We start from the raw sequence: 57,671 nt of genomic DNA on the forward strand, positions 1-57,671 counted from the left end.
GGGCGGAGCTGCGACACGCGGCGGCGCGGGCCGGGAGACCGGTGCCGGCGACACTGCGGCATGCGCGGGTGCTGAACGCGCAGCCGGCGCCTGCCGTGCCGGCGGCGTGCGGCTCGCCGGCGACGGCGCCGCCGCGGGCTTCACGTTTGCGGTCGGCGCGGTCGCGGCATGCGAGAGCGGTTGCGCGCCGGGCTTGCCGGCAGTCGGGGGCGAGGCCGGCGCGTTGGTCGCGGGCGCAACGCCGGGCTTGGTCGGGGGTGCCGGCTGCGCATTGGCAGGCGCCATGGCTGTCGCCGGCTTGCCCGGTGTCAGCGCGTTCGGCTTTGCCCCGGGCTGCACGGCGCCCGGCTGTGCGGCGCCAGGTTGTACGGTGCCCGGCTGCACGGCGCCGTGCTGCTGCGTCGGGTTGGCCGGCGCGGTCGCCGACTGCGGCAGCGGCGGTCCGTTCTTGGCGCCTGGCAAGGTGTGCGCCCCCATCGCGTTCGGCGCAGCGGGAGCGTTCGGCGCAGCGCCGGGCGCTCCCATGGCTGCCCCCTGTGCCGGGGTCACGCCTTGCGGACCGCCCGGCTGCGCCAGATTGGCGCGCTGCATCGCCGCGGCCGGCAGTTGCGGCGCCGCCGTGACCGGTGCGCCGCCCATTGCCGCCGTCACCCCGGCCGCGTGGAGCTGCGCCGGCGTCGGGTTGGGATTGTTGATCACCGTGTTGATCACTGTCGTGTTGTGGATGTTGTTGAACACGATGTTGTTCTGCGGCGGCACGACATAGGCCGGTGCGGCGACATAGGCCGGGATCGCCACGAAGAACGGCGTCGGCAGCACGAACAGTCCGATCGGTGGCGGCGGTGGCGGCAGCACGACGAAGTCGGGCGGCGGCGGCGGCAGGAAGAACACCGGCGGTGGCGGCGGCGGCGCGAAGTCGAACACCGGATCGCTGTAGTAGAGCACCGGGCGGTCGACATAGACGACCTCGTCGGGCGGCGGCGGCGGCACGTCGTAGTCGATTGCCGCGAACTGCGGCGGCGGCTCTAGCGCGGCCGACAGATAGGCGAGCCGGCGCCGGGCGTCATATGCATGCGGCCCGCGCGGATAACGCCGCAGATACGACCAATACGCATCAGGCGTGTCGGCGTTGTAGGTGCGCCGCCAGGTGATGGCCTCGCGCCGCGCCGCCACGATCGCGCGCACGCGCTTGGCTAGCGGATCGGTCGGATAGGCCTGCAGATAATCCTCGTAGCCTTGCAGCGTGTCGCGCTCCAGCGCGGCGGCATAGGCGTCCTGCGCCGGGAAATCGCGGATCGGCTTGGTGCGCAGTCCGGCATCGACCTGCTGCGGCGGAGCGTCCGGCTTGCGCTCGAAGAACATGAAGGGCGCGTCGACCTTCTGGGCATTCCACGGAATCTCGGCGCCCTTGGTCATCTCGTTGACGCGCAGGCGAACGCGGTCGAACACCTCAGGCAAGGTCAGGCCGCCGGCGCGAATCATTTCCGCCAATGCCTGAGCGTACGGCCCGTAAGGCGGCGCACCGTCAGGGGCGACGGTGCCGGGCGCCGAATTGAAGGCGATCAAGAGCTTCGGATCGGGATCGACCAGCGCAAGGCCGCCGGCCAGCGGCTGGCCGTCCTTGGCGAAGGGATTGCTGCGCGCCGCATCGAGCACGATGACGCCGGCCTTGATCGGCAATGCCGAGAGTTGATGGCTGTAGTCGGAGAGGCGGATCGCCTCGACCGGGACGTCGGTGTCGCGGGCGATCTTGGCGTCGACCGGCACGAAGTAGTTCTCGCCGGTGAGCTGCACGCCGTAGCCGGCGAGATAGACGAAGGCCACCGCATTGGGCCCGGCATCCTGCACCTTCTGGATGAAATCGCGGAACGACTTGCGCAGCGTCTCGCCGTCGAGATCGCGCGCCCCGATCACGTCGAAGCCCGCGGCCTGCAATGTCTGCGCGACCAATCCGGCATCGTTTGCGGCAGTCTGCAACGCGCCGGCCTGATAGGCGCCGTTGCCGACCACGAGCGCGAGACGTTTCTCCTGATCCTGCGCATGGACGGGAAGCGACGAGAGCGACACCAGACCGACGATCAATGCCCACAGAATGCGCGTCATAGTGGTCGTCCCTTTTCTTCTCGAGAGTTGGCGTTACGGATGGAAAGGCTACTTCCGTGAATGCGCGCTGAACAGGATTGCGGCAATTGTGGCAATCCTTGGTCTGCACGGTCGCGGGCACCCCGGAATCGGCTTCCCGGGCGCGCGCGATCAGGCGATATTACGCAGATAAAACAGGCAAAAAAGGAGCACTCGATGCCAATCGCCGGACAAGGCATGCTGCTGACCTCGATGGATATCGACAGCTTACACGAAGCTGAATTCAACCGCTGGTATGATCGCGAACATCTCGAAGAACGGGTGGCGATCGACGGATTCCTGGAGGCCCGCCGCTACGTCGCCCATGACGGCAAGCCGAAATATCTCAGCCTCTACTCGACCGCGACCTTCGAGGTGCTCGAGAGCCCCGCCTACAGCAAGGCGCTCGCCAACCAGACCGACTGGTCGAAGGCCAACATCGCGCGCTTCCAGAACATGATCCGCGGGGTCGCGCGCATCACGATTAGCCGCGGCGTCGGCCGCGGCGCGGCGCTTGGCGTCATCCGCCTGCGCCCGCCGGCCGAGGGGGCGGACAAACTCCGCGTTGCATTGCGGGAGCAACTTGATCCAGCCTCGCGCGACGGCATCATTTCGATGCACCTGCTGGAGAACGACCCGGTGCTGTCGAAACCGCTGACGGCGGACGCCGGGAAAGCCGATCCTGGTGCCGGCGACTGGTTCGTGCTGGTCGACGCCACCGATGTCAGCGCAGTGCCTGCCGTCGCGGCAAGCATCACCGGCAACGCCGCCTTCACACCGCTGGTGGTCACCAGCGGCGTCTACCGGCTGTTGTGGGACGTCGCCGAGAGCGACCTTCCGCGCAGCTGAAGAAAACGCGCAGCGTTTGCGCGGAGATCATGCTCAAACACGAGCGGTATGCGGTGCAGATCATGCTGCACCGCCACATAACGCAATTGAGATTAACGCTACACGCGCATCAGCCGCGCGAAAGCTGATGATCGGACAATTTAGCCTTTGCCTTCTCTGGAACGGCTCTAATAAGATAAGCCTATGATCCAATTCAAAAACCAGAACAACGCCACGTGAGCGTTCGTCGTCAACGATAAGGCCGCGCGGGCAGGCATTTTTCGCGCGGGTCAAAGGTAGGAATGAAACCGACTGATATCTCGGCGCCGGATTACTTTCATAAAGTAGTCGATTGCCAATGGGCTTGCCCCGCACACACCCCCGTTCCCGAGTACATCCGGTTGATTGCTGAGGGGCGTTACAGCGACGCCTACATGATCAATTGGAAGTCCAACGTGTTCCCGGGAATCCTGGGGCGCACCTGTGACCGTCCATGCGAGCCGGCGTGCCGCCGAGGCCGGGTCGAGGAAACCCCGGTCGCGATCTGCCGCCTGAAGCGCGTCGCCGCCGACTTCAAGGACGACATCAAGCATCGGCTGCCGAAGCCGGGGCCGAAGAACGGCAAGCGCATCGCGCTGGTCGGCGGCGGCCCCGCCTCACTGACCGTGGCGCGCGATCTCGTCCCGCTCGGCTATCACTGCACCGTGTTCGACGGCGATCCCAAGGCCGGCGGCATGATGCGCAGCCAGATTCCGAAATTCCGCCTGCCCGACAACGTGATTGACGAGGAGACGGACTACATCCTCAACCTCGGCGTCGAGTTCAAGGGCGGCCAGCGCGTCGACAGCCTGAAACAGCTGCTCTCCGAGAACTACGACGCGATCTTTGTCGGAAGCGGCGCGCCGCGCGGCCGCGAGCTCGACATTCCCGGCCGCAAGGAGGCCGCCGCCAACATCCATATCGGCATCGAGTGGCTGGCCAACGTGTCGTTCGGCCACGTCGAAAAGATCGGCCGCCGCGTCATCGTGCTCGGCGGCGGCAACACCGCGATGGATTGCTGCCGCACCGCGCGCCGCCTCGGCGGCGAGAGCGTCAAGGTGATCGTCCGCTCCGGCTTCGAGGAAATGAAGGCCTCGCCGTGGGAGAAGGAAGACGCCCTGCATGAGGACATCCCGATCCTCAACTACATGGTGCCGGTGGCATTCAAGCATGTGGCCGGCAAGCTGATCGGCGTCACCTTCCAGAAGGTGAAGGCGGAGTACGATGCCAAGGGCCGGCGCAATCTGGTGCCCTCGGGCGAGCCTGACGAGACCGTGTCCTGCGACGATGTGCTCGTTGCGGTCGGCCAGGAGAATGCGTTCCCCTGGATCGAAGCCGATTGCGGCATCGAATTCGACAAGTGGCACATGCCGAAGGTCGACCCAAAGACGTTCGTCTCGACCAATCCGAAGGTGTTCTTCGGCGGCGACGCGGCGTTCGGGCCGAAGAACATCATCTGGGCGGTGGCGCACGGCCATGATGCCGCGCTGTCGATCCACCGGATGCTGTCAGGCGAGGACATCAACGAGCGTCCGCTGCCCGAGGTGCAGATCTCCTCGCAGAAGATGGGCATCCACGAGTGGAGCTACGACAACGACATCTCCACCGACAAGCGCTTCAAGGTGCCGCATCGCGACAAGGTGATCGCGCTGAAGGACATCCGCGCCGAGGTCGAGTTGGGCTACGATCTCAAGCTCGCGCTCGGCGAGGCGGAGCGCTGCCTGAACTGCGACGTGCAGACAGTGTTCTCCGCGCCGCTCTGCATCGAATGCGACGCCTGCGTTGACATCTGTCCGATGGACTGCATCACCTTCACCGAGAACGGTGAAGAGGATGACGTGCGGCAGCGCCTGAAGGCGCCCTCGCCGCATCACGACCAGGCGCTCTACGTCTCCGGCGACCTGAAGACCGGCCGCGTCATGGTGAAAGACGAAGACGTCTGCCTGCATTGCGGGCTGTGTGCCGAGCGCTGCCCGACCGGCGCCTGGGACATGCAGAAGTACCTCATCGATATGGTTCAAGCGGGATCAACATGTCAGTCCAAAGCCCGATCAGCAGCGTAAACGACTTCGTCGTCCGCTTCGCCAACGTCAACGGTTCGGGCTCGGCCTCCGCCAACGAACTGTTCGCGCGCTCGATCCTGCGCCACGGCGTGCCGGTGTCGCCACGCAACATCTTCCCGTCCAACATCCAGGGCCTGCCCACCTGGTATGAAGTGCGCGTCACCGAGGACGGCCATCTCGGCGCCCGCGGCGGCGTCGACTTGATGGTGGCGATGAACCCGCAGACCTGGGACAAGGACGTCGCCTCGATCGAGCCCGGCGGCTATCTGTTCTACGATTCGACCAAGCCGATGCCGACGTCGAAATTCCGCGAGGACATCACGGTGATCGGCGTGCCGCTGACCGCGATCACCAATTCGACCTACACCGATCCGCGGCAGCGCCAGCTGTTCAAGAACATCATCTATCTCGGCGCACTCTGCGCGCTGCTCGACCTCGATCCCAAGCTCGTCGAACAGCTGATCGGCGAGCAGTACAAGGGCAAGGAGAAGCTGCTCTCCTCCAACGTCCATGCGCTGCATCTCGGCCGCGACTGGGCGCTGCAGAACCTGAAATGCCCGATTGGGCTGCGGGTGAAGAAGTCCGACAAGGTCGGCGACCGCATCTTCGTCGAAGGCAACAGCGCCGCCGCGCTCGGCGCCGTCTATGGCGGCGCCACGGTGTGCGCCTGGTATCCGATCACGCCCTCATCGTCGGTGGCGGAAGCCTTCACCAGCCACTGCAAGAAGTATCGGCACGATCCGGAGACCGGCAAGGCGAAATACGCCATCGTGCAGGGCGAGGACGAGCTCGCCTCGATCGGCATCGTGATCGGCGCGTCCTGGAACGGCGCGCGGGCCTTCACCGCGACCTCAGGTCCGGGCATCTCGCTGATGACCGAGTTCATCGGCTTGTCCTACTTCGCCGAGATCCCGGCCGTGATCATGAACATCCAGCGCGCCGGTCCCTCGACCGGTATGCCGACCCGCACCCAGCAATGCGACGTGATCGCCTGCGCCTATGCCTCGCACGGCGACACCAAGCACGTGCTGCTGTTCCCGGAAGATCCGGCGGAGGCATTCGAGTTCGCCGCCGCCGCATTCGATCTCGCCGAGCGGCTGCAGACCACGATCTTCCTGATGCTCGATCTCGACATCGGCATGAACCACCGGCTGTGCCGCCCGTTGAAGTGGGACGATGCCAAGCAATACGACCGCGGCAAGGTGATGACGGCGGAGATGCTCGAGGAAGGCCGCGACTTCGGCCGCTATCTCGATGTCGACGGCGACGGCATCCCCTATCGCACATATCCCGGCACGCATCCGACCAAGGGTTCCTACTTCACCCGCGGCACCTCGCGCGACCGCTACGCGCGCTATTCCGAGGAAGGCGCGGTCTACGCCGACAACATGCAGCGCCTGGTGCGCAAGTTCGAGACCGCGCAGGACATGGTGCCGCGACCGCTGCAAGCCAACGCGGCGAAGCCGACCAAATACGGCGTGCTCTATTTCGGCTCGACCTCGCCCGCGATGGACGAGGCGATCGGAATCCTCGAGGCGCGCGGCCATCAGCTCGACCGCATGCGCATCCGCGCCTTCCCGTTCCACTCCAGCGTCGCGAGCTTCATCGCCGATCACGACTTCGTCTACGTGGTCGAGCAGAACCGCGACGCGCAGCTCCGTCAGCTGATCGTCAACGAGAACGGCATCGACCCGGTGCGGCTGGTGCCGATCCTGCACTATGACGGCACGCCGATCACCGCGCGCTTCATCGCCAACGCGATCGCCGACCACCAGGATCATCTCAAGGTGACCCCTCTCCGCAAGGCCGTGACATGACCTACATTGCAAAGCCGAAGTTTCATCATCCCGGCCTGAAGAAGAACGAGCTGGGCTATACCCATCGCGACTACGAGGGGAAGATCTCGACCCTGTGCGCCGGCTGCGGCCACGATTCGATCACCGCCTCGATCATCGAGGCCTGCTACGAGCTCTCGATCGAGCCGCACCGGGTGGCGAAGATTTCCGGCATCGGCTGCTCGTCGAAGACGCCGGACTATTTCCTCGGCAACTCGCACGGCTTCAACTCGGTGCACGGCCGCATGCCGTCGGTGCTGACCGGCGCCAACCTCGCCAACCGCGACCTGATCTATCTCGGCGTCTCCGGCGACGGCGATTCCGCATCGATCGGCTTCGGCCAGTTCGCGCATTCGATCCGGCGCGCCGTCAACATGACCTACATCGTCGAGAACAACGGCGTGTACGGCCTGACCAAGGGCCAGTTCTCGGCCACCGCCGACCGCGGCTCGAAGTCCAAGAAGGGCGTCACCAACACCGACAATGCGATCGACCTGGTCGCGATCGCCCTGCAGCTCGGGGCCACCTTCGTGGCGCGCAGCTTCTCCGGCGACAAGACGCAGTTGGTTCCCTTGATTGCCGCTGCGATCCGCCACAAGGGCGCGTCCTTCATCGACGTGATCAGCCCCTGCATCGCCTTCAACAACCATGCCGGCTCGACCAAGAGCTTCGACTATGTGCGCGAGCACAACGACGCGGTGAACCGGCTCGACGTGCTGGTCGGCCGCGAGCCGATCAGCGTCGACTACGCGCCCGGCACCGTGCAGGTGGTCGAGCAGCACGACGGCACGCGGCTCGCGCTGCGCAAGCTCGATGCCGACTACGATCCGCACGATCGGCTCGGAGCACAGACCTTCCTGCAGAAGCACGCGGCCAAGGGCCAGATCGTCACCGGGCTCCTTTACGTCGATCCGGATGCCGAGGACCTGCACACCCATCTCGACACCGTCGAGACGCCGCTCAACACGCTGGACGAGAAGGCGCTCTGCCCCGGCTCAGCCGTGCTGGACAGGATCAACGCCAGCCTGCGCTGAGCACACATTCTCGCCGTCACGAGTGACGTGGCGAGGATGTGCAGCAAACTCCGTGTCGTCCCTGCCTAGTGCGCAATTGCGCACGGGAGCAGGGACCCATAACCACCGATGCAGATTGTCGAGCTGCTCTGCAACGACGAGTCCCGTTCACAACAGAAGCCGCGGCGTATGGGTCCCTGCTTTCGCAGGGACGACAGCGGAGTTGGTGGCGGCTATTTGTCGCTCAAGACGTCGCCGAACAGCGCCCACGACTTGCCGTCGAACCGCGCCATCTGGATCTGGCGGATCGGCGTCACATTGTCGGGTTCGGTCTGCACCTTGATGCCCGGCAGCAGCATCGGCAATTCGAGCGGCTTCAGATTGGTCGCCTGCTTGATGATGTTTTCGCGGCTGTAGTCGCCGTTGCAGTTCTTCAACACCGCCGTCATGACCTGCGCGACCGTGTAGCCCTGCACGTTGAAGAGGTCGCCCGGGCTCGCATTCGGCTGATACTTCTTCATCCAGGCCGAGAACTCCTTCTGCGCCGGATCGTCGGCCCAGCGCGGATCGGTCGGGTCCTTCAGATAAAGCCCGGTCACGACGCCGATGACGTTCTCGAGCCCGGCCGGTTCAAGCACCGCAGAGACAGAGTTTGAGACGGTCGGCAGGATGGTGAGCGGCTTCCAGCCCATGCTCGCCGCCTTGCGCAGCGCTTGCGCCGCGAATTTCGGCGTCGCTTCGGCGAAGAACACGTCGGCACCGGACTCCCGCATCGTCACCATCTGGGAATCGATGGTCGGATCGGTCGTGAGGTACGTGGTCTCCGCGACGATCTGGCCGACATGCTCGCCAAGCCCGTCCTTGAAGCCCCTGAGATAGTCCTTGCCGGCGTCTTCGTTCGGCGTGATGACGGCGATCTTCGCGTCCGGCTTGGTCTTCAGGATGTACTTTGCATAGAGCCGGCCTTCGAGCTCGTAGGTGGGATTGAAACCGACCGTCCACGGGAACTGCTTCGGATCGTTCCAGCGCGTCGCGCCGGAGGACACGAACAGCTGAGGCACGTGCTTGATGTTCAGATATTTCTGCACCGAAATGTTGGGTGCGGTGCCGACCGCGCTGAAGACCGCAAGCACCTCGTCCTGCTCGACCAGCTTGCGGGTCTGCTCGACGGTCTTCGACGGCGAATAGGCGTCGTCGAGACTCTCGAACTCGATCTTGCGGCCGGTGATGCCGCCCTGGTCGTTGAGCATCTGGAAGTACGCGGCTTCGGCGCGTGCGATCGTGCCGTAGGCGGACGCCGGGCCGCTATAGGGTGCGGTGTTTCCGATTTTGATCGCGGAATCGGCGGCGACGGACGGCGAGATCGACGAGGTCGTCAGCGCGGTGAAGGCGAGAAAGCCCGCCAGGCGGGAGCGAGTTGACAAGAGCGTATCCTTTTCTTGGTTTTCTTGACGCGGCGCACATTATCAATCGCGCCCGCGCAGGCAATCACCAAGAGGGCATCAATGAGATTTCCGCATGCCGGCAATCAGGTTCGCGCGTGGAACGTCATGCTCTTTCCATATCGGAATGTTGCCGGGATGTTCATGATGCGAGCCTTCGATAGACACGAAGGTTCACCAAGCAAGACTCGCATTCCGCGCTACGGTCACCGCGCGCTCATCGCTGCGTGAGCGCACTCCTCAGGCAGCGACCGCAGCCGCGCGCGGGCTGACGACGTATTCCTTCAGCACCTTGTCGGTGCCGTCGAGTTCGGTGAGTGCCACGTCGTAGGTCCACAGATCGGCGAGATGCTGCAGCACACGCCGCGCGTCGGTCTCGTTGAGCTGCGCGCCCTTCACGGTGGTGTGACGCAGCATCAAGCGGCGATCGCCGTCGAGATCGACATCCACGACCTCGATATTGGCGTCGACGAAGCCGACATCGTATTGCCGCGCCAGCTCGCGGCGCACCCGGCGGTAACCGCGCTCGTCATGGATCGCATCGACCTTGATCCCCTGGCTTTCGGCAGGGTCGTCGTGGAGGTGGAACATGCGGAAGCGCCGGATCAGCGCCGGGCTGAGGAACTGGTTGATGAAGCTCTCGTCGCGGTAGTTGCTCCAGATCTCGCGCAGCACGCCCTCGACGTCGCCCTTGCCGGCGATATCGGGGAACCAGTCGCGATCCTCGTCCTCCGGAGTCTTCACGATCCGCTCGATGTCCTGCATCATGGCAAAGCCGAGCGCGTATGGGTTGAAGCCGGAATAGCGGCGATCGTCGAACTCGGGCTGAAACACCACATTGGTGTGCGACTGCAGAAATTCGAGGAAATTGCCGTCGGTGAGCCGGCCCTGCTGATGCAGCCGGCTCATGATGCGGTAATGGACGTAGGTCGCGGTGCCCTCGTTCATCACCTTGGTCTGGCCCTGCGGATAGAAGTACTGCGCGATGTGGCGCACGATGCGAATGAGCTCGCGCTGCCAGGGTGCGAGACGCGGCGCGGTCTTCTCCAGGAAGTAGAGGATGTTCTCCTGCGGCAAACCAAGCAGCGCGTGGCGGCGCTCGGCGGTGAGCGTGGCCTTGCTCTTGGCCTTGGTGTTCGGCACCGTCCGCCACAGATCGTTGAACACGCTTTCCTCGTGCTGCCGTCGCTCGCCGGCGCGCTTCTCCTCGGCCCGCAGGTCGAGCGTCTTCTTGCCGGGATAGCGGTCGACACCATGCGACATCAGCGCATGCGCGGCATCGATCGTCCGCTCCACCGTCTCGCGGCCATGGCGGTCCTCGCAGACCGCGATGTAGCCCTTGGCGAATTCGAGATAGTCGAGGATGCCGTCGGCGTCAGTCCACTGCTTGAACAGGTAGTTGTTCTTGAAGAAGTGATTATGCCCGAACGCCGCGTGAGCGATCACGAGCGTCTGCATCGTCGCCGTGTTCTCCTCCATCAGATAGGAAATGCACGGCGAGGAATTGATCACGATCTCATAGGCGAGGCCCATCAGGCCCTTGCGATAGGAGGCTTCCTGGAAGGCGAACTGCTTGCCGAACGACCAGTGCTTGTAGAACAGCGGCATGCCGACCGAGGAATAGGCGTCGAGCATCTGCTCGGCGGTGATCACCTCGATCTGGTTGGGATAGACGTCGAGCCCGAGTTCCTTGCGCGCGACCTGTTCGCAGGCGTCGTGGACCCGCTGCAGCGTCTGGAAATCCCAGTCGGCACCCTCGAACAGCCGTCCGTCGGAAGAACCCATTACGCTAAACCCTTTCCTGCTGCTTGCTGCGGCGCTTGAACAGGTCCTGGAACACCGGGAAGATCTCCCCGCGCTCGCTCACCTTGCGCATCGACAGCGGCGCGCCCTCGTTGCGCAGCCGCTCATAGAGCGTCCACAGCGAGGAGTCGGGCATGTCGAAGGTGTAGTTGGCGGCCTCGCCAACCTCGAGATAGGCGAAGAACTGACAGACCGGCAGAATCTTGTCGGTCAACAGATGCCCGGTCACCCCGCTGTCGGAGGTCATGTTGTCGCCGTCGGAGGCCTGCGCGGCGTAGATGTTCCAGTCGGCGGGACGGAAGCGGGTGCGGACGATGTCGTTCATCGCAACCAGCGCGCTCGACACCAGTGTGCCGCCCGACGCCGGTCCATGGAAGAACGTGTCCTCGTCGACCTCTTCGGCGCGGTCGGTGTGGCGGATGAACACGATCTCGACGTGCTTGTAGCGCCGCTTCAGGAACACGTAGAGCAGCATGTAGAACCGCTTTGCCAGATCCTTCATGTGCTCGGACATCGAGCCGGAGACGTCCATCAGGCAGAACATCACGGCCTGCGCCACCGGCTTCGGCACCGTCTCGAAGCGGCGGTAGCGGATGTCGATCGGATCGATGAACGGGATGCGCTTGACCTTGGCCTTCAGCGCTTCGAGCAGCGCCAGCAGTTCGCGGCGGCGCGTATCGTCCTCGCATTCCGCAAGCTCGGCCTCGAGCGTCTCGATCTCGTCCTTGCGCGGCCGGCGCAGCGCCACACGCCGCGCCAGCGCCCGGCTCACCGTGCGGCTGATCGAGATGTTAGCGGGCGAGCCCGACGTCGCATAACCCGCGCGCCGGAGGCCCTCGCTCTCGGTTTCCGCGAGCTTGCGCTTTTCAAGGTCGGGCAATTCGAGGTCGTCGAGGAAAAGGTCGACGAACTCCTCGCGGCTGAGCACGAAGCGAAAGGCGTCCTCGCTGTCGCCCTCGCCAGCGCCGGAGCCCTTGGCACCGCTCTGGTTCGGGCGCTGCAGCCAGTCGCCCTCGACGAACTTCTTGTTGCCGGGCAGCACCATGTCGCGCGTGCCGCCCTCGCGCCGGAACCGCGGCTCGTCCATGCCGTCCAGCGGGATCGTCACCTCGCCGCCCTCCAGGACATCCTTGATGTCCCGGTCCTGCGACGACTTCTTGACAGCTCCCTGCACCAGCGCCTTCGCGCGCCGCAGGAAGCGCTGCCGGTTCTCCAGGCTCTTGCTACCCGGGTTCAACCGCCGATCGACGATATGCATGACCACGTTGCATCTGCCTCACGCCGGATGCGATCATGTCGCATCGCATTCTTATTGGACGGGACCGAACGAGACGGAAAGCCGCTGCCGGCTTTCCGGATCGCGCACTAGCCGGCCTGCTTCACCCGCATGTACCACTCGACGAGCCGACGGACCTGGCGCTCGGTATAACCGCGCTCCACCATCCGCTCGACGAACTCGCCGTGCTTCTTCTCGGTCTCGCCGTCCTTCTTCGAACCGAACGAGATCACCGGAAGCAGATCCTCGACCTGCGAGAATATCCGCTTCTCGATCACGTCGCGAACCTTTTCGTAGGAGGTCCAGCTCGGGTTCTTGCCATTGTTGTGCGCCCGCGAACGCAGCGAGAACTTGACGACCTCGTTGCGGAAGTCCTTCGGGTTGGCGATGCCGGCCGGCTTCTCGATCTTGGTCAGCTCCTGGTTCAGGAGTTCGCGGTTCATCAGCTGGCCGGTGTCGGGATCCTTGAAGTCCTGATCCTCGATCCAGGCATCTGCGTAGTCGACATAGCGGTCGAACAGGTTCTGGCCGTAGTCGGCGTAGGATTCCAGATAGGCCTTCTGGATCTCGTTGCCGATGAACTCGGCATAGCGCGGCGCGAGATCGGCCTTGATGAATTCGAGATAGCGCTTCTCGGTCTCGTCAGGCAGCTGCTCGCGGCGGATCGCCTGCTCCAGCACATACATCAGGTGCACCGCATCGGCGCCGACTTCGGTGGTGTCATGGTTGAAGGTCGAGGCCAGCACCTTGAAGGCAAAGCGGGTGGATACGCCGTCCATGCCCTCGTCGACGCCGGCCGCGTCCTTGTACTCCTGGACGCTGCGTGCCTTCGGGTCGGATTCCTTGAGGCTCTCGCCGTCATAGACCCGCATCTTGCCGAACAGCGTCGAGTTCTCGTGCTTGCGCAGCCGCGACATCACCGAAAAGCGCGCCATCGTCTCCAGCGTCGCCGGAGCGCATGGCGCGGCGGCAAGCTCGGAGCCCTGGATCAGCTTCTCGTAGATCTTCTGCTCCTCGGTCACCCGCAGCACGTACGGGACCTTGATGACGCAGATGCGGTCGATGAAGGCCTCGTTGTTCTTGTTGGTCTTGAAGCTCTGCCACTCCGCCTCGTTGGAGTGCGCGAGGATGATGCCGGTGAACGGGATCGCGCCGATGTTCTCGGTGCCGATGTAGTTGCCCTCCTGCGTCGCGGTCAGCAGCGGGTGCAGCATCTTGATCGGCGCCTTGAACATTTCGACGAACTCGAGCACGCCCTGGTTGGCGCGGTTGAGGCCGCCGGAATAGCTGTAGGCGTCGGGATCGTTCTGGGCGTAGGTCTCGAGCTTGCGGATGTCGACCTTGCCGACCAGCGAGGAGATGTCCTGGTTGTTCTCGTCGCCGGGCTCCGTCTTGGCGACCGCGATCTGGCGCAGCCGGGAGGGCTGGATGCGCGCGACGCGGAATTGCGAGATGTCGCCGCCGAAGGCCTCGAGCCGCTTGTAGGCCCAGGGCGACATCAGCCCGCTCAGCCGGCGGCGCGGAATGCCGTACTTCTCCTCGATCATCGGCCCGAGCTGCTCGGGGTCGAACAGCCCGAGCGGGCTCTCGAACACCGGCGACAGCTCGTCACCCGCCTTCAGCACGTAGATCGGATGAATTTCCATCAGCGCCTTGATGCGCTCGGCGAGCGACGATTTGCCGCCGCCGACCGGTCCGAGCAGATAAAGGATCTGCTTGCGCTCTTCGAGGCCCTGCGCGGCGTGACGGAAGAAGCCGACCAGGCGCTCGATCGTGTCCTCCATGCCGAAGAAGCCGGCGAAGGCCGGATACGACCTGATCGTGCGGTTCAAAAAGATACGGCCAAGGCGTGGGTCCTTGGCCGTGTCGATCATCTGGGGCTCACCGATTGCCGCTAATAACCGCTCGGCCGCATTGGCGTATCGCATCGGATCACTTCGACACGACTCCAGATACTCGGCCATCGACATGTCGGTCTGGCTTCGTGCTTCAAACGACCTTGCGAAGGCGTTGAACAAAGAATCGTTGTACATGATCCCTATCTCCACGATATGTATCGCCGCACGACTGACACGAGTCGCAACCAGAGCGTCCTAGGATCGAATCAGCGTCGGCACGCTGGGTCCATTGGACACTCGACCGACTCCCTTCGGCAATGCACGGCGCGTGCAGCCTCTGCCTTATCAACAGGCAGGAAGCTTAATGGTTCATCAATATCCCCTTGTTTTTGGTGTCTGTAACCCCCTCGCCACATCCGTGGTTTACCGGGGCCCAGGCTTCCGAAGCGGACATCCGAGCGGGGCAACTTCCCCGTCCGGCGATGAACGTTGGCCTCCCTGAAAAGGTGTGGCTGTCTAGCCTTGGCGTCAAGATGTGCACGTCACAGACTCGCATGAACAAACTGTCAGGAGTCGTTGAACGTGCCTCCTTGTCGCCGCGACTAAGGCAACGAGCCCGCGCAGTTCCACGCGGCACCATTGCCGCGCTGTAAAGATGACAGCTTGGAGGCGCGGGCTATTCCCGAGGCGGTCATGAAGCAGACATTCCTTGTTGTCGCACTTGCCGCCGCAGCCTGCGCCGGCGCGGCGTTAACCGTCGGGGCGCAGGAAGGCGTCGACAAGGCCAAGGCGACCGCCTTCGACAACAGGATGTTCGCAGGCCCGCCCGGCGCGAAAGCCTATGCCTGCTTCGTGCGGCGCTACGATGCAAATCATCTGGCACAGCATCCGAAGCAGAAGGTCAGCGCGATGAAGCTCCTCGTCGCCGCCGAAGATGCGCCGGAGGACAAGACCACCAACTACTCGTTCCGGCTCGGCGTCACTTACCGCCATCGCCCCGGCAATTTCGACTCCAGCGGCTACTGCAACCACGCGATCGCGACGGAATCCGGGCACGAGATGCGCTTCGAATGCAGCGTGGATTGTGAGGGCGGCGGTATCACCGTGGCTCTGTCGAAAGACGATAAATCCGCGATCGCACGCCTGAGCAGCATCAGGATGTGGAATCGCAACAAGCCCGACGATGACGCGGCCGAAGAGCTGCTCGCCGGCGCCGACGACAAGATCTTTCGCGTCGATCGCGCGGACTTGAGCCAATGCGCCGAACTTGTGACCGACCGCAAGGAACTCGCTGCGCTCCGGCACAAGTGATAGGCTTGGCGCCGGTCAACGATCATCGCGCGAGGGACGCCATGCACCGACGCAGCATCCTGTGGGGCACGCTCTCGGCGATCGGCGCCGCTTTTGCGACGTCACGCGCGAACGCCACCACTGAAGCACCGCCGCAGAAGCTGAAGGTGGTCTATCACCTCGACGACCTCGGCAAGGTCAATTTCGTGATCGGCAGCATCCAGAACCATCTCGACGGCGTCGGCGGCCCCGGCAATGTGACGATCGCGCTCGTGGTGCATGGCCAGGCGCTGAAGGCGTTTCATTCGGCCGCGGCCAATCCCGACCTGTCGAAGCATGTCGGGCAGTTCACCAGGGATGGCATCGAGCTCGCCGCCTGCGGCAACACCATGAAATCGCAGAACATCGGCCTGAAGGACCTGCTCCCGGGCTTCGTCGCCGCCGAGCGCGGCGGCGTGGTCCGGCTCGCCGAGCTGCAATCCCAAGGCTACCTCTACCTGCGGCCCTGATGCGCGGTCGCGCGCCCGCAATGCGTCATAAAAATGTGCCGAGATCGGGGTCTGCTCCGACCGCGTCCGAGGGGATCGAACTGTTGTGAATGGCGTTATCCCTTGGGAATGCTGATATTCCGCCCGGGCCTCCAGTCATGTTGACAATCCGCCTCCACCCCCGAAAGCTGCCCGGGAACCCAAAAATCGACCCTCGATCGAACGAGAACAGGCACCCATGAACCCCGTCAAAGCACTCGAAAATCACCGCCAGGCCGTCTGGCTGGACTTCCTTGCCCGCGGCTTCGTCGCCAATGGCGACCTGAAGCGGCTGATCGAGACCGACGGCGTCAAAGGCGTGACGTCCAACCCCTCGATCTTCGAGAAGGCGATCGGGAGCTCGGACGAGTATGACGGGGCGATCGGCCAGGCCCTCAAGAAGGGCGACCGCTCGGTCGCCGACCTGTTCGAGCACCTTGCCGTCGTGGATATCCAACATGCCGCCGACGTGCTGCGCCCGGTCTACGACCAGAGCCATGGCGGCGACGGCTTTGTCAGCCTCGAAGTGTCGCCCTATCTGGCGATGGACACCAAGGGCACGATCGTGGAGGCCGAGCGGCTCTGGAAGGACGTCCACCGCAAGAACCTGATGGTCAAGGTGCCGGCGACGCCGGAAGGCTTGCCGGCGATCGAATATCTGATCGGCGAAGGCATCAGCATCAACATCACGCTGCTGTTCTCGCAGAAGGTGTATCGCCAGGTCGCGGAGGCCTATCTCAAGGGCCTGGAGAAGTACGTCGCCAAGGGCGGCGACCCCTCTCACGTGGCAAGCGTCGCCAGCTTCTTCGTCAGCCGCATCGACTCTGCCGTCGACAAGCAGCTCGACGAGAAGATCGCACGCGCCAACGACCCGTCCGAGAAGGAGCGGCTCGCCGCCCTGAAGGGCGAGGTCGCGATCGCCAATGCAAAGCTCGCCTACCAGGACTACAAGCGCCTGTTCTCAGGCCCACGCTGGGACAAGCTCACCGCCAAGGGCGCCAAGCCGCAGCGGCTGCTGTGGGCGTCCACCGGCACCAAGAACAAGGACTATAGCGACGTGCTCTATGTCGAGGAGCTGATCGGCCCCGACACCGTCAACACCGTGCCGCCGGCGACGCTCGACGCCTTCCGCGACCACGGCAAGGTCCGCGACAGCCTGGAGGAGAATGTCGAGGACGCCCGCCACGTGCTGGAGGAGCTGGAGAAGTCCGGCATCTCGCTCGATGCGATCACCGAGGAGCTGGTCAAGGACGGCGTCAAGCTGTTCGCCGACGCGGCCGACAAGCTGTACGGCGCGGTCGCCCACAAGCGCGCGACCTCGCTCGGCGGCGGCATCGACCATCAGAAGCTGGCGCTCGGCGCAGGTATCGAGAAGGCGGTCGAGAAAAGCACCGAGGAATGGCGCGCGTCGGCCAAGATCCGAAGGCTCTGGCACAAGGACAAGTCGGTCTGGACCGGCGATGACGAGGACAAATGGCTGGGCTGGCTGACCAGCGCCGCCTCCGCCGACGTCACCGACTACGAGGATTTCGCCAAGCGCGTGAAGGGACAGAACTTCACCGACGCCGTCGTGCTCGGCATGGGCGGATCGAGCCTCGGGCCGGAGGTGCTCGCGCAGACCTTCCCGCACAAGTCCGGCTTCCCGCGGCTGCACGTGCTCGATTCCACCGATCCGGCGCAGGTCCGCGCGATGGAGGAGTATGTCGACATCGCCAAGACGCTGTTCATCGTCTCCTCCAAATCCGGCGGCACCACCGAGCCGAACGTGATGAAGGACTATTTCTTCGACCGGGTGGCCAAGGCGATCGGCAAGGACAAGGCCGGCCACCGTTTCATCGCGGTGACCGATCCCGGCTCGTCGCTGCAGAAGGTCGCGATCAAGCAGGGCTTTGCCCGCATCTTCTACGGCGATCCGGCGATCGGCGGCCGCTATTCCGTGCTGTCGCCGTTCGGCCTGGTGCCGGCCGCAGCCGCGGGCATCGACGTCCGCAGCCTGCTCGGCCATACGCTCGCCATGGTGCGCTCTTGCGGCGCCGACGTGCCGCCGCAGGAAAACCCGGGCGTCCAGCTCGGGCTGGCGATGGGCATCGCCGGGCTCGAAGGCCGCGACAAGGTGACGATCTTCGCCTCGCCCGAGGTCGCCGATTTCGGCGCCTGGGCCGAGCAGCTGATCGCGGAATCGACCGGCAAGGACGGCAAGGGCCTGATCCCGATCGAGGGCGAGACGATCGGCGATGCCGCAGTCTACGGCAACGACCGGTTCTTCATCGACCTCCGCACCGAGGGCGAGCACGACGCAGCGCATGAAGCCAAGCTCGCCGCGCTCGAGGCTGCCGGCCATCCCATGGTTCGGATCGTGATGAAGTCGATCGACCATATCGGCCAGGAGTTCTTCCGCTTCGAGATCGCGACCGCGGTGGCGGGCTCGATCCTCGGCATCAACCCGTTCAACCAGCCCGACGTCGAGGCCGCCAAGATCAAGACGCGCGAGCTGACCGCGGCGTTCGAGAAGACCGGATCGCTGCCGGCCGAGCACCCGGTGGTGTCGGCCGACGGGGTCGAGCTTTACACCGACGCGCAGAACGCCGAGGAGCTGCGCAAGGCCGGCGCCAACGGCGATCTCAATTCCTGGATCAAGGCGCACCTCTCGCGCTCCGGCCGCGGCGACTATGTCGCCCTGCTCGCCTATATCGAGCGCGACGGCGACACCATCGACGCCATGCAGGCGATGCGGCTGAAGGTGCGCGACGCAAAACACCTTGCGACCTGCGCCGAGTTCGGCCCGCGCTTCCTGCATTCGACCGGGCAGGCCTACAAGGGCGGGCCCGACAGCGGCGTGTTCCTGCAGGTCACGACCGACGATAGCCAGGACCTGGCGGTGCCCGGCCAGAAGGCGAGCTTTGGCGTGATCAAGGCGGCGCAGGCACGCGGCGATTTCGACGTGCTCACCGAGCGCGGCCGGCGGGCGCTGCGGGTGCATCTCAAGGGCGATCTCACCTCCGGGCTTGCGGCACTTGATGCCGCGATCTCGGCTGCGTTGAACTGACGGAGGCGAGGGATGCAACTCGGCATGATCGGCCTCGGCCGGATGGGCGGCAACATCGTCCGCCGCCTGATGAGCAACGGCCATACCACCGTGGTCTACGACAAGGATCCGAAGGCGGTCGCGGCGCTGGTCGCCGACAATGCCACCGGCTCCTCGTCGCTGGAGGATTTCGTCCTCAAGCTGGAAGCGCCGCGCACCGCCTGGGTGATGCTGCCGGCCGGCAAGATCACTGAAGCCACCATCGAGGCGCTGTCGAAGCTGATGCAGCCCGGCGACGTCATCATCGATGGCGGCAATACGTTCTGGCAGGACGACGTCCGCCGCGGCAAGGCGCTCCGGGAGCGCGGGCTGCATTACGTCGATGTCGGCACCAGCGGCGGCATCTGGGGCATCGAGCGCGGCTACTGCATGATGATCGGCGGCGACAAACCCGTGGTCGACCGGCTCGATCCGATCTTCAGGACGCTGGCACCCGGCATCGGCGACATCCCGCGTACCGCCGGCCGTGACGGCCGCGATCCCCGCATCGAACAGGGCTACATCCACGCCGGTCCGATCGGCGCCGGGCATTTCGTCAAGATGATCCACAACGGCATCGAATACGGCCTGATGCAGGCCTATGCCGAAGGCTTCGACATCCTGAAGAACGCCAATATCGAGGCGCTCCCGCCCGAGCATCGCTTCGATCTCGACATCGCCGACATCGCGGAAGTCTGGCGGCGCGGCAGCGTGATCCCGTCCTGGCTGCTCGACCTCACGGCCTCGGCGCTGGCGCAGAACCACACGCTCGACAATTACTCCGGCTTTGTCGAGGATTCCGGCGAAGGCCGCTGGACCGTCAATGCCGCGGTCGACGAGGCGGTGCCGGCCGAGGTGCTGACGGCCGCGCTCTACACCCGCTTCCGCTCGCGCAAGGATCACACCTTCGCGGAGAAGATCCTCTCGGCGATGCGCGCAGGGTTTGGCGGCCACAAGGAGCCGCCGAAGAAGGCTTAAAACGAACCGCGGAAGGTCACGTGCAGAAGAAACCCGATCCTTGCTCCTTCATCATCTTCGGCGCCACCGGTGATCTGACACACCGGCTCGTCGTCCCGGCGCTCTACAATCTCGCCGCCGGCAGTCTTTTGCCCGAGAAGTTCTGCGTCGTCGGCATTGTCCGCAAGGGCATGTCGAGCGCGCAGCTGACCGACAGCCTGATGCAGGGGCTGCTCAAGTTCGCCACCCGCCCCGTGGACGAGGCGGTCGCGAAGCGGCTGTTCGAATGCGTCACCGCGATCGAGGCCGATCCGCGCGATCCCGCTTCGTTCGATGCCATGAACGAACGGCTCGACAAGCTCGAGAAGGCGCGCGACACCGGCGGCAACCGGCTGTTCTATCTCGCGACCCCGCCGAGCGCCTTCCTGCCGATCAGCGAACAGCTCGGGCGCACCGGCATGCTGGAGGAGAACGGCGCCTGGCGGCGGCTGATCATCGAAAAGCCGTTCGGCACCGATCTGGCGTCGGCCCGGGCGCTGAACGCAGCGCTGCTGAAGTTGATGGATGAGCACCAGATCTACCGGATCGACCATTACCTCGGCAAGGAAACCGTCCAGAACATCCTGGTGCTGCGCTTTGCCAACGGCATGTTCGAGCCGATCTGGAATCGCAACCATATCGACCACATTCAGATCACCGTCGACGAGAAGCTCGGCGTCGGCCACCGCGGCAGTTTCTATGACGCCACCGGCGCGCTGCGCGACATGGTGCCGAACCATCTGTTCCAGCTGCTATCGCTCGTGACAATGGAGCCGCCGGCGCGCTTCGACGCCCATGCGGTGCGCTCCGAAAAGGCCGAGGTGTTGAGCGCGATCCAGATCCAGAGCGCGCAGGAGGCGCTGTCCAACTCGGTGCGCGGCCAGTATCGCGGCGGCCGGATCGGCGACACCGAGATCGAGGACTATCTCAAGACACCGGACGTCAAGTCCGATAGCTCGACCGAGACCTATGCCGCGCTGAAGCTGACCATCGACAATTGGCGCTGGGCGGGCGTGCCGTTCTACCTGCGCACCGGCAAGGCCCTGACCACCAAGCGCACCGAGATCGCGATCAAGTTCAAGCAGGCGCCGTTCGCGATGTTCCGCGACACGGCGGTCGACCGCCTGTCGCAGAATTACCTGGTCATCTCGACCGAGCCGACCGAGGGCATCGAGCTGCAGTTCAACACCAAGGTGCCGGGCCCAGCCATCAACATCGACGGCGTCGAGATGAAGTTCCGTTACAAGGACTACTTCAAGGCCGAGCCGTCGACCGGCTACGAGACGCTGATCTATGACTGCATGATCGGCGATAATCTGCTGTTCCAGCGCGCCGACAGCGTCGAGGCCGGATGGCAGGCGGTGCAGCCCTTCCTCGACGCCTGGAAGACTGCCGGCGGGCGTGGCCTGCAACCCTACAAGGCCGGCAGCGAAGGCCCGGAGGCTGCCAACGCGCTGCTGACGCGCGACGGCCGCAGCTGGCGGAAGCTGGGCTGACCATGACCGCGACCGGCGAGCGCAAGATCATCACGGTCGCCGATCAGGCCGCGCTGGCGAAGACGGCCGCCGAGCGGGTGATCGCCAGGATCGACCAGAACAGCGGCCGGATCGCGGTGTGCCTCACCGGCGGCTCCAGCCCCAAGGCGCTCTACCAGCTGGTGGCGACGCCGGACTATCGCCAGAGGATTCCGTGGGACCGCATCGACTGGTTCATCGGCGACGAGCGCCTGGTGCCGCGCCAGGACCCGCTGCACAATATGAGCATGGCGCGCCAGGCCTTCCTCGACCGCTGCGCCCCGGCTGCGAATGTCCACCCGATCGCGACCGACACCGCCGATCTCAGGGATCCCGACATCAGCGCGGCGCTGTACGAGAACGAGCTGATGGCGTTCTACGGCGCCGAACAGCTCGATCCGAAGCGACCGCTTTTCGACCTGGTGCTGATGGGCATCGGGCCCGATGGGCACACCGCCTCGCTGTTTCCGGGCTATCCCGCGGTCGAGGAGACGCAGCGCTGGGTGGTCGGGGTGCCCAAGGCCAATGTCGAGCCGTTCGTGCCGCGAGTCTCCTTGACCCTGCCTGCCCTCGCCTCCTGCCGCGAGATGCTGTTCGAGGTGGCAGGCGAAAACAAGCGCGCGATCTTGACGCGCCTGTTCGCAGGCGAGAACCTGCCGGCAAACCGCGCGCGATCGCTGGGCGAAACCGTCTGGCTGATCGATCAGGCTGCGCTGCCGGAGGATTTTCCTGGATGATTTTCTTGGGTGACTTTCTTGGGTGACGGGCAAAACCCCTGCGCATTGGTTGTGATGGGCGTCTCCGGCTCGGGCAAGAGCACCATCGCCGACCGCCTCGCGATCAGGATCGGCTGGCGCTTCGAGGACGGTGACAGTTTTCACCCGCCGAGCAATGTCGCCAAGATGCATTCCGGCCAGCCGCTCACCGACGAGGATCGCTGGCCCTGGCTGCGCGCGATCGCCGCCGAGATCGACCGCACCTGCGGCGTCCACGAACGCGCCGTCATCGCCTGCTCCGCCCTGAAGCGCACCTATCGCGACATCCTGGTGCACGGCCGCGACGACATCCGCATCGTCTTCCTGGACGGCACCCAGGAGCTGATCGCCACGCGGCTCGCCGCGCGCAAGGACCATTTCATGCCGCCGGGCCTCCTCGCCAGCCAGTTCAGGACGCTGGAGCCCCCGACGCCGGACGAACGCCCGATCACGGTTGCGATCGACCGTTCGGTCGACACCATCATCGAAGACATCGTCAATCAACTGAAGTTGGACCGCCCATGAACTACACCGCCACCCGCATCGCTCTTGTCGTATCCGATGTCGACGGCACGCTGCTCACCAAGGACAAGACCTTGACCGACGGCGCCAGGACAGCGGTGCGCAGGCTGCATGAGGCCGGCATTGGCTTCACCATCGTCTCCAGCCGCCCGACCATCGGGATGAGCTTCCTGGTCGCACCGCTCGCGATCACGCAGCCGATCGGCGCCTTCAACGGCTCTTCGATCGTCGATCCGCAAATGAAGCCGCTTGAGCAGCATTTGATCCCCGCAGCGACAGCAAAAGGCTGCGTCGACCTGCTGCGCAACTATGGCGTCGACATCTGGCTGTTCACCAACGACCGCTGGCTGACGCGCAATCCCAACGGCGAGTACACCGCCCACGAGCAGCACACCATCAAGCACGATCCGACCATCGTCAGCGATTTCACACCCTATCTCGACCAAGCCTGCAAGATCGTCGGCGCGAGCTCGGATGCGTCCCTGCTGCAACGCTGCGAGGCGGAGATGCAGCAGATGGTCGGCAATGACGCGACCGCGGTCCGCTCGCAGACCTACTATCTCGACGTCACCCCGCCCGGCCACGACAAGGGCACCTTCGTCGAGGGTATCGCGAAACGTCTTGGCGTGTCGCTCGAGAATGTCGCAACGATCGGCGACATGCAGAACGATCTGCCGATGTTCGCGCGAAGCGGCATCTCGTTCGCGATGGGCAATGCCAGTGATGACGTGAAGGCGCGCGCCACGCATGTCACCGAAACCAACGAGCACGACGGTTTCGCTCGCGCGATGGACACGGTGTTGACGATGGGCCGTTAGGGCGGCGTTCTAGAAAGATCGTGCGCAAAGCAAACGCTACGATCAAGTCGACCGCTGCACCGCGGGCTTCTCGGCGTCGGCCCTGGCGGCGCTGAGATTGTGCGCCGTGTTGATCAGCGCGATATGGGTCAGCGCCTGCGGAAAGTTGCCGGTCTGCCGGCCGGCACCGGAGTCGAACTCCTCCGCCAGAAGCCCGAGATCGTTGGCGACCGCCACCACGCGGTCGAACATGGTTTGCGCCTTGTCGACATCTCCCGCCAGCACATGGGCGTCGGCGAGCCACAGGCTGCAGGCCAGGAACGCACCCTCGATCGGCTGGATTTCGTCGGACACCTCGCGCGGATCGTGCCGCAGCACGAACCCGTCGCGCATCATGTGCCGGTCGACCGCGGCGATCGTGCCGCGGATGCGCGGATCGGACGGCGGCAGGAAGCCGACCGACGGCAGCAGCAGCAGGCTGGCGTCGAGCAGCTTTGAACCATAGCTCTCGACGAAGCTGTCGAGATCGGGATCGAAGCCCCGCTGGCAGACGTCGCGATGGATGGCCTCGCGCAGCACCCGCCATTTGACCAGCGGTCCCTTGAAGCCGAACCGCTCCGCGCTCTTGATGGCGCGGTCGAAGGCGACCCAGCACATCACCTTGGAAAACACGTAGTGTCTCGGCGTGTCGCGGCGCTCCCAGATGCCGTGATCCGGCTGGTCCCAGACGTCGGCGAGATGACTAACGACGGTGCATTCGAGCGACCAGTTCTCCTCATCGAGCTTCAGCTTCGCCATACGGGACTGGTGGAAGGCGTCGATCAGCTCGCCATAGACGTCGAGCTGCAGCTGCGCATGTGCGGCATTGCCGACGCGGACCGGTTGCGCCCCTTCATACCCGGGCAGCCATCCGGCTTCCCATTCCAAGAGGCGCCGCTGCCCGAGGATGCCGTACATAATCTGCATGTTGGCGGGAGCGCCGGCTGCGGCCCGCAGCAGCCAGTTGTGCCAGGCGGCCGCCTCCTCGGTGTAGCCCGAATTCATCAGCGCCAGCAGCGTGAAGGTGGCGTCGCGCAGCCAGCAGAACCGGTAGTCCCAGTTGCGCGCGCCGCCGAGCTTTTCCGGCAATGACGTGGTCGGTGCCGCGACGATGCCGCCGGTCGGCCTGAAGGTCAGCGCCTTCAGCGTGATCAGCGAACGCATCACGAGATCGCGCTGATAGCTGTCGTCATAGGTCGAGCGGCTGCACCATTCCTTCCAGTAGTCCTCGGTATCCTTCAGCGCGGCCTCGGGATCGATCGGCTCCGGCACCGGCTGATACGACGCGCCGTAGGTCAGGACGAACGGCACGGTCTCACCCTCGCCGATCTCGAAATCGGCGATCGTGGTCAGGTCCTTGCCTGATGTCTTAACTGGGGTGCGCAGCACGGTCATGTCCCGCCCGCTGATCGCCAGCAGCCCCTCGCCGTCCGGGTTCTTTTTCACCCAGGGGACATCGACCCCGAAGCCGAACCGGATCACCAGCTCCATGTGCATCTTGACGCGGCCGCTGATGCCACGAACCAGGCGGACCACGTCGGAGGCATTGCCGCGCGGCGGCATGAAGTCGATCAGCGCGACTACGCCGCCTTCGGTCTCGAACCGCGTCTCGAGGATGAGCGTATCGTCCCAGTAGCGGCGGGAGGCCTGCCTGATCTCCTGGGCGGGGGCCAGCAGCCAGCGGCCATTCCGCGATGTGCCAAGCAGCGCCGCGAAGCAGGCGTCGGAATCGAACGCCGGCCAGCACAGCCAGTCGATCGAGCCGTCACGGCCGACCAGCGCTGCGGTCTCGCAATCGCCGATCAGTCCATAGTCTTCGATGCGAGAGGCCACGCGCCATGCTCCGCGTTAACCCGCGTGCGACCGCTCGCGGGTTGCACGCTTGAGCGCATCGATGTCGATCGCCGACGCGAGATGCTCGATCGAGACCGGCAACCGCCGTTTCCAGTTCGGATGCTCGTAGACGGTGCCGGGGATGTTCGGCTGCTCGACAATGCCGAGCAGGTCCTCCATCGAAACCGCCATCATCCGCGACCGCGTCCGTGCCATGAAGCTCACCACCGAATAGAAATCATTGTGGTGAATGTCGTGACGGCGCAGCACGTCGTCGAGATGGCCGAGCGCATCCCAGCGCCCCTGGTCGGTCTCGCCGGGATCGATCCCGAGCGCGCGCTTGGTCTTGAGATCGCTGAACGAGCGCCAGCCGGCATAGGTCGACAGGTCGTGGGTGTTGAACGTCACCAGCGCGTTCGGCAGATAATGGTCGGCGCTGCGGAACACGCCCTGGTCGTCGGTCTCGAACATCATCACGAGATAGGACCAGATGCCCCAACCGTTCATCTGCTCGCGGAAGCCCGGAGGCACGGTGCCTAGGTCCTCGCCGATCACGACGCAGCGGCTCGCGACGCTTTCCTGCGCGGTCGCCGCCAGCAGCGCCTCGAACGGCATCAGCACATAGGCGCCATTGGCCGGACCGAAGCCGCGCGGCACGAGATAGAGCCGCTTCAGCCCGAAGGCGTGGTCGAGCCTGATCGCGCCGGCATGGTGCATCGAGGCGCGCAGCATCTGCCTGAACGGCTCGAACAAGCGCTGCTCGAGGCCCGCGGCATTGAAGCCGGCAAGCCCCCAGTCCTGGCCCGCGGTGTTGAGCGGATCCGGCGGCGCGCCGACGCCGAGATGGCGCGAGATCGCGGTCTGCTCATTCCAGGCGTCGAAGCCATCCGACTGCACGCCGACGGCAACGTCGAGATAGAGCCCGACCCGCATGCCGAGCTTGTGCGCGAGCGCCTGGCAGGCGCCGAGCTGCCGGTCCGCAGTCCATTGCACGAATTCGACGAACTCGACCTCGGCGGCGGTGTCGCGCGCCCTGCGCAATTTCGTGCACGCCGCATCATCGGGCTGCCGCCAGTCGTCCGGCCATTCCCACCACGGCGTGTTGAATTTGTGCCGCATCACCTCGAAGCAGGCGAAGCGCGACAGCAGCACGCCCTGCTCCTTGCGATAAGCTTCGAAATCCTGCCAGCGGCCGAGGCCGGGATTGGCCTTGAAGGCCGCGAAGGCCGCACGCAGCGCGGGCCATTTCAGCGCCGCGGCACCGACATAGTCGACCATGTCACGGCTGCGGAGTTGTGCCAGCGCGGCTTGCGCCTCGGCATCGATGTGGAATTCGGGAATCTTCGCGACGTCGATATAGAGCGCGTTGAGGAACAGCCGGCTGTTCGGCGAGTATGGACTGCAATCGCCGGGCCGGTCATCGAACAGCGCGTGCAACGGATTGAGCCCGATGCCGTCGGCGCCGAGCCGATGGGCGAATTCGAGCAGACCCTGCAGATCGGTGAAGTCGCCGATGCCCCAGTTGCGCGCGGACCGTACGCCATAGAGCTGGACCGCGATCACCCAGCAGCGGTCGAACGCGCCGCCGAACGCCGCTTCCGGCGCCGCCAGGAACGGCAGCTCCTCGCTGCCCGATGCGTCCTTGAGCTGCAAGCGGTGCACGCCCTCGGGCAGGCCGGACGGCCACGTCACGCTCCGCTCATGCGCCTCGCCCTGTGCGAGCACCGCAGTGCCGTTCATGATCTTCCATTGCACCGGAAGCTGGGTCGTTTCCGAGAGCTGCGTCTGTCCGCCATGGCGGCCTCTGACGACCACGGGATCGGCGATGATCCGGCGCGGCGTCTGGGGCGGCAGCGCCGCGAGGATCGCCGTCAGCGCCTCGGGGGTTGTCACACGGCGGTGACCGCTCCCATCGATATACTCGGTCTGGATTCCCAGGGTCTGGGCTTTGGCGTAAAGATCCATTCGGCACGCTGCCTGCTCGCAACGGTATTGGGATCGTTGCTAAATTGTACAGATACGGGAAAGGGATAGTTGATGTTCAACGCTCTACCCTATCCAGCGTTCCCACCGGGAACCATTGCCCGGCGAGCGGCTTTCTATATGGGTCTGGCGTGCCTCCTTCCCGGCGCCGGGACTTCATTTGCCTATTCAATGGCGGCATCACCGTGAACAAAACCGCCCGGCCTGTCGAGAGTGCCAACGGCACTTTTCATATCACCGATGTCTATCCGTCGGTTGATGGCGGCCGTTTTGCAGTCAAGCGCATCGCGGGCGAACCTGTCGAGGTGTGGGCCGACGTCTACCGTGACGGCCATGATGTGATCGCAGCAGCATTGGTGTGGCGACATGAGGGCGACGGCGAATGGCAACACGCGCCGATGGCGCTGCACAGCGACGACCGCTGGGGCGGCGCCTTCGTGCCCGACCGGCCCGGCCGCTACAGCTTCGCGATCGAGGCCTGGACCGACGAATTCGCCAGCTGGCGGCAACGCTTCGAGCAGAAGCAGCGCGATGGCGGCGACCACACGCTGGATGCGATCGAAGGCGCGGGCATGCTGACCCGGGCGCAAGCCGGCGGCCCGGCCGCGGCCGCAATCATCATCAGGCAGTGCGAAATCTTCCTGCAGACCGGCGAGCCGGGCGCGCTGCTCGCGCCCGAGTTGCGTGAGGCGATGGCCGGCAGCCAGTTTCGCCGCGACCTGATGCGATCGCAGCTTTATCCCCTGACTGCCGACCGGCCGCGGGCGCGTAGCGGCGCCTGGTACCAGATGTTTCCGCGCAGCCAGGGCAAGACGCCGGGCGTTCACGCGACCTTCAACGACTGCATCGCGCGGCTGCCCGATATCGCGGCGATGGGCTTCGACGTCGTGCTGCTGGCGCCGATCCACCCGATCGGGCGGACCCATCGCAAGGGCCGCAACAATGCCGCCATCGCGCAGCCAGGCGATCCCGGCAGCCCCTACGCGATCGGCGCGGCGGAGGGCGGCCACGATGCCGTGCATCCGGAGCTCGGCACGCTCGACGACTTCCGCGCCTTCGTGGCGGCATGCCAGGCCCACGGCCTCGAGGTCGCGCTCGATTTCGTCGTGCAATGCTCGCCCGATCATCCCTGGCTGACCGCGCATCCGGAATGGTTCAAGCGGCGTCCGGACGGATCGATGCGCACGGCCGAACATCCGCCGCAGCGCTGGGACGATGTCGTCAATCCGGATTTCGGATCCGAAGATGCCGCCGCGCTGTGGCGCGCGCTGCGCGATGTCGTGCTGTTCTGGGTCGAGCAGGGCGTGAAAATCTTCCGGGTCGACAATCCGCACACCAAGCCGCTGGCATTCTGGGAATGGCTGATCCGCGAGGTGCAGGATCGCGATCCGGACGTGCTGTTCCTCTCGGAAGCCTTCGCCCGGCCGAAATTGATGAAGGGTCTCGCCAAGCTCGGCTTCACGCAATCCTATAGTTACTTCACCTGGCGTACGCAGCGTTCCGAGCTCGAACAGTATCTCGGCGAGTTGATATCCTATCCCGATCGCGACTTCTTTCGGCCGAATTTCTTCGTCAACACACCCGACATCCTGCCCTTCCACCTGCAAAGCGGCGAATCCTGGATGTTCAAGTCGCGTCTCGCGCTGGCCGCGACGCTTTCAAGCAGCTACGGCATCACTAGCGGCTTCGAACTGCTCGAGCACACGCCGGTGCCCGGCCGCGAGGCCTATCTCAACTCCGAGAAATACGAGATCAGGGTTCGCGACTGGGATCAGGTCGGGAACATCAAGCCCTATATCGCAGCCCTCAACCAAATCAGGCGCGGCAATCCGGCCCTGCAACAATTCGCCGATCTGCGCTTTATCAATATCGATGACGGCGGCGTGATCGGATTCGTCAAGGAGGCGGCCGATCAGGGCAATGTGATCGCGGCCGCGATTGCATTGTCGCTCGAGCCGCGAGAGGTCTGGCTTCCGCTCGGCGACGTTGTGGCCGGCCGCGGCGATGCCCGCCGCCCCGTCACCGCCGTGGAAGACCTTGTCACCGGCGAGCGTCATGCGCTCGAATGGGGAGGCATCCGCCTACGTCTAGATCCTGCGCGCGATCCCGCGTTGCTGCTGCGCTGTGTCGCCTGAAGGAGCCGTCATGAACGTATTCTCCTCCGTCAATAGCGAGGCAAAGGTCGCGACCGAGACCGCGGACCAGCTGTGGTACAAGGACGCCATCATCTACCAACTGCACGTCAAGGCGTTCGCCGACAGCAACAATGACGGCATCGGCGACTTCACAGGCCTGACGGAGAAGCTCGGCTATCTGCAGGAGCTCGGCGTCACCGCGCTGTGGCTGCTGCCGTTCTACCCCTCGCCCGGCCGCGACGACGGCTACGACATCGGCGACTACGGCGACATCAATCCCGATTTCGGGACGATGAAGGACTTCAAGCGCTTCATCCAGGAGGCCAAGAGGCGCGGCCTGCGCGTCATCACCGAGCTCGTCGTCAACCACACCTCGGACCAGCACGCCTGGTTCAAGCGCGCGCGCCGCAGCCCGCCGAATTCGAGCGCGCGCAGCTGGTACGTCTGGAGCGACACCGACCAGAAATACCTCGATACCCGTATCATCTTCACCGACACGGAGAAGTCGAACTGGACCTGGGATCCGGAAGCCGGCCAGTTCTACTGGCACCGCTTCTTCTCGCACCAGCCGGACCTGAACTTCGACAATCCGCGCGTGGTGCGCGCCATCGTGCAGGTGATGAAGCGCTGGCTCGACACCGGCGTCGACGGCTTCCGGCTCGACGCCATTCCCTATCTGTGCGAGCGCGACGGCACCAACAACGAGAACCTGCCGGAGACGCATGCCATCATCAAGCGGCTGCGCCAGGAGCTCGACGCCTATGCCAAGGGCAAGATCCTGCTGGCCGAGGCCAACCAGTGGCCGGAGGACGTGCAGGAATATTTCGGCCATGGCGACGAATGCCACATGGCCTATCACTTCCCGCTGATGCCGCGCATCTACATGGCGATCGCCCAGGAAGACCGCTTTCCGATCACCGACATCCTCAGGCAGACGCCCGACATTCCGGCAGCCGCCCAGTGGGCGCTGTTCCTGCGCAATCACGACGAGCTGACGCTGGAAATGGTCACCGACGTCGAGCGCGACTATCTGTGGTCGACCTACGCCAACGACCCGCGTGCCCGGATCAATGTCGGCATCCGCCGCCGCCTTGCGCCGCTGATGGACAATGACCGGCGCAAGATCGAGCTGATGAACTCGCTGCTGCTGTCGTTCCCCGGCACGCCGATCATCTATTACGGCGACGAGATCGGCATGGGCGACAACATCTATCTCGGCGACCGCAACGGCGTGCGGACGCCGATGCAGTGGTCGCCGGACCGCAACGGCGGCTTCTCGCGCGCCGACCCGGCGCGGCTCTACGCGCCGATGATCATGGATCCGGTCTACGGCTACGAATCGGTCAATGTCGAGGCGCAGTCGCGCAGCCTGTCGTCGCTGCTGTCGGCGACCAAGCGGCTGATCGCGGTGCGCAAGTCGACGCTTGCCTTCGGGCGCGGCACCATGACTTTCATCCGCCCGGAGAACCGCTCGGTGCTCGCCTATGTCAGGCAGTACCAGGGCGAGGCGATCCTGTGCGTCGCCAATCTGTCCCGCTCGGCCCAGGCCACCGAGCTCGACCTCTCCGCCTTCAAGGATCGCATTCCGCTCGAGATGCTCGGACGCACGCGCTTCCCGGCGATCGGCGAGCTGCCCTATATGATCACGCTGGCGCCTTACGGCTTCTACTGGTTCCAGCTGCAGGAGCGCGACAAGTCCGAGCCGGTGAAGCCGCGGGCGGTGCCGGAGTTCGAGACGCTGGTGGTGCCGCTCGGTTCGACCTGGACGTCGCTAGCGCGGGAGCGCGGCGTGTTCGAGCACGACGTGTTGCCCGGCCATCTCTCCCGCATGCGCTGGTACCCCGAGCATTCCGCGAAGGCGATCCAGCCGACGCTGGTGGCCGCGATCCCGTTCTGCGACATCGGCGACAACCGGCCCTGGCTGATCTTCTTCGAAACCACGGAGCGCGGCACCACCAGCCGCTACGTGCTGCCGATGCAGATCGAATGGGTGCGCTTCGACCGCGAGCGCTACAATCCGCGCGCCTTTGCCGCGGTCCGCCAGGGCGCGCGCGAGGGCACGCTGCTTGATGTTGCCACCGACCAGATCTTCACCGGCCTGTTCCTGCGCAATCTCAGGGAAAACCTCACGGTCGACGAGGGCGAGCAGGGCCTGAAGCTCGAATTCCGGCCGACCAGCCGCTTCTCCGACCGGCCGGTGCGGCAGCCGGAGCGGATCCGCGTCTTCGAGAACGATCAACCGCATTCGACCGCGCTGGTCGACAACGAATACGTCACCAAGATCTACCGGAAGCTAGAGGTCGGCATCAATCCGGAGATCGAGATGGGCCGCTTCCTCACCGAAGTGGTCAATTTCCCCAACACGCCCGCATTGCTCGGCACATCGGAACTGGTGGAGGGCGACAATCGCAGCGCGATCGCGGTGCTGCATGCCATGGTGGTCAACCAGGGCGATCTCTGGACCGTGGCCGCTGCGCACCTCGACCGCCTGGTCGAGCGGCAGCGCCTGCTGGCGGCGAGCGAACATCCGGAGGAGAACGGCGATCACGCCACTTATCTGCGCCACCTGTCGCACAGCGGAAAGCGTCTCGCCGAGCTGCACATCGCGCTCGCCAGCAACCGGGACCTGCCGGACTTCGCACCCGAACCGACCAGGCCCGAGGACCTGCAGCGCTGGAACGACGAGATCATGGCGCGCGCCGAGCGCGTGTTCGACACGCTGAAGCAGCGGCGCGGCTCCCTGAAAGAGGCCGACCGGCTGCTGGGCGATCAGTTGCAGGCCCAGCACGACCTGCTGCCGGAGCGGCTGAAGGCGCTGCTGCCGCGCGAGACCGACGGGCTCAGCATCCGCCACCATGGCGACCTGCATCTCGGCCAGTTGCTGGTCGTCAAGGACGACGTTTTCATCATCGATTTCGACGGCGGACCGGGTCGCACCATCGCCGAGCGGCGCCGCAAGGCGCCGGCCGCCCGCGACGTCGCTGGCCTGATCCGCTCGATCGACTATGCCGCGACTGCCGCGCTGGAACGGGCCCTCAAGGTCGCGCCTGACGAGAGCGGCAGGCTGAGCCTCGCGCTGGCCGAATGGCGCGACCAGGCCGCGGATGCCCTGCTGGCGGCCTATCGCGAGACCACGGCCGGCCAGCGGCTGTGGCCCGCCGACGCCAGGGCCGCCGATCGCCTGCTCAACTTTTTCCTGCTTGAGAAAGCCTTCTACGAGATCGAGTATGAGCTGGCCAACCGGCCGGATTGGCTCCGCGTCCCACTGACTGGCCTGTTGAGACTCCTGGCCCAACAGCCGCATGAGGTTGCATGACCAAACTGCCCGCCGAGGCCTATGCCATCATCGAGGGCCGCCACTCCGATCCGTTCCACTATCTCGGCCTCCACGCCGAGGGGGATCGCAAAGTCGTGCGCGCCTTCCTGCCCGATGCCAGCAATGTCGAGGCGATCGGGGAGCATGGCGAGGCGGCGCCGCTGGCCAAGATCCATGACGCCGGCCTGTTCGCAGGTCCCTTGCCGAACGGCTCGACGCGCTACCAGCTCCGCGCCCGCTTCGGCGACAACGTCGTCGAACTGGAGGATGCCTACCGCTTTCCGCCGATCCTGAGCGATTTCGATCTCTATCTGCTCGGCGAAGGCACGCATCTGCGCGTCTACGACACGCTCGGCGCCCATCCGATGACGCTCGACGGCGTCGACGGCATCGGCTTCGTGGTGCTGGCGCCGAATGCGCGGCGGGTCAGCGTGGTCGGCGACTTCAATTTCTGGGACGGCAGGCGTCATCCGATGCGGGTGCGCGGCCCGGGCTATTGGGAGCTGTTCATCCCGCGCGCACGCGTCGGCGACCACTACAAGTTCGAGATCATCGGGCGCAACGGCCAGCATCTGCCGCTGAAGTCCGATCCGCTGGCGTTCGCCGCCGAGGTGCGTCCGAAGACCGCTTCGATCGTGATCGACGAGCGCAAGATCCCGCATCCGCGCCCGGCGCCCGATCGCGTCAACGCGCTGAGCTCGCCGATGTCGATCTACGAGGTTCACCTCGGCTCGTGGCGCCGCAAAGGCCGCAATGAGTGGCTGACCTATCGCGAGATGGCGGAGCAGCTTCCGGCCTACGCCAGCGACATGGGCTTCACCCATATCGAATTCCTGCCCATCACCGAGCATCCGTTCGACGGCTCCTGGGGCTATCAGCCGACCGGCATGTTCGCGCCGACCAGCCGCTTCGGCTCGCCCGATGATTTCGCCGCCTTGATCGACGCCTGCCACGGCGCCGGGCTCGCCGTGCTGCTCGACTGGGTCCCCGGACATTTCCCCGACGATCCGCATGGTCTCGGCAATTTCGATGGCACCGCGCTCTACGAGCACGCCAACCCGTTGCAGGGCCGCCACCTCGACTGGGGCACGCTGATCTACAATTACGGGCGCACCGAGGTCACCAACTTCCTGGTGTCGAACGCGCTGTTCTGGCTCGATCGCTACGGCATCGACGGGCTGCGCGTCGATGCCGTCGCCTCGATGCTCTATCTCGACTACAGCCGCCCCGCCGGCGGCTGGATCCCGAACAAATATGGCGGCCGGGAGAACATCGAGGCGATCGACTTCCTGCGCCGCTTCAACACCGAGCTGTTCGCGCATTTTCCGCAGGCGACGACGGCGGCGGAGGAATCCACGGCGTGGCCGCAAGTATCGCGGCCGGTCGAATATGGCGGGCTCGGCTTCGGCTACAAGTGGAATATGGGCTGGATGCACGACACGCTGAAATACATCGGCAAGGATCCCATCCACCGCAAATTCCATCACGGCGACATCCTGTTCGGCCTGCACTACGCCTTCTCGGAGAACTTCATCCTGCCGCTGTCCCACGACGAGGTCGTGCACGGCAAGCGCTCGATCCTCGGCCGCATGCCCGGCGACGACTGGCAGCGCTTCGCCAATCTGCGCGCCTATTACAGCTTCTTGTTCGGGCATCCCGGCAAGAAGCTGATGTTCATGGGCTGCGAGTTCGGCCAGGAGCGCGAATGGAATCACGACCACTCGATCGATTGGCATTTGCTGCAACAGCCGAGGCACAGCGGCATCCAGAATCTGGTCCGCGACCTCAACCGGCTCTATCGCGCGCTGCCGGCGCTGCACGAGCTCGACTGCGAGCAGGCCGGCTTCGAATGGGTCATCACCAACGACGCCAACAACAATGTGTTCGGCTGGATCCGCAAGGGCAATGATGCGCGCGGCCGCTGCCTCGTGGTCCTGAACTTCTCGCCCAACGTCTATCGCAACTATCGCGTCCGCGTACCGTTCGCGGGCAAGTGGCACGAGGTGTTCAACTCGGATTCCTCGCATTACGGCGGCACCAATGTCGGCAATATCGGCGAGGTCCGCGCCTCGGAGGGCGCCACGCCCGAGCTAAGCCTGACCATTCCGCCGCTGGCAGCGATCTTCCTCGTACCGGAAAGCTGATTCATGCGACTGACCGGGGGCACGTCCGCACGGCTCGGTGCAAGCTGGGACGGCAGAGGCACTAATTTTGCGCTGTTCTCGGCAAATGCGGAGAAGGTGGAGCTATGCCTGTTCGACGGTCAGGGCCGCCGCGAGCTCGAGCGGATCGAGATGCCGGAGCGCACCGAGGACGTCTGGCACTGCTATCTCAACGACGTCTCGCCGGGCCAGCTTTACGGCTATCGCGTCTACGGGCCCTACGCGCCGGAGCGCGGCCACCGCTTCAACGCCAACAAGCTGCTGCTCGATCCCTACGCCAAGCGGCTCGCCGGCCGGCTGGTGTGGAGCGATGCGCATTTCGCCTACCGCACCGGTAGCGCACGCGAGGACCTCTCGTTCGACCGGCGCGACAATGCCCGCGGCATGCCGAAGGCCGTGGTGGTCGACGAGACCTTCAACTGGGGCCGCCGCGAGATCCGGCCGCACGTTCCCTGGCAAGACACCATCATCTACGAGGCCCACGTCAAGGGCCTGACGCAGAAGCGCGAGGACGTGCCGCCGAACCTGCGCGGCACCTATGGCGGGCTGTCGTCGCCGGCGATGATCAATCACCTCAAGCGGCTCGGCGTCACCACCATCGAGCTGTTGCCGATCCACGGCCTGATCGACGACCGTGTCCTGGTCGAGAAGAAGCTGTCGAACTACTGGGGCTACAACACCATCGCCTTCTTCGCGCCGGAGGCACGCTACGCCCAGGACAATGCGCTCGACTCGTTCCGCACCACGGTGGCGCGGCTGCATGACGCCGGCATCGAGGTGCTGCTCGACGTCGTCTACAACCACACCGCCGAGGGCAACCATATGGGCCCGACGCTGTGCTTCCGCGGCATCGACAACGCCTCGTATTACTGGCTGAACCGCGAGAACCCGCGCTTCTACGACGATTTCACCGGCTGCGGCAGCTCGGTCAACCTCACCCATCCGCGCGTGCTGCAAATGGTGATGGATTCGCTGCGTTACTGGGTCGAGGTCTGCCATGTCGACGGCTTCCGTTTCGATCTCGCGACGACGCTGGCGCGCGGACCGAACGGGTTCGATCGCAACCATCCCTTTCTCGCCGCGATCCGCCAGGACCCGGTGCTGGCGACCGCCAAGATGGTCGCCGAGCCCTGGGATCTCGGTCTCGGCGGCTACCAGGTCGGCGCGTTTCCGTCGCAATGGTCGGAGTGGAATGACCGCTACCGCAGCGCGATGCGGCGCTACTGGAGCGGCGAAGGCAGCCTGATCGGCGACATCTCGGGCCGCATGACGGCGTCCTCGGATCTATTTCACCACGACAACCGCGCGACCCGCGCCAGCGTCAACCACATCACGGTGCATGACGGCTTCACGCTCGCCGACCTCTTCAGCTACAACGAGAAGCACAATGAGGCCAACGGCGAGGACAATCGCGACGGCTCCAACGACAACCACAGCAACAATTGCGGCCATGAAGGCCCGACTGACGATCCCGCCATCATCGCGCTGCGCCGCCAGCTCAGGAAGAACGCGCTGGCCTGCCTGCTGCTCGCACAGGGCACCCCGCTGATCCTTGCCGGCGACGAGGTCGCCAACACACAAGCCGGCAACAACAACGCCTACTGCCAGGACAACGAAACCGGCTGGATCGGCTGGGAGAATCTCGGCACGGACGACGACGCCATCGCCTTCATCGGCCATCTCACCGCGCTCCGCCAGCGCTTCGGCCAGATCCGCTGCCAGAGCTGGCTCGACGGCCGCCGCGGCGACGGCAGCTATGGCGTGCTCTGGCTGACACCATCAGCGGAGGAGATGAAGGAGTCCGACTGGAAATTCCCGGAAAGCCGGTTCCTCGCCTACGTGCTGGGGCCGATGGAACAAGGGCAGGCGCCGATCTTTATCGTGCTCAATGCCGCGCCGCAGGAGATCGTGTTCAGGATGCCGCGGATGGCGGAATACAGGAGCTGGCAGCAGGTCTTGAACACGACCAAGGCAGAACAAACGGCCGAGCAGTTTGCAGCCGGCGCCGACACCACGGCACCGCCGCGCTCGGTGCTGGCATTCGCAGGCTCCGCATGAGCAGCGCGCAGCACTTCGGACCCGAACTGACCGCTGACGGCGCGCGCTTCCGGCTCTGGGCGCCGGCGGCCAAGCGCGTCGACCTCCTGCTCGACAAGCCGCATGTGCTCACGCGCGATGCCGCCGGCTGGTACGTCGGCGAGATTGCCGGCGCGCGCGCGGGCACGCGCTACCAATTCCGCATCGACGACGACGTCGATGTGCCGGATCCAGCCTCCGCGTTCCAGCCGGACGACGTGTTCGGCCCTAGCGAGGTGATCGATCACGCAGCGTTCAAATGGCGCGCGACCGACTGGCGCGGCCGTCCCTGGCATGAGGCCGTCATTCTCGAGGCCCATGTCGGGACCTTCACGCCGGAGGGCACCTACCGCGCCATGATCGACAAGCTCGATCATCTGGTGGCAACCGGCATCACCGCGCTCGAGCTGATGCCGCTGGCGGACTTCGCAGGCAAGCGCAACTGGGGTTATGACGGCGTGCTGTGGTACGCGCCCGACAGCGCCTATGGCCGCCCCGAAGACCTCAAGGCCCTGATCGACGAGGCGCATCTGCGCGGGCTGATGGTGATGCTCGACGTGGTCTACAACCATTTCGGACCCGAGGGGAATTACCTCGGCCGCTATGCGCCCACCTTCTTCAGCGACGCGCATACGCCATGGGGCAGCGCGATCGATTATCGCGTGCCCGAGGTGCGCGCGTTTGCGATCGGCAGCGTGGTCAGCTGGCTGCGCGACTATCGTTTCGACGGGCTGCGGTTCGACGCGGTCAACACCATCGTCGAAGCCGGCGAAATCTCCATCCTGCATGACTTCAGCAAGGCTGCCGGCAAGCTCGCCATGGAGACCGGCCGGCAGATCAACCTCGTGCTCGAGAACGGCGACAACATTGCAAGCCTGCTCGATGCCGCCGAAGACCCGCCGCGCGGCAAATTCCGCGGCCAGTGGAACGACGACTATCATCACGCCTGGCATGTGCTGCTGACCGGAGAAACCCAGGGCTACTACGGCGACTACCGCGCGCCGAAGCAGGACCTCGCACGAGCGCTGTCGTCTGGCTACATCTACCAGGGCGAAGTCTCGGCGTTTTGGGGCGGCAAGGCCCGCGGCGAGCCGAGCGGCGCGCTGTCGCCAACCTGCTTCATCAACTTCCTGCAGAACCACGACCAGATCGGCAACCGGCCGCTCGGCGATCGTCTCGAGAGCGTTGCAAAGCCGGAGGCGATCGAGGCGACGCTGGCGGTCACGCTGATCGCGCCGACCACGCCGTTGCTGTTCATGGGCGAGGAATGGGGCGCGACGACGCCCTTCCCGTTCTTCTGCGATTTCAAGGGCGACCTCGCCAACGCCGTCCGCGCCGGGCGACGCAAGGAATTCGCCTGGGCCTATGCCAAATATGGCGACGACATTCCCGACCCGCTTGCCGAGGCGACGGCACGATCGGCCGTGCTCGACTGGGCGGCGCTTGGCCACGATCCCGCCCGCGCACGACTCGCGCTGGTGCGCGACCTGCTCGCCGTGCGCCAGCGCGAGATCACGCCGCACCTCATCGGGGCACGCTTCGGAGGTGACCGCGTCACGGGCGATCTCTTGACCGCGCATTGGCGGATGGGCGACGGCCGCACGCTGTGGCTGGCGGCCAATCTGTCGGATCGGGATATCACCGGCGCAACGGAAGCGAAGGGAACTGCGATCTGGGGCGCCGCGTTGTCGAGCGACCTCCCCGGCTGGGCGGTGCGCTGGCACATCGGATAGCACAATGCCTCCGGCGATCCCGATCGCGACCTACCGACTGCAACTCACTGCCGATTTCGACTTCGATGCCGCCGCCGCCGTGGCTCCGTATCTGAAGGCGCTCGGCATCAGTCATGTCTATGCCTCGCCGTTCATGAAGGCGCGCAAGGGCTCGACCCACGGCTATGACGTCGTCGACCACACCGAATTCAATCCGGAACTCGGCGGCGAAGAAGGCTTTGCGCGGTTCAGCAATGCGCTGAAGCAGAGCGACCTTGGCCTGATCCTGGATTTCGTGCCGAACCATGTCGGCGTGCATTTTGCTGACAATCCGTGGTGGCTCGACGTGCTGGAATGGGGACCGGTCTCACCGCACGCGGTCTCCTTCGATATCGACTGGGACCTCTTGCCCTATCGCGCGCGCGGCGGCGTGCTGCTGCCGATCCTCGGCTCGTCCTACGGTCAGGCGCTGGAGCGCGGCGAGATCGAGCTGCGCTACGACGCGAGCGAAGGCAGCTTCTCCGCCTGGTATTTCGAGCACCGCCTGCCGATCGCGCCGGAGCGCTATGGCGAGGTGCTGCGGACCATCGTCCGTGAGGCCGGTGCGGACAACAGCACTGCCGGACGGGCGATGCTCGAACTCGCCGCCAGGTATCGCGGGCTACGTCACCCGAACCGCAACGAAGCGCCGGCCCTGAAGGCCGCGATCCAGGCGATCGAGGGCAGTGCCGAGATCATCGCGCGCGGGCTCGATGCCTATCGCACCAGTGAGGACCGGCCCACCCAGACGCTGGCGCTGCATCATCTTCTGGAACGCCAGCACTACAAGCTCGGCCACTGGCGGCTTGCTTCCAGCGACATCAACTATCGTCGCTTCTTCGACGTCAACACCCTGGCCGGCCTCAGGGTCGAGGACGCCGCCACGTTCGAGGCGAGCCACAGTCTCGTGAAGCGGCTGATCGCGGAAGACCGGCTGCAGGGCCTGCGGCTCGACCATATCGACGGCCTGCGCGATCCCGCCCAATACTTCCAGCGCCTACGCCGCCTGATCCGTATCGCGCAGGGCGCCACGGCAAAGCCGTTCTACATGGTGATCGAGAAGATCCTCGGCGAGGACGAGAGGCTGACGAAATTCAGCGGCGTCCACGGCACCACCGGCTATGAATGGATGAACACGATCAGCCAGCTGCTGGTCGACGGCAGTGGGCTCGATCCGCTCAACGAGATCTGGCGCCAGATCAGCAACCAGTCGCCGAACTTGACGCCGGTGCTGCGCGAGGCCAAGCGTCGTGTGCTGGAGACCTTGCTGACCAGCGAATTCACCGTGCTGGCGCGGCTGCTCGCCCGCATTGCCAGCGGGCACTATTCGACCCGCGACTTCTCCGCCGACAGCCTGCGGCAGGCGCTTGAGCTCTATGTGCTGCACTTCCCGGTCTATCGCACCTATCTCACCGCCTCGGGACCAGCCGCGCATGACCGCGCGCTGATCAGCGTGACCATCGAGCGCGCCCGCGCCGACTGGTTCGCCGCCGACGAAGGCATCTTCGACTTCCTGCGCGATGCCCTGACTATGGACCTCCTGAAGCCCGGCCGGCCGCCGCACAGTGCGCCGCGGGTCCGGCGCTTCGCGCTGAAGGTGCAGCAATTCACCGGGCCGATGATGGCAAAGTCGCTGGAGGATACGACCTTCTATCGCTATCACCGCCTGCTCGCGCTGAACGAGGTCGGCGGCGATCCGGCGGCGAGCGCAATCGCGCCCGAGACCTTCCATACCATGATGCAGACCCGCGTCCGTGAATGGCCGCACGGCATGACGGCGACCGCGACCCACGACACCAAGCGCGGCGAGGACGCCCGCGCCCGGATCATGGCGCTTGCGGAGATCCCCGGCGAATGGACCAGCGCAGTGGCGCGCTGGAAGGTTCTGAACGCGCCGCATCTGGAGCTCGACGGCGAGACGCGCGCCCCGTCGGCGACATTCGAATACATGCTGTACCAGGCCCTGCTCGGCGCCTGGGATCCGGATGACAAATCGCTGGTCGGGCGCATCCAGGCCTTTGCCCTGAAGGCCGCGCGCGAGGGCAAGCAGGAAACGAGCTGGCTCAATCCGCACGAGCCTTACGAGGCGGGCGTGAAAACCTTCATCGCGCGGATCCTCGATCGCAAGGCCTCGCCGGAATTCCTCGATGCGCTGGAGACGCTGGCAGAGCGCACCGCGCTGATCGGCGCGCTGAACTCGCTGAGCCAGATCACCCTGAAGGCGACGATGCCGGGCGTGCCGGACTTCTACCAGGGCACCGAAAGCTGGGATCTATCGCTGGTCGACCCCGACAACCGTCGTCCGGTCGACTTTGCCGCACGCGCGGAACTGCTCACCGCGCTGGAGGCGCCGGATTGGGAGGCACTGGCGCAGAGCTGGCGCGATGGCCGCCTGAAGTTCGCATGGACGCGGCATCTGCTGCGGCTGCGCAACGAGCTGCCCGAGGTCTTCACCAGCGGCGACTACCAGCCGCTCACGGTCAGCGGCCCACATCGCGATCATGTCATCACCTTCGCGCGGCGCCACGGCCGCGAGGCGATCATCGTCGCGGTGGCGAAATCATTTGCCCCGTTCACGCAGGGCGGACGGCACTGGCCGCGCGCTGAGGCGTTTGAAGGCGAGATCGACCTGACCGGATATGCACTCCCGGGTGGCGACAGCCGGATTCAGCTCTCGACGCTGTTCGCCAGACTGCCGGTCGCGGTGCTGAAGGCGAAGACCACGGCGGGCGCCAAGCACGCCGCTAGGCGTGTGCGCGCACACGGTTAGCGTCGCGCGTCAGCGCTTGGTCAGCAGCAACTGCCCGCTCTTCTGAATGGCTACCTGCGCGACTTCGGCGAAGCGTTGCAGCAGCCACGGCAGCGTCACCTCCAGGCGCACATGGCTATCCTCGACATCGAGATGTCCGGCCGCGACCTGCCCCAGCGCGCGGACGCGGAAGCTCATGCGGTTATTCTCCCAGCGCTCTTCGTCGACGCTCATGACAGGCACGTTCGCCGCTGCGCGCGACAGGCCTGTTTTCAGGCGGCGCATCGCTTCGTCGCGGCCGAGGCTGTGGGGAATCGAGACAATCAGCGGAGCCGACATCGCGGTGCACTCCTCCATGGATTCCGCTCATGTAGTTCTGTTCCACCGCAAATGGAAGATCACACAGTTTTATCGCGCCGCTCAAACCGGAACCTTCATAGTTGCGGGTGGTTTCCTCCCCCGAAGGGCAGAGACGACAGGCCCACGGGTTGAGGAGGACTGAGATGTCACTTGGAACGATCATTCTTATCATTCTGGTCATTGCGCTGCTTGGCGGCTTCAGCGGCGTTGGCGGCGGACCGTTCTACGGCACCGGCTACTACGGCGGCGGCGGCCTCGGCCTCGTGATCGTGATCCTGCTGATCCTGCTGCTGCTGGGACGCCTGTAGCGCCGGGGCGTGGTGTAGCGCGCCATCACCGCCGCTACGAACGTCATCGCCCGCGAAAGCGGGCGATCCAGTATTCCAGAGGCGCCGATGATTGAACCGATAGGCCGCGGCGTACTGGATACCCCGCTTTCGCGGGGTATGACGGGGAGAACGCTCTCCTGACGCTTCTCACTGCGCCGCGAGCTTCTTGATCGCCGCCTTGATCGACGAGGCCGCATCCTCATAGCCGCCCCACGCCTTGCTCTTCGCGAGCAGCGCCGGCACCGACCGCACCGTATATTTCTTCGGATCGAGGTCGCCGCGCACCTGGCTCCAGGTCAGCGGCATCGACACCGTCGCGCCCGAACGCGCCCGCGGCGACAGCACCGCGACCGCGGTCGAGAGCCGGTCGTTGCGCAGATAGTCGAGGAAGATCTTTCCGGTGCGCTTGGCCTTGGACATGTTGATCAGATAGCGCTCGGGGTCATCCTGCACCATCCACTGGCAGATCGCTTGCGCGAACGCCTTGGCCTCCTTCCAGGTCACCTTGTCCCTGCTGCCTGCGAGCAGCGGCGCCACGACATGAAGGCCCTTGCCGCCGGTGGTCTTGCAGAAGCTCTCGAGACCGACCGCAGTCAGCCGCTGGCGCATGTCCTTGGCCGCGTCGATCACGTCGGAGAACGCGACGTCGGGCGCGGGATCGAGATCGAACACCAGCCGGCCCGGCGTGTCATAGGCATCCGGCGCGCAATTCCAGGGATGCAGCTCGAGGCCACCGAGCTGCGCGACCGCGGCCAGGCCCTCGACCTGGTCGATCTGCAGATAGGGCTTGCGGTCGCCGGAGACCTTGGCGAGCTTGAGGAGCTTCGACGTGCCGGCCATCGCGTGGCGCTGGAAGAAGGTCTCGCCCTTGATCCCATCAGGCGCACGCACGATCGAGCATGGCCGGCCCTTGAGGTAGCCGATCATCCATGCGCCGACCGCCTCGAAATAGTTGGCGAGATCGAGCTTGGTCACCGGCGCGCCGTCGCCGGCGTCGGGCCACAATGCCTTGTCGGCATGCGAGATGGCGACGCCCATCACCTCGCTGGACTTTCCTTTCGCCATCGGCTTCACCACTCTGGTTACGACCGGCCGCTCGGCCTCGACCTCATGCGCCGGCTTGTCCTGACGCAGGCCCTTGAACGCCGCCTGGCGGATGTTGCCGGCGTCAGTCCAGCCGGCGAACTCGATCTCGGCGATGAGTTCGGGCTTCAGCCAGTGCACATCGCGGGTCTTCTTGGGCGCGTCCTTGCCGCCGAACGGACTGGTGTCGGACGCCGCAGCCTTCAGCGCCGGCATGATGCGGCGGACGGTGTCCTGGCCGAAGCCGGTGCCGACAATGCCGACAAACTCGAGTTGGTCGCCGCGATAAACGCCGGCCATCAGCGAGCGGAATTTGCCGTTGGTGGTCTTCCAGCCGCCGATCACCACCTCGTGGCCGGCGCGGATCTTTGCCTTGGTCCAGTCGTCCGAGCGGCCGGAGCGGTAGGCGCCGTCGAGACGTTTGGAGACGATGCCTTCCAGCCCGAGCTTGCGCGCGGAATCCAGCACGGCGTCGCCGCGCTCCTCGAAATGCTCGACATAGCGGATCAGCGGATTCTTGCCCTTGCGCGCCGCGAGCAGCGCCTGCAGCCGCGCCTTGCGCTCGGCGAGCGGCAACGGGCGGAGATCCTCATTGCCGGCAAACAGCAGATCGAACGCATAGAAGATCAGCTGGTCGGTCTTGCCGTCGGAGAGCGCGGCCTGCAACGTCGAGAAATGCGGCATGCCGCCCTCGCCGAGCGCGACGATCTCGCCGTCGATCAGCGCATCCGGCAGCTTGCCGGCCTCCTTCACGATCGCACCGAACTTGTCGGACCAGTCGAGCCCCTTGCGGGTCTTCACCACGGCCTCGCCATCCTGAATGCGGAGCTGCACGCGATAGCCGTCGAACTTGATCTCGTGGCACCAGCCCGCGCCATTCGGCGGGCTCTCGACCGCGGCACAGAGCTGCGGGGTGACGAAGTCCGGCATCTCCGTCACCTGCTTCGGTTGCGCCTTCGGCCTCGACTTCAATTGCGCCTTCAATTTTTCTTGGAGCGCCGGCGCCTTGGTCCTGGCGCGCGCATCCGCGGCCATGCCGTGATTGGACTGCCAGACCGCATCTGCTTTGGCCTTGCCGTTGCCCTTGGCCAGCATGAACGGCTTCGGTGCGCGGCCCTTGCCGGCTGCGATCTCTGCCATCGAACGGCCGGAGGCGACCGAGCGGTCCTCGTTCAGGATCGCTTCGCCGTTGCCATCAACGGCATATTCATCGCGGTGCTTGATCAACAGCCAGTTGGTGCGCTTGCCGCCGAAGCGGTCGTTCTTCATCCGCACCAGCACCCAGCTGCCATGCAGCTTGTCGCCATGCAGCGTGAATTTCAGATCGCCCTTCTTGAAGCCACGCTCGGGATCGTCCGATTCCCAGGTGCCGCGATCCCAGAGCTGCACCGTGCCGCCGCCATATTGGCCCGCCGGAATCGTGCCTTCGAAATCGCCATAGTCGAGCGGATGATCCTCGACCTCGACCGCGAGCCGCTTGTCATGCGGGTCGAGCGAAGGCCCGCGGGTCACCGCCCAGGACTTGAAAACGCCGTCGAACTCCAGCCTGAAATCATAGTGCAGCCGCGTCGCGTCATGCTTCTGGATCACGAAGCGCCGCTGCTTGCCGGGCGCCACCTTGATGTCGCCCGCCGGCTCATTGGTCTTCTCGAAGTCGCGCTTCTTGCGATAGGTGGTGAGATTTCTCAGCGACACGTCCAGGCCTCGGCGCAAACCACGGCCGCCGCGAGCCTGCGGCCATCAGGAACCAAAACCTACGGTATCCGTTCAAGTTCCAAACTCAAGCTGTTTGGTTGTGAAGGTTCAGTTCACTGTCGTCGCCCGGCTTGACCGGGCGATCCAGTATTCCAGAGATCGTAGTGGTTGAGCCGAGAGGCCGCGGCGTGCTGGATGCCCCGCCTTCGCGGGGCATGACAGCGGAGAGCGCTAGTCCGCCGCGCGCAGCCGATAGCCGATACCGGTCTCGGTCAGCACGAATTGCGGACGCTCGGGATCGGCTTCGATCTTCTGCCGGAGCTGGCGCACATAGACGCGCAGATATTGCGCATCGGTCAATTCGTCCCACAATTCCTTCAGCAGGAAGCGGTGGGTCAGCACCTTGCCGGCATGCTGAACCAGTACGCGCAACAGGTCATACTCCTTCGGCGACAGCTTGATCTCCTTGTCGCCGACCTTGACGATCCGGCGCACCAGGTCGACCGAGAGATCGCCGGAGCGGAACACCGGGCGCTCGCCCTGCACCTGCAGCTGGTGGCGCAATGCGGCGCGCAGCCGCGCCAGCAATTCGTCCATGCCGAACGGCTTGGTCAGGTAATCGTCGGCGCCGAGGTCGAGCGCCTGCACCTTGCCGGCCTCGTCGCCGCGGCTCGACAGCACCACGACCGGGACGCTCTCGTTGCGGCCGCGGATCATGCGCAAGAGGTCGTGGCCCTGGATATCGGGCAATCCGAGATCAAGGATGATCAACGCCGGCCCCTCGCCCAGCATTTCCAGCGCGATCTTGCCGTTGGAAGCCTCGAGAATGTCGTAGCCCTGCGTGCTCAGGCCCATCCGTAGCAACTTGCGGATCGGCGGCTCGTCGTCGATGACCAGGACTTTGATCGGCGTGGCGTTCATGCAGCAGTGTCCAGCGCGTTGGTGTCGGCCGGGATCGGCAGGCGGATGGTGAGGACGGCGCCGCTCCGGTCGGAGCGGTTGGCCGCCGCGATCGTGCCGCGCATCGCCTCGACGAAGCCGCGCGAGATCGCAAGGCCAAGACCCGTGCCGGGGCGGACATGGTCGCCCTTCTCGGCGCGATAGAACTTGTCGAACACACTCTCGAGCTCGGCGGCCGGAATGCCGTTGCCTTCATCGAGGATCTGCAACGCGATGGTGTCGCGGTCGCGCACGCCGCGGATCGAGATCGTGGTGTCCGAGGGGGCGTATTTGGCGGCGTTGTCGAGCAAATTGAACAGCACCTGCTCAAACAGCACGGCGTCGAGCTCCAGCATCGGCAGGTCGGCCGCAAGCTCCAGCGACACCCGGTGATGCACCAGGATCTTGGCGGCGCGGCGTAGCGCGCTGCCGACGATCTCGCCGACATCGTGCCGCGCGGTGTTCGGCACGATCGCGCCGGATTCCAGCTTGGTCATGTCCAAGAGATTGGCGATGAAACGATTGAGCCGCTCGGATTCGTCGATCACGGTCGCGAGCAGATCATGCTTCTGGGCATCGCTCAGGCTGGCGCCGAGATCGCGCAGCGCCGAGGCCGAGCCGAGCACCGAGGCGAGCGGCGTCTTGAGGTCGTGCGAGATCGAGGTCAAGAGCGCGCCGCGCAGCCGATCGGACTCGACCGTGCGCTTGACGCGATCCATGTCCTCGACCAGCAGCACGCGTTCGATCGCAAGCGCGCCCTGGTCGACCAGCGCATCGAGCAGCCGGCGCTGGTCCGGCGTCAACAGCGGCCCGGTGCGGTCGTCGTCGATGCCGATCACGCCGATCGGGCCGCGGCCGGTGCGCATCGGCAAGAACAATCGCTTGCCGCCCGGCAGCGTGTCCGAGCCGCGGCCGGCCGGGCGATCGTTGCCCCAGGCCCAGTTGGCGGCGGCCAGATCGGCCTGATCGAGCTGGTCTTCGGGCGGATAGCCGCTCTTGACGGTCAGCATCCCGCCCTCCGGCAACAGCAGCACCACGCGCACCTTCAGCATCAGGGCGATCTGGTAGGCGGTCGCCCACAACACGTCGTCGAGCGTCGCGGTGCCGGCGAGCTTGCGGCTGAACGCATAGAGCGACTCGGTGGTGCGGACGCGGCCGATCGCGGTGTCGGCCTGGGTGCGCACCCGCGCCGCGACGTTGGAGACCAAGAGCGCGATCAGCATGAAGAAGAAAAACGCCGCGACGTTGGTCGGATCGGTGATGGTGAAAGTATAGACCGGTGGCAGGAAGAAGAAGTTGTAGCACAGCGAGGCAGCGACGCTCGCCAGCAGCGACGGCCACAGGCCATAGCGCGCCGCGGCGCCGACCACCGCGGTGATGAACACGAGGTCGACATTCTCGATGCCGAAGAACGGCTGGATCAGCTTGGCCGCGCCGAGCCCGACGGCAGTCAGCAGCAGCGCCATCAGATACGGCCGCGGGTTGAACGGCTCCTGCCGCTGCGCGGTCTGCACCGCAGCCTTGCCGACCGGCAGCTCGTCGCCGGCGATCACGTTGACGCTGATATTGCCGGCACGGCGCACCAGATCGTGCACCACCGATCCGCGCGTCAGCTCGAACCAGCGCGAGCGCGTCGACTTGCCGATGATGATCTGGGTGACGTTGTTGGCCTGGGCGAAATTGATGACGTCGTCGGCGATGCGGCGGCCGACGCCGGGAAGGGTCAGCGCCTCGCCACCGAGCGATTCCGCAAGCCGCATGGTGTCGGCAAGCCGGTCGCGCTGCTCGTCGCTCAGTTGCAGGCTGCGCCGCGTCTCGATGCTGACCGCGGTCCATTGCGCATGCAGCCGGTCGGCCAGGCGCTTGGTGTAGCGCACGAGGCCGGCCGCGCGCGGATCCTCGCTCAGGCAAACCAGAATGCGCTCACCGGCGGCCCAAGGCCCCTGGATCGCATTGGCCTGCATGTGGGTGAGCAGCTGCTCGTCGACTCGCTCGGCAGTGCGGCGCAGCGCCAGCTCGCGCAGTGCGGTCAGATTGCCCGGCGAGAAATAGTGCTCCAGCGCCCGTTCGGCCTGCCGGGGCACATAGACCTTGCCCTCCTTCAGGCGCTGGATCAGGTCGTCGGGCGTGAGGTCGATCAGCTCGATCGCATCGGCGCGATCGACCACCGAGTCGGGCACCGTCTCGCGCACCCGCACATGGGTGATCTGCGCGACGACATCGTTGAGGCTCTCGATGTGCTGGATGTTGATCGCGGTGTAGACGTCGATGCCGTGCGACAACAATTCCTCGACGTCGAGATAACGCTTGGGATGCCGGCTGCCCGGGGCATTGGTATGGGCGAGCTCGTCGACCAGCGCGAGTTGCGGCCGCCGCGCGATCAGGGCGTCGAGGTCCATCTCCTCGAGCGTCTGGTCGCGATAGGCCAGCCGCTTCCGCGGTATCACCTCGAGACCCCTGAGCAGCGCCTCGGTCTCCACCCGTCCGTGGGTTTCGACGACACCGACCACGACGTCGACGCCCGCCTTGAGGCGGGCGTGGGCGCTCTGCAACATCTCGTAGGTCTTGCCGACGCCGGGCGCGGCGCCGATGAAGATCTTCAGCCGCCCCGATCGATCGGTCTCCCGGCGCGCCGCCTCGAGCAGCGCATCCGGCGAGGGTCGTTTGTTGGGGTCACGCTGATTGGCCATACCGCAATATAGTCATCCTGCGAGAGCGGGCCTACTCCCCTATTTCGCCTTTGCCGCGTCGAGCGCCAGGTTGAGCGCAAGAACGTTAACGCGGGGCTCACCGATCACGCCGGCGAAGCGGCCCTGCGTGTTCTGCGTCACCAGCTCGCGCACCGCGTCCTCGGACATGCTGCGCGCCTTGGCCACCCGCGGCACCTGGAACAGCGCGGCGTCCGGCGAGATGTCGGGATCGAGGCCGCTGGCGGACGTGGTCACGAGATCGACCGGCACGCTGGCAGTTGGATTCTCCGCCTTCAGCTTCTCGACATCTTCCTTGACCCGGTCGTTGAGCGCCTTGCTGGTCGGGCCGAGGTTGGAGCCGCCGGAATTGGCCGCGTTGTAAGGCGCCGGCACGGTCTTGGAGGCATCATTCGGATCCGGCGCGACCGTCGCCGACGGCCGGCCGTGGAAGTACTTGTCCTCCTTGAACTCCTGCCCGATCAGGGCAGAGCCGATCACCTTGCCGTCCTTCTCGATCAGGCTGCCTTGCGCCTGTCGCGGAAAGATGACGCCGGCGATTCCGGTGATGGCAAGCGGATAGGCCAGTCCCGTGATCGCGGTCAAAAGGACCAGCACGAGGATGGCGGGGCGGATTTCTCTCAACATGATAGGTCTCCGAATTCTAGGTCGTCATTGCGAGGAGCGAAGCGACGAAGCAATCCACACTTTCTTCGCGGACAGATGGATTGCTTCGCTCCGCTCGCAATGACGGTTCTGGTTAAGCCAGGCCCAGGGCGGCGACGATGAGGTCGATCGCCTTGATGCCGATGAACGGAATGATGATGCCCCCTAAGCCGTAGATCATCAGGTTGCGGCTGAGCAGCGCGCCGGCACCGACCGCACGGTACTTGACGCCCTTCAGCGACAGCGGGATCAACGCGATGATGATCAGCGCGTTGAAGATGATCGCCGACAGGATCGCGCTCTGCGGGCTCGTCAGGTGCATGATGTTCAGCACCTGAAGCTGCGGATAGAACGCGAGGAACATCGCCGGGATGATCGCGAAGTACTTCGCGACGTCGTTGGCGATCGAGAACGTGGTCAGCGCGCCGCGGGTCATCAGGAGCTGCTTGCCGATCTCGACCACCTCGATCAGCTTGGTCGGGTTGGAGTCGAGGTCGACCATGTTGCCGGCCTCGCGCGCGGCCTGCGTGCCGGTGTTCATGGCGACACCGACATCGGCCTGCGCCAGCGCCGGCGCGTCGTTGGTGCCGTCGCCGCACATCGCAACCAGCTTGCCCTTGGCCTGCTCGTCGCGGATCAGCTTGAGCTTGTCCTCAGGGGTTGCCTGCGCCAGAAAGTCGTCGACACCAGCCTCGGCCGCGATCGCGGCTGCGGTCATCGGGTTGTCGCCGGTGATCATCACGGTGCGGATGCCCATGCGGCGCAGTTCGGCAAAGCGCTCGCGGATGCCGCCCTTGACGATGTCCTTGAGGTGCACGACGCCGAGCAGCTTGCCGTCCTTGGCGACCGCCAGCGGCGTGCCGCCCGCCTTGGCGATCTCGTCGGCGATCGACTGGATCTCGCGCGCCTCAGCGCTCATTGTCGTGGCGACCGCGCGGACCGTATTGCCCGAAGCGACCGCACGCGGCGAGCCGCCGTCGACATAGCTGAGGATGGCGTCCACCGCGCCCTTGCGGACCGACGACGCACCGGCATCGATGCCGCTCATGCGGGTCTGCGCCGTGAACGGCACGAAGGTCGCGGCAAGCTCATGCATGTCGCGGCCGCGGATACCGTATTTCTCCTTGGCGAGCACCACGATCGAGCGGCCTTCGGGCGTTTCGTCGGCGAGCGAAGCGAGCTGCGCGGCGTCGGCGAGATCCTGCTCGGAGACGCCACGGATCGGCCGGAACGCGGTCGCCTGGCGGTTGCCGAGCGTGATGGTGCCGGTCTTGTCGAGCAGCAGCGTATCGACGTCGCCGGCAGCTTCCACCGCACGGCCGGACATCGCCAGCACGTTGAAGCGCACCAGGCGATCCATGCCGGCAATGCCGATCGCCGACAGCAGCGCACCGATCGTGGTCGGAATCAGCGTCACGAACAGCGCCACCAGGATCACGACCGAGATCGAACCGCCGGCATAGGCGGCGTAGCTCGGGATCGTCACGGTCGCGAACACGAAGATGATGGTGAGGCCGGCCAGCAGGATGTTCAGCGCGATCTCGTTCGGCGTCTTCTGCCGCTCGGCGCCTTCCACCAGCTTGATCATGCGGTCGATGAAGGTGGAACCCTGCGCCGCCGTGATGCGAACGCGGATCCAGTCCGACAACACCTGGGTGCCGCCGGTCACCGCCGAACGGTCGCCGCCGGATTCACGGATCACCGGGGCAGATTCACCGGTGATCGCCGCTTCGTTCACGGACGCAACGCCTTCGATCACCTCGCCGTCGGAGGGGATGTTGTCACCGGCCTCGACCAGCACGACGTCGCCGACCTTCAGCGAGGTGCCCGGCACCATGCGATAGGTCCGGTCCGTACCGGTGAGCAGCTTGGCCTGGCTGTCGGTGCGGGTCTTCTTCAGCGATTCCGCCTGCGCCTTGCCGCGGCCTTCGGCGACGGCCTCGGCGAAGTTGGCGAACAGCACCGTGAACCAGAGCCAGAGAATGATCTGGAAGGTGAAGGCGAGGTTTGCTCCGCCGGTGACGAGGTCACGGATGAAGATCACCGTGGTCAGCGTGGCCACGATCTCGACCACAAACATGACCGGGTTCTTCACCATCAGTCGCGGGTCGAGCTTGACGAAGGCCGAGCTGATCGCCGGCACCAGGATCTTGGGGTCGAGCATTGTCGATCCCCTCGCCTGCTTCTGTTGTTTTGCGGTTTCCATGGAGGTCACTCCGGTCCAATTCGATCAGAACAGGGTATTGGCGTTCATTGCGAGGTGCTCGACGATCGGTCCGAGCGCCAGCGCCGGGAAGAAGGTGAGGCCGCCGATGATCAGGATGACGCCGACGACGAGGCCGACGAACAGCCCGCCGGTCGTCGGGAACGTGCCGGCAGACGGCGGGTGCGACTTCTTCTCCGCGAGCGAGCCTGCGATAGCCATCGCCGGCACGATCATGAAGAAGCGGCCGACGAACATCGCGCAGGCGAGCGTCAGGTTGTAGAAGAAGGTGTTGCCGGTGAGGCCCGCGAACGCCGAGCCGTTATTGCCGGTCGCGGACGTGTAGGCATACAGCACCTCGGTGAAGCCGTGCGGGCCGGCATTGGCCATCGACGCCACCGCCGACGGCAACACCACGCCGACCGCGGTCCAGCCGAGATACATCAGCGGCAGCACCAGGATCGCAAGCATCGCCATCTTGACCTCGCGCGCCTCGATCTTCTTGCCGACATATTCCGGCGTGCGGCCAACCATCAGGCCTGCAACGAAGATCGAGATGATCACGAAGATGAGCATACCGTAGAGACCGGCGCCGACGCCGCCGACGATGATCTCGCCGAGCTGCATGTTGATCAGCGGGATCATGCCGCCGAGTGCGGTGAAACTGTCATGCATGGCATTGACCGCGCCGCACGACGCGGCAGTGGTGACCACGGCGAACAGCGAGGATGCAACGATGCCGAAGCGCACCTCCTTGCCCTCCATGTTGCCGCCGGTCAGGCCGAGCGCCTGCAACATCGAGGTGCCGTTGGCTTCTGACCAGTACGCTACGGTGACACCTGCGAGGAACAGGACACCCATCACCGCGAGGATGGCCCAGCCCTGGCGCTCATTGCCGACCATGCGGCCGAACACGTTGGTCAGCGCGGCGCCGAGCGCAAAGATCGAGACCATCTGGATGAGGTTCGACAGCGCGGTCGGGTTCTCGAACGGATGCGCGGCATTGGCGTTGAAGAAGCCACCGCCATTGGTGCCGAGCATCTTGATCGCAACCTGCGATGCCACCGGCCCGAGCGCGATGGTCTGCTTGCCGCCTTCCAGCGTGGTGGCGTCGACATAGGCGCCGAGCGTCTGCGGCATGCCCTGCGAGACCAGGAACAGCGCATAGACGATGCAGATCGGCAGCAGGACGTAGAGCGTGCAGCGCGTGACGTCGACCCAGAAATTGCCGACCGTGCGCATCGACGAACGAGTGAAGCCGCGGATCAGCGCCATCGCCAGCGCGATGCCGGTCGCCGCCGACAGGAAGTTCTGGTGGGTCAGGCCCAGCATCTGGACCAGATAGGACAGCGTGCTCTCGCCGCCGTAGTTCTGCCAGTTGGTGTTGGTGATGAAGGAGATCGCGGTGTTGAAGGAGAGATCCTCTGATACCGCGGTCTGGCCGGCCGGGTTGAACGGCAGCACCGCCTGCAGCCGCATCAGGCCGTAAATGAGGGCGAAGCCGCCGACATGGAACAGGAGCATGGCAACCGTATAGGTCAGCCAGTGCTGCTCGCGCCGCTCGTCGACGCCGCCGACCCAGTAGATGCCGCGCTCGACCGGGCGCAGCACGGGCGAGAGGAAGGTGTGCTCGCCGTTGAACACGCGGGTCATGTACCAGCCGAGCGGCTTGACCAGCGCGACCACGATCGCGCAAAACAGAATAATTTGAATCCAGCCGATGACGGTCATTGCGTCATACCTTTCGAATGGGTGCGAAGCGCAGCAGCGACGCGAGCATCCCGAGCAACAGCCCGGTCAGCACCGCGTCGGCGAACAGAATTGTGCAAAGCGCGAGCATCCGAGCCGCCTAGAAGCGTTCGGGCCGCAGCAATGCGTAGGTGAGGTAGAACAGCAGGCCGAGCGAGACGAGGCCAGCGAGCGAGTAATCGAAGATCATCGCCGCCTCCCTTACAGCCGTTCGCAGGCGTAGGCGTAGCCGATGCCGGCCGCGAAGAAGCCGATCGCGAGCGCCGCCATGAGAATGTCCATCATGAGAGACTCCTATGCATCCGAGGGGCGCGGGACGACCGTATAAGGGCGCCGCGCCGGATGACGGGTGAGGTGCCATCCGAGGCATAGGTTTTCGAGAGGTGGCGCATAAGGACGTTATAGGAATCCTATAAGTGGCGATCCGGTCTCCGCCGTCGTCCTGGCGAAAGCCAGGACCCGTACGCCGCGGCTTCAGGAAACGGCACGCGGATAGACATTGAGCCTGCAATCGACGGCAGTGGTAATGGGTCCTGGCTTTCGCCAGGACGACAGGTGTTCCATCCTTATGGAATCCCTATATCTCCACCCCTCGCCTCATCTCGTTTTCAAATGGCGGTCCGGCCATTTTGAGCCTGCGGCCAATACCTTGGGCCGTGCTTCGACGAGACGACGTCATGTCAGTGCTATCCCAACACACCTCCGGCGACCTGGGCGACCGGCTGCGCGACGCCTACACTGTCACCGCCGAGTTCATGGCCGACATCATCAGCCAGACCTGCCGGCGTTTTCCCTCGACTGGACAGAGCGGCAAGAGCGCCCGTGTCGAGCGCCTGATCCAGTCCGGCGCCTGGACTGATGCAGCGATCGCGCTGCTTGACCTCGAGCTGCCGCAATGGCAGATCCGCCGCCTGGTCTATGACGAGGGCGAGTGGTACTGCGCGCTGTCGCGCGAACGCGAGTTGCCCGACTGGCTCGACCAGTCGATCGAAACCCGCCATGTGGATCTCGCGCTCGCGATTCTTAGCGGCTTCGTCGAGGCGCAGCGGATCTCGACGCCCGAGAACCGCACCAGCGTCCCGACCGTCCGTCGCAACGCCAGCCCGCTCTACGAGCCGCTGTTCGTCGACAATATCGGCTGATGGCGGCGCCGTCGTGAACGCGAAACAACTGCCGCAGCAGCTGCAGTCGGTCCAGGTCATGGTCCGGTTCGGTTTCCGGCTTGCCATCATGATCGGCTTTGCCATGTTCGCCGGCGCAGGCTTTGGCAGGGGCCTCGTCACGCTATTGTGGATGTCGGCCGTGATCTGCGCGTTCGTCGGGATCGCCAAACGCGAGATGCCGTTCGCCGCAAATCTCAATCACTGGGACGAGATGACCGCCTACGTCGCGCTGTGTGCGCTCGGGACCGGCATCGTCCAGCACATCTGAAATCATCCCTGAAAAATCCTATGCCGCTCCTATGAAGTCGGCCGTCCGCCGCGCTCGATTTCATATCCGGCAAGACAGACATTGAACGCGTGACTTCCATCTTAAGGACTGCAATCGTGAAACTCGTCGAACCTCCCTCGTGTAGCGCAGCGTCCACCATTGTCTTCATCGGCCGCAACCAGCGCGGCCAGTGGGTCGCCCAGCAGCAGAACGGCCTCTATGGCGGCCTGTTCGTCAACCGCGCCCAGGCCGTCAAATACGCGCTGTTCGAGAACGGCCAGCACCCCGAAATGATCGTCGAGCTGTCGCGCGAGCTCGAGCTCGATATGCGCGGCGAGACCGCGCCCCTCCCCGCAAGCCGCGTGGCCTGAGCCACCCCATGACTGCGAAAGTCACTTTGGAAACGGCTGCGAAGGCGGATTCGGCGGCATGGCTGTCGGGCTTCATCCCCGATCTTCCGACCCCCTTCAGCCACCTGGACGAGATCGACACTGATGCGTTCGGCCGGCTGTGCGAGCGTCAGATCGCGGCCGGCGCTTCGGCGCTGGTGGTCGGCGAGACCGCAGGTGAAAGCTCGACGCTCGAGCCATCCGAGCGCGCGCAGCTGGTTCACATCGCAGCCCACGTCGCGCGCAAGCGGGTCCGCATCATCGCCGGCGCCGGGTCGAACGCGACGGATCGCGCCGTTACGTTCACGCGCGCGGCGGAAGCGGCCGGCGCCGATGCCATCATCTCGGTCGTGCCGTATTACAACAAGCCGATGCCGCGGGGCATGGCGGCGCATTTCCGCGCCGTCGCCGCGGCCACGACATTGCCCGTGATCCTGCACGATATTCCCGCGCGGACGGTGAAAGGCCTCGCGGACGAGACGCTCGTTGAGCTCGCAGCATCGCCGCGCATCATTGGACTGCGAGATGGCAGCAGCGATGTCGCCCGCCTCAGGCGCCTGCGTCCACGCCTGCCGGCAACATTCCGGATGCTGACCGGCGACGACACCGTGTCGCTCGCCTATATGGCCGCCGGCGGTGACGGCTGCATCTCGTCGGTCTCGAACGTCGCGCCCGATTTGTGCGTGGCGGTGGCCCGGCATCTGCGTGAGGGCCGCCTGTATCAGGCGCGCGAGCTGCATCGGCGGCTGGTCCCGCTCGCGACGCTGCTCGAGCGCGAGCACCCCGCCGCCCTGAAATTCGTACTGGCGCTGTTGGGGTTCATGCAGCCGGCGACGCGGCTGCCGATCGTTCAGCTCAACGGACCGGCGAAGGCCGAGATCGCGCAGGCGATGACTGAAATCGCCGACGAATATCTGGCCGTCGCGCACTGAGCATGCCGCAACGCAGGCCATCGCAATGCACAATGGGACCTGCGCACGGCGTCGGTGACACCGCGCCATATTGAGGTTCCGGAACGGCGCCCCATATCCACGGCAAGGGAGTGCTTGCCGTGCAGACCTTCAAGGCGGCTCTCGTTGTGGCGATCGCCCTGGTCGCTCTGGTTGTTTCCATTGGTCCCGGTACGGCCGCGGACAACAACCGTCTTGCCCTGACCATTTCAATCGATGGCGCGATCGGGCCGGCATCGGCCAGCTACGTCAAGGATGGCCTGGCGAAGGCCGCCGAGCGGCACGCCGAGATCGTCATTCTGCGCCTGAATACGCCGGGCGGTCTCAGCACCAGCATGCGCGAGATCATCACCGACGTGCTGGCCTCGCCCGTTCCCGTCGTCGGCTATGTTGCGCCCTCCGGCGCCCATGCCGCGAGCGCCGGGACCTACATTCTCTATGCGACCCATCTCGCGGCGATGGCGCCCGGCACCAATATCGGCGCCGCGACGCCGGTGCAGATCGGTGGCCCGATGCCGGGTCTGCCTGGCAGCACCCCGGACAAGGACGGCAAGGACCAGAAGGACGGCGGCAACCCGTCCACGGCCAAAGATACCATGACGGCGAAGGTGACGAACGATGCCGTTGCCTTCATCCGCAGCCTCGCCGAACTGCGTGGCCGCAATGCCGACTGGGCCGAGAAGGCGGTCCGCGATGCCGCCACCCTCTCCACCAGCGCCGCGTTGCAGGCCCATGTCATCGAGTTCACCGCGCATGATCCGACCGACCTGCTCAGGCAAATCGACGGCCGGACGGTGGAGCTCGCCGGCGGCAAGACCCAACGCCTGGCGACGAAGGACGCCGTGATCGAAGCCATCGATCCGACCTGGATCTCGCGCGTGCTTGCGGTGATCACCGACCCCAACATCGCATTCGTTCTCCTGATGGTCGGCGTCTACGGCCTGATCTTCGAATTCATGTCCCCCGGCGCCGTGGCGCCCGGAGTTGTCGGCACGATCTGCCTGCTGCTCGGGCTCTACGCGCTCAACATGCTGCCGATCAACTACGCCGGCTTCGCCCTGATGCTGGTCGGGATGGCGCTGCTCGCGATCGAAGCCTTCAACCCGACCGTCGTGATCGGCCTCGGAGGAATAGTTGCCTTTGTCCTCGGAGCCGCCATGCTGTTTCGGATCGAGGCGCCCGGATATCGGCTGTCATGGCCGCTGGTCGGCATCGTGGCGGCGATGTTTGCTGGCCTCATCCTGGTCGTGCTCGGGGCACTGCGCCGCGCGCGCAACGGTCCGCTGCGGACAGGTGCGCAAGCCATGCGCGGGCTACCGGCCGAGGTGCTCGACTGGTCCGAGACCACGGGTCACGTCTTCACCAATGGAGAACGCTGGCAGGCGCGTGGCACCGAGGCGTTCAAGACCGGAGAGACGGTCGA

General features: G+C 65.1%; 39 protein-coding genes (1 of these 39 running past the window's edge). 24 read left to right on the top strand and 15 right to left on the bottom strand.

All coding sequences use genetic code 11. The annotated features are described in order from the left end of the window. The coding region (locus tag Q0030_RS33060; protein ID WP_298376942.1) for a caspase family protein at window positions 1-2,103 on the bottom strand (2,103 nt) is incomplete at its 3' end. 195 nt (window positions 2,104-2,298) lie between these two features. On the opposite strand from Q0030_RS33060, the gene Q0030_RS33065 reads away from it, so the two are divergent. The 4 genes from Q0030_RS33065 (at window position 2,299) to Q0030_RS33080 (ending at window position 7,920) form a co-directional block, all read left to right on the top strand. Then, window positions 2,299-2,970 (top strand): DUF4286 family protein, encoded by a 672-nt coding sequence (locus Q0030_RS33065; protein WP_298376945.1) that lies wholly within the window; start codon window positions 2,299-2,301, stop codon window positions 2,968-2,970. 281 nt (window positions 2,971-3,251) lie between these two features. Continuing rightward, complete coding sequence (locus Q0030_RS33070) at window positions 3,252-5,051, top strand: FAD-dependent oxidoreductase (RefSeq protein ID WP_298376947.1); 1,800 nt, start codon at window positions 3,252-3,254, stop codon at window positions 5,049-5,051. Further along, on the top strand, window positions 5,021-6,868 hold the full coding sequence (locus tag Q0030_RS33075; protein WP_298376950.1) for a 2-oxoacid:acceptor oxidoreductase subunit alpha: 1,848 nt from the start codon (window positions 5,021-5,023) through the stop codon (window positions 6,866-6,868). The genes Q0030_RS33070 and Q0030_RS33075 overlap by 31 nt, the downstream gene beginning before the upstream one ends. Beyond that, entirely contained in the window at window positions 6,865-7,920 is a 1,056-nt protein-coding gene (locus Q0030_RS33080; RefSeq protein ID WP_298376951.1) for a 2-oxoacid:ferredoxin oxidoreductase subunit beta, read from the top strand. Before Q0030_RS33075 ends, Q0030_RS33080 begins: the two co-directional genes overlap by 4 nt. A 212-nt stretch (window positions 7,921-8,132) precedes the next feature. Here Q0030_RS33080 and Q0030_RS33085 read toward each other — a convergent pair whose 3' ends face one another. The 4 genes from Q0030_RS33085 to Q0030_RS33100 all read right to left on the bottom strand — a co-directional run bounded on the left by Q0030_RS33085 (window position 8,133) and on the right by Q0030_RS33100 (window position 14,453). Beyond that, window positions 8,133-9,323: an ABC transporter substrate-binding protein gene (locus Q0030_RS33085; protein ID WP_298376953.1), complete on the bottom strand. Its 1,191-nt coding sequence runs from the start codon at window positions 9,321-9,323 to the stop codon at window positions 8,133-8,135. Window positions 9,324-9,581: 258 nt separating this feature from the next. After that, window positions 9,582-11,126, bottom strand: coding sequence for a SpoVR family protein (locus Q0030_RS33090; RefSeq protein ID WP_298376956.1), 1,545 nt, complete (start codon window positions 11,124-11,126; stop codon window positions 9,582-9,584). Between the two features lie 4 nt (window positions 11,127-11,130). After that, complete coding sequence (locus Q0030_RS33095) at window positions 11,131-12,402, bottom strand: YeaH/YhbH family protein (protein WP_298377106.1); 1,272 nt, start codon at window positions 12,400-12,402, stop codon at window positions 11,131-11,133. A 107-nt stretch (window positions 12,403-12,509) separates the two neighbouring features. Further along, entirely contained in the window at window positions 12,510-14,453 is a 1,944-nt protein-coding gene (locus tag Q0030_RS33100; protein WP_298376959.1) for a PrkA family serine protein kinase, read from the bottom strand. Window positions 14,454-14,951: 498 nt separating this feature from the next. On the opposite strand from Q0030_RS33100, the gene Q0030_RS33105 reads away from it, so the two are divergent. The 8 genes from Q0030_RS33105 to Q0030_RS33140 all read left to right on the top strand — a co-directional run bounded on the left by Q0030_RS33105 (window position 14,952) and on the right by Q0030_RS33140 (window position 23,744). Continuing rightward, window positions 14,952-15,569, top strand: a complete 618-nt coding sequence (locus Q0030_RS33105; protein WP_298376961.1) for a hypothetical protein — start codon at window positions 14,952-14,954, stop codon at window positions 15,567-15,569. Between the two features lie 41 nt (window positions 15,570-15,610). Then, window positions 15,611-16,057 carry a DsrE family protein gene (locus Q0030_RS33110; protein ID WP_298376963.1) on the top strand — a complete coding sequence of 149 codons (447 nt, stop codon included), beginning with the start codon at window positions 15,611-15,613 and terminating at the stop codon, window positions 16,055-16,057. A 217-nt stretch (window positions 16,058-16,274) separates the two neighbouring features. Then, window positions 16,275-19,121, top strand: a complete 2,847-nt coding sequence (locus Q0030_RS33115; RefSeq protein WP_298376965.1) for a bifunctional transaldolase/phosoglucose isomerase — start codon at window positions 16,275-16,277, stop codon at window positions 19,119-19,121. A 12-nt stretch (window positions 19,122-19,133) separates the two neighbouring features. Then, the gene (gene gnd, locus Q0030_RS33120; RefSeq protein WP_298376967.1) at window positions 19,134-20,117 is read left to right on the top strand and encodes a phosphogluconate dehydrogenase (NAD(+)-dependent, decarboxylating); all 984 of its coding nucleotides are present in this window, start codon (window positions 19,134-19,136) and stop codon (window positions 20,115-20,117) included. A gap of 20 nt (window positions 20,118-20,137) precedes the next feature. Continuing rightward, on the top strand, window positions 20,138-21,631 hold the full coding sequence (gene zwf, locus Q0030_RS33125) for a glucose-6-phosphate dehydrogenase (protein ID WP_298376969.1): 1,494 nt from the start codon (window positions 20,138-20,140) through the stop codon (window positions 21,629-21,631). A gap of 2 nt (window positions 21,632-21,633) precedes the next feature. Then, a complete protein-coding gene (pgl, locus tag Q0030_RS33130) occupies window positions 21,634-22,386 on the top strand; it encodes a 6-phosphogluconolactonase (protein WP_298376971.1) in 753 nt (250 codons plus the stop codon). 54 nt (window positions 22,387-22,440) lie between these two features. Beyond that, window positions 22,441-22,929 carry a gluconokinase gene (locus Q0030_RS33135; protein WP_298377108.1) on the top strand — a complete coding sequence of 163 codons (489 nt, stop codon included), beginning with the start codon at window positions 22,441-22,443 and terminating at the stop codon, window positions 22,927-22,929. Beyond that, complete coding sequence (locus tag Q0030_RS33140; protein ID WP_298376973.1) at window positions 22,926-23,744, top strand: HAD family hydrolase; 819 nt, start codon at window positions 22,926-22,928, stop codon at window positions 23,742-23,744. The genes Q0030_RS33135 and Q0030_RS33140 overlap by 4 nt, the downstream gene beginning before the upstream one ends. A 42-nt stretch (window positions 23,745-23,786) precedes the next feature. On the opposite strand, the gene Q0030_RS33145 is transcribed toward Q0030_RS33140, so the two are convergent. Together Q0030_RS33145 and malQ are read right to left on the bottom strand one after the other, a co-directional pair. After that, window positions 23,787-25,595 (bottom strand): glycoside hydrolase family 15 protein, encoded by a 1,809-nt coding sequence (locus Q0030_RS33145; protein ID WP_298376975.1) that lies wholly within the window; start codon window positions 25,593-25,595, stop codon window positions 23,787-23,789. 15 nt (window positions 25,596-25,610) lie between these two features. Next, window positions 25,611-27,560 carry a 4-alpha-glucanotransferase gene (malQ, locus tag Q0030_RS33150; RefSeq protein WP_298376978.1) on the bottom strand — a complete coding sequence of 650 codons (1,950 nt, stop codon included), beginning with the start codon at window positions 27,558-27,560 and terminating at the stop codon, window positions 25,611-25,613. A gap of 203 nt (window positions 27,561-27,763) precedes the next feature. On the opposite strand from malQ, the gene Q0030_RS33155 reads away from it, so the two are divergent. From Q0030_RS33155 to treY, 6 genes are read left to right on the top strand one after another with little or no spacing between them, the layout of a single operon-like run. Continuing rightward, window positions 27,764-29,713, top strand: a complete 1,950-nt coding sequence (locus Q0030_RS33155) for an alpha-1,4-glucan--maltose-1-phosphate maltosyltransferase (RefSeq protein ID WP_298376981.1) — start codon at window positions 27,764-27,766, stop codon at window positions 29,711-29,713. 10 nt (window positions 29,714-29,723) lie between these two features. Next, window positions 29,724-33,029 carry a maltose alpha-D-glucosyltransferase gene (treS, locus tag Q0030_RS33160; RefSeq protein ID WP_298376984.1) on the top strand — a complete coding sequence of 1,102 codons (3,306 nt, stop codon included), beginning with the start codon at window positions 29,724-29,726 and terminating at the stop codon, window positions 33,027-33,029. Then, window positions 33,026-35,173, top strand: a complete 2,148-nt coding sequence (glgB, locus tag Q0030_RS33165; RefSeq protein ID WP_298376986.1) for a 1,4-alpha-glucan branching protein GlgB — start codon at window positions 33,026-33,028, stop codon at window positions 35,171-35,173. Before treS ends, glgB begins: the two co-directional genes overlap by 4 nt. 3 nt (window positions 35,174-35,176) lie before the next feature. After that, window positions 35,177-37,249: a glycogen debranching protein GlgX gene (glgX, locus tag Q0030_RS33170; RefSeq protein WP_298376990.1), complete on the top strand. Its 2,073-nt coding sequence runs from the start codon at window positions 35,177-35,179 to the stop codon at window positions 37,247-37,249. Next, complete coding sequence (gene treZ, locus Q0030_RS33175; protein ID WP_298376993.1) at window positions 37,246-39,000, top strand: malto-oligosyltrehalose trehalohydrolase; 1,755 nt, start codon at window positions 37,246-37,248, stop codon at window positions 38,998-39,000. The genes glgX and treZ overlap by 4 nt, the downstream gene beginning before the upstream one ends. A gap of 4 nt (window positions 39,001-39,004) precedes the next feature. Then, window positions 39,005-41,788 carry a malto-oligosyltrehalose synthase gene (treY, locus tag Q0030_RS33180; RefSeq protein ID WP_298376995.1) on the top strand — a complete coding sequence of 928 codons (2,784 nt, stop codon included), beginning with the start codon at window positions 39,005-39,007 and terminating at the stop codon, window positions 41,786-41,788. A 9-nt stretch (window positions 41,789-41,797) separates the two neighbouring features. Here the strand turns inward: treY and Q0030_RS33185 are convergent, their stop codons facing one another. Beyond that, complete coding sequence (locus Q0030_RS33185) at window positions 41,798-42,106, bottom strand: polyhydroxyalkanoic acid system family protein (protein ID WP_298376997.1); 309 nt, start codon at window positions 42,104-42,106, stop codon at window positions 41,798-41,800. 164 nt (window positions 42,107-42,270) lie between these two features. On the opposite strand from Q0030_RS33185, the gene Q0030_RS33190 reads away from it, so the two are divergent. Next, window positions 42,271-42,435 carry a DUF3309 family protein gene (locus Q0030_RS33190; RefSeq protein ID WP_298377000.1) on the top strand — a complete coding sequence of 55 codons (165 nt, stop codon included), beginning with the start codon at window positions 42,271-42,273 and terminating at the stop codon, window positions 42,433-42,435. Window positions 42,436-42,603: 168 nt separating this feature from the next. On the opposite strand, the gene ligD is transcribed toward Q0030_RS33190, so the two are convergent. From ligD to Q0030_RS33225, 7 genes are all read right to left on the bottom strand, one after another. After that, window positions 42,604-45,234: a DNA ligase D gene (gene ligD, locus Q0030_RS33195; protein ID WP_298377003.1), complete on the bottom strand. Its 2,631-nt coding sequence runs from the start codon at window positions 45,232-45,234 to the stop codon at window positions 42,604-42,606. A gap of 231 nt (window positions 45,235-45,465) precedes the next feature. Next, complete coding sequence (locus Q0030_RS33200) at window positions 45,466-46,155, bottom strand: response regulator transcription factor (protein ID WP_298377007.1); 690 nt, start codon at window positions 46,153-46,155, stop codon at window positions 45,466-45,468. After that, entirely contained in the window at window positions 46,152-48,863 is a 2,712-nt protein-coding gene (locus Q0030_RS33205) for a sensor histidine kinase KdpD (protein ID WP_298377011.1), read from the bottom strand. Before Q0030_RS33205 ends, Q0030_RS33200 begins: the two co-directional genes overlap by 4 nt. Window positions 48,864-48,902: 39 nt before the next feature. Beyond that, window positions 48,903-49,508: a K(+)-transporting ATPase subunit C gene (locus Q0030_RS33210; RefSeq protein WP_298377014.1), complete on the bottom strand. Its 606-nt coding sequence runs from the start codon at window positions 49,506-49,508 to the stop codon at window positions 48,903-48,905. 112 nt (window positions 49,509-49,620) lie between these two features. Continuing rightward, the gene (kdpB, locus tag Q0030_RS33215; protein WP_298377018.1) at window positions 49,621-51,732 is read right to left on the bottom strand and encodes a potassium-transporting ATPase subunit KdpB; all 2,112 of its coding nucleotides are present in this window, start codon (window positions 51,730-51,732) and stop codon (window positions 49,621-49,623) included. Window positions 51,733-51,756: 24 nt separating this feature from the next. Then, window positions 51,757-53,460 (bottom strand): potassium-transporting ATPase subunit KdpA, encoded by a 1,704-nt coding sequence (gene kdpA / locus Q0030_RS33220; protein WP_298377020.1) that lies wholly within the window; start codon window positions 53,458-53,460, stop codon window positions 51,757-51,759. Between the two features lie 118 nt (window positions 53,461-53,578). Further along, window positions 53,579-53,668: a K(+)-transporting ATPase subunit F gene (locus Q0030_RS33225; protein WP_016846764.1), complete on the bottom strand. Its 90-nt coding sequence runs from the start codon at window positions 53,666-53,668 to the stop codon at window positions 53,579-53,581. A 487-nt stretch (window positions 53,669-54,155) separates the two neighbouring features. Between Q0030_RS33225 and Q0030_RS33230 the strand changes: the two genes are divergently transcribed. The 5 genes from Q0030_RS33230 to Q0030_RS33250 form a co-directional block, all read left to right on the top strand. Next, the gene (locus Q0030_RS33230) at window positions 54,156-54,620 is read left to right on the top strand and encodes a hypothetical protein (RefSeq protein ID WP_298377023.1); all 465 of its coding nucleotides are present in this window, start codon (window positions 54,156-54,158) and stop codon (window positions 54,618-54,620) included. 13 nt (window positions 54,621-54,633) lie between these two features. Further along, window positions 54,634-54,909: a hypothetical protein gene (locus tag Q0030_RS33235; protein WP_298377026.1), complete on the top strand. Its 276-nt coding sequence runs from the start codon at window positions 54,634-54,636 to the stop codon at window positions 54,907-54,909. Between the two features lie 116 nt (window positions 54,910-55,025). Beyond that, the gene (locus Q0030_RS33240) at window positions 55,026-55,280 is read left to right on the top strand and encodes a hypothetical protein (RefSeq protein WP_298377029.1); all 255 of its coding nucleotides are present in this window, start codon (window positions 55,026-55,028) and stop codon (window positions 55,278-55,280) included. Window positions 55,281-55,288: 8 nt separating this feature from the next. Next, complete coding sequence (gene dapA / locus Q0030_RS33245; protein WP_298377031.1) at window positions 55,289-56,230, top strand: 4-hydroxy-tetrahydrodipicolinate synthase; 942 nt, start codon at window positions 55,289-55,291, stop codon at window positions 56,228-56,230. Between the two features lie 119 nt (window positions 56,231-56,349). After that, window positions 56,350-57,671 carry the 5' portion of a nodulation protein NfeD gene (locus Q0030_RS33250; protein ID WP_298377034.1) on the top strand. It continues 76 nt past the right edge of the window, so only the first 1,322 of its 1,398 coding nucleotides appear in the window; its start codon is at window positions 56,350-56,352; its stop codon lies off the right edge, out of view.

The sequence above is a fragment of the uncultured Bradyrhizobium sp. genome (assembly GCF_947648125.1).
Lineage (GTDB): Bacteria > Pseudomonadota > Alphaproteobacteria > Rhizobiales > Xanthobacteraceae > Bradyrhizobium.

Coding starts and splice junctions, on each gene's coding strand:
- treZ (WP_298376993.1), top strand. CDS start 37,246: ATGAGCAGCGCGCAGCACTTCGGACCCGAACTGACCGCTGACGGCGCG.
- Q0030_RS33105 (WP_298376961.1), top strand. CDS start 14,952: ATGAAGCAGACATTCCTTGTTGTCGCACTTGCCGCCGCAGCCTGCGCC.
- Q0030_RS33205 (WP_298377011.1), bottom strand. CDS start 48,863: ATGGCCAATCAGCGTGACCCCAACAAACGACCCTCGCCGGATGCGCTG.
- kdpA (WP_298377020.1), bottom strand. CDS start 53,460: ATGACCGTCATCGGCTGGATTCAAATTATTCTGTTTTGCGCGATCGTG.
- pgl (WP_298376971.1), top strand. CDS start 21,634: ATGACCGCGACCGGCGAGCGCAAGATCATCACGGTCGCCGATCAGGCC.
- Q0030_RS33075 (WP_298376950.1), top strand. CDS start 5,021: ATGTCAGTCCAAAGCCCGATCAGCAGCGTAAACGACTTCGTCGTCCGC.
- treS (WP_298376984.1), top strand. CDS start 29,724: ATGAACGTATTCTCCTCCGTCAATAGCGAGGCAAAGGTCGCGACCGAG.
- Q0030_RS33135 (WP_298377108.1), top strand. CDS start 22,441: ATGGGCGTCTCCGGCTCGGGCAAGAGCACCATCGCCGACCGCCTCGCG.
- malQ (WP_298376978.1), bottom strand. CDS start 27,560: ATGGATCTTTACGCCAAAGCCCAGACCCTGGGAATCCAGACCGAGTAT.
- Q0030_RS33110 (WP_298376963.1), top strand. CDS start 15,611: ATGCACCGACGCAGCATCCTGTGGGGCACGCTCTCGGCGATCGGCGCC.
- Q0030_RS33185 (WP_298376997.1), bottom strand. CDS start 42,106: ATGTCGGCTCCGCTGATTGTCTCGATTCCCCACAGCCTCGGCCGCGAC.
- Q0030_RS33065 (WP_298376945.1), top strand. CDS start 2,299: ATGCCAATCGCCGGACAAGGCATGCTGCTGACCTCGATGGATATCGAC.
- gnd (WP_298376967.1), top strand. CDS start 19,134: ATGCAACTCGGCATGATCGGCCTCGGCCGGATGGGCGGCAACATCGTC.
- Q0030_RS33200 (WP_298377007.1), bottom strand. CDS start 46,155: ATGAACGCCACGCCGATCAAAGTCCTGGTCATCGACGACGAGCCGCCG.
- Q0030_RS33140 (WP_298376973.1), top strand. CDS start 22,926: ATGAACTACACCGCCACCCGCATCGCTCTTGTCGTATCCGATGTCGAC.
- dapA (WP_298377031.1), top strand. CDS start 55,289: ATGACTGCGAAAGTCACTTTGGAAACGGCTGCGAAGGCGGATTCGGCG.
- glgB (WP_298376986.1), top strand. CDS start 33,026: ATGACCAAACTGCCCGCCGAGGCCTATGCCATCATCGAGGGCCGCCAC.
- kdpB (WP_298377018.1), bottom strand. CDS start 51,732: ATGGAAACCGCAAAACAACAGAAGCAGGCGAGGGGATCGACAATGCTC.
- Q0030_RS33100 (WP_298376959.1), bottom strand. CDS start 14,453: ATGTACAACGATTCTTTGTTCAACGCCTTCGCAAGGTCGTTTGAAGCA.
- Q0030_RS33225 (WP_016846764.1), bottom strand. CDS start 53,668: ATGATCTTCGATTACTCGCTCGCTGGCCTCGTCTCGCTCGGCCTGCTG.
- glgX (WP_298376990.1), top strand. CDS start 35,177: ATGCGACTGACCGGGGGCACGTCCGCACGGCTCGGTGCAAGCTGGGAC.
- Q0030_RS33115 (WP_298376965.1), top strand. CDS start 16,275: ATGAACCCCGTCAAAGCACTCGAAAATCACCGCCAGGCCGTCTGGCTG.
- Q0030_RS33090 (WP_298376956.1), bottom strand. CDS start 11,126: ATGGGTTCTTCCGACGGACGGCTGTTCGAGGGTGCCGACTGGGATTTC.
- Q0030_RS33095 (WP_298377106.1), bottom strand. CDS start 12,402: ATGCATATCGTCGATCGGCGGTTGAACCCGGGTAGCAAGAGCCTGGAG.
- treY (WP_298376995.1), top strand. CDS start 39,005: ATGCCTCCGGCGATCCCGATCGCGACCTACCGACTGCAACTCACTGCC.
- Q0030_RS33230 (WP_298377023.1), top strand. CDS start 54,156: ATGTCAGTGCTATCCCAACACACCTCCGGCGACCTGGGCGACCGGCTG.
- Q0030_RS33210 (WP_298377014.1), bottom strand. CDS start 49,508: ATGTTGAGAGAAATCCGCCCCGCCATCCTCGTGCTGGTCCTTTTGACC.
- Q0030_RS33070 (WP_298376947.1), top strand. CDS start 3,252: ATGAAACCGACTGATATCTCGGCGCCGGATTACTTTCATAAAGTAGTC.
- Q0030_RS33190 (WP_298377000.1), top strand. CDS start 42,271: ATGTCACTTGGAACGATCATTCTTATCATTCTGGTCATTGCGCTGCTT.
- Q0030_RS33080 (WP_298376951.1), top strand. CDS start 6,865: ATGACCTACATTGCAAAGCCGAAGTTTCATCATCCCGGCCTGAAGAAG.